Source organism: Acrocarpospora macrocephala (assembly GCF_009687865.1).
Taxonomy (GTDB): Bacteria; Actinomycetota; Actinomycetes; order Streptosporangiales; family Streptosporangiaceae; genus Acrocarpospora; species Acrocarpospora macrocephala.
Genome location: NZ_BLAE01000064.1, coordinates 1 through 57476, shown reverse-complemented (window position 1 = coordinate 57476; position 57476 = coordinate 1). Strand labels below are relative to the sequence as shown.

The window sequence follows — 57476 nt, the reverse complement described above, 5'->3', positions numbered from 1 at the left end:
GGGCGGCGTTCTGGCCATGCACCTCGGGCTCGGCTTCTGGTGGGCGCTGCTGGTCGCCGTCCCCGTGACGGCACTGTTCGGCGGGGCCCTGGGATTCATCGTCGCCCGGTGCACCGGCCACTACCTGCTGCTGACCACCCTCGCGTTCAGCGCGCTCCTCTACCAGGTGGCGTTGACCGCGCAGAGCCTGACGAACGGCGACAACGGCATCATCCTCGCCCAGGAGCTGCCCTCGTTCGGCCCGTTCGGGTTCGAGTCGCTCCGGGAGCAGTTCTACGTCATCGCGGTCGCGGCGGCGCTCGCCGTCGGCGGGCTCGCCATACTGCGCAGGACGCGGTATGGACGCCAGCTCCTGGCCATCCGCGAGAACGAGAGCCTCGCCCGTTCTCTCGGACTCCGGGTGGGCTTCCTGAAGACCACGATCTTCGCCCTCAGCGGCGTGGTGTCCGCGGTCGGCGGGGTGCTCTACCTCTACTCGCAGCGCGTCATCGCGCCCGCGTCCTTCGAGACGGCACTGAGCATCGAGATCGTGATCATGCTCGTGCTGGGCGGCCGGGGACTGCTCGGCCCCGCCATCGGAGCGGTGGTGTTCGTGGTCGTGCCGGAACTGCTCGGCCTGACCCCCATCGACCAGCAGCTGGTGTTCGGCGCCGGGCTCATCGCGGTGATCCTGCTGAGCCCGGACGGGTTCGTCCCCACCTTTCGCGCCGGCTACAACCGGCTGGTCCGGATGATCAGCCGCCGACCGGCGGAAACGTACAACATCGTCGATCCGGCCCCCCAGGTCGCGCCCCAGAAGGAGGTCGTGTGATGAGCGACGGAACACCGCTGCTCGAAGCTACCGGGCTCACCATGCACTACGGTGCCGTCAAGGCGTGCACCGACCTGGACGTCCAGATCAGGGGCGGCGAGATCCTGGGCATCATCGGCCCGAACGGATCGGGCAAGAGCACGCTCCTGAAGATGCTGGCCGGGCACCTGCGGCCCACCGCGGGCTCGATCCGCCTGCGCGGCTCGGACGTCACCCGGTGGAAGACCGACCGGCTGGCCCGCGCGGGACTGGTCATGACCTCGCAGAACCAGATGGTGTTCGGCGGTGTGTCCGTCCGCGAGGCGTTGCAGATCGGCGAAGCCTGCCGCCGCGACACCCGGAACGCCGGCCTCACCACCGCCCAGATCGTCGAGATGCTGCACCTCGGCGAGGTCCTCGACGACACCGTCGAAGAGCTGCCCCTCGGCTACCTGCGGCGGGTGGGCATCGCGCTCGCCATCGGGGTGCAGCCCGACATCCTGCTCCTCGACGAGCCCGCCGCGGGACTCAACGACGAGGAGACCGAGTCGCTGCGGGAGCTGATCCTGCGGCTCAGGGAAGCGGGTCTGACGGTGGGGATCGTCGACCACGACATGACGCTCATGGTGGCGCTGTGCGATCGCGTCATCGTGCTGGACGTCGGCCAGATCCTCGCCCAGGGCGAGCCGCACGACGTCATCAAGGATCCGGCGGTCATCGACGCCTACCTCGGTTCACCGCTCTCCTTCGACGCTGAGGAGGCCTCGTGACGGGCTCTCTCGAAATCGACTCCGTCTGGTCCGGCTACGGGGAGGCCATGGCGCTCAAGGGCGCCAGCCTCTCGGTGGAGCCCGGCTCGGTCGTCGCCCTGCTCGGGGCGAACGGCGCCGGGAAGAGCACGATGCTACGGACGATCACCGGGCAGGTCCGGCCCCGCAAGGGCAAGGTCCGGTTCGACGGGGAGGACCTCGTGGGGCTCCGCCCTGACCAGACCCTGGACCGGGGCATCGCCCACGTTCTGGAGGGCCGGCAGGTCTTCGCCACGATGACCGTACGGCAGAACCTGGAGCTCGGCGCGACCAAACGCGGCAGAGCCGAATGCGCCGAATCCATTGAGATGCTCTTCGAGCGGTTTCCGATCCTCCAGGAGAAGGAAGGCCAGCGCGCGGGACAACTCTCCGGGGGCCAGCAGCAGATGGTCGCCATCTCCCGCGCCTTCATGTCCCGCCCCCGTCTGCTCCTCCTCGACGAGCCATCCCTCGGCCTGGCCCCGGTGATGCTGCCCATCGTGGTGGAACTCGTGAACTGGGCACGTTCGGTGCTCGGCGCGTCGGTACTCATCGTCGAGCAGTACACGTCGCTGGCCCTGCGGGTCGCCTCATACGGCTACCTGCTCAAGAACGGCAGCATCGTGTTCGAGGGGAGGAGTGACGAGCTCAGCGCCGGGGACGCGCTGAAGAACGCCTACCTGAGCCACTGAATTGCGGCCCAGTCAACGGTCTCGGGGGTCTGAACAACCAAGTAAGTGAAAGAAGGAAGAGCAGTGCTGCGATTCGGGAAACTGGCCATTGCGGCCGCGGCGGGGAGCCTGGTGCTCTCTGCTTGTGGGACGAACAGCGACGAAGCCGCCTCCGGTGGCGACGTCATCCGAGTGGGAATTCTTGTGTCCCAGACCGGTCTGCAGGCGGCTGCCGGCAAGACCCACGTCGCGAGCGCCCAGCTCGGCGTCGACAAGGTGAACCAGGCCGGCGGCGTCGACGTCGGCGGCAAGAAGTACAAGCTGGAGCTCGTGGCCGGCGACGCCGCGACCGATCCCGCCAAGGCGAGCGCCGCCGCGCAGACCCTGCTGCGCGATGAGGGCGTGAAGTTCCTGCTGGGCACCGGCGACACCCCGACGCTGCTGGCGATCGAGCCGCTGCTCGTCAAGCAGAACATCCTGTGGATCGGCGGGTCGACCTACCTGGCCGGGCGGCTGGAGGAGACCAAGGCCTCGACCGGCTACGAGAACACGTTCGCGACCAATCCCAGCGCCGCGACGGCCTACTCGGCCGGGGTCAAGGGCGCCCTGCGCTTCATGCCCGAGCTCAAGACCGCCGCGGTCCTGTGGCCGGCCGGGTCCTCGCTCGACCCCTTCGCCAAGATGATCGAGACCTCCTTCGAGGAGCAGGGCATCAAGGTCGTCGACACGGTGCGATTCGACCCCGCCACGCAGGACTTCAGCGCCGTGATCACCCGCCTCAAGTCGAAGTCGCCGGACATCGTCTTCACGGGCACGTCGACGCCGTCGGTCTCCGCCATCGCCTCGCAGGCGGTGGACCTCGGCTCGCCGTTCAAGGCGATCATCGCCCAGGGCGTCACCTCCGGGATCGGCATGACCGGGGACAACGGCAACCCGCTGCCGTTCCCGTTCATGTACCTGGTCAACCGGGGCATCGACCCCAACGTGGGCACGCCGCAGGTCGAACAGTTCTACAAGGACTTCGCGGCGTCGAACGGCGGCCAGGAAGTCGCCAAGGACGCCACCCAGTACGCCTCGGAGTTCACCTCCCCGGTCCAGCTCCTCGCCGCCGCGATCCAGCAGGCCGGTACGGTCGACGACATCCCCGCCATCACGAAGGCGCTCGCCGGCGGCCTCAAGGTGGAGGCCCCGACCGGCGAGGCCGGCTTCAACGCGACGACGCACGTGCTCGAAGCGCCGATCGCGGTCTGCCGGGTCCTGGCGGGCAAGGGCAGCTGCGAAGCCATCGAAACCGCCAAGTAACGAACCCCCGCGGCCGGGTCGCGGACGAGCCTGCCCTCGTCCGCGGCGCGGCGGCCCGAATGGAGGGTCGGACGATGTCCATCGTCATCACCGGCGCCGCGAGCGGCATCGGCCGGGCGGTCGCCGAGCTCGCCGCCCGCCCCGGGGCCGAGCTCGTCCTGGCCGACCGGGACGCGGCCCGGCTCGACGAGACCGCGGAGCTCGTCCGCGCCCGGGGCGCCCGTGCGCTGCCCCTGGTCGTGGATCTGGCGACGCCCGAGGCGGCCGACGAGATCGTCGCCGCGGCGGCCGAAGAGTACGGGGCCATCGCCGCCGTGGTCAGCAACGCCGGCCTGATCGTCGGCGCGCCGCTCGCCGAGATGAGCGCCGATTCGTTCGATCTGTCCTTCGCCGTCAACGCCCGAGCCACCTGGCTGCTCGGCCGGGCGGCGTACCCCCTGCTCAAACGGAGTCGCGGCGCGCTCGTCGCCACCGCCTCGATGGCGGCCACGCATCCTACCCCCGGCACGGGCGCGTATTCGGCGAGCAAGGCGGCCGTGGTCATGCTCGTCAAGCAGATGGCGCTGGAGTGGGGGCCGGACGGGATCCGCTGCAACACGGTCTCGCCGGGGCCCACCCTGAGCGGCATGACCAAGGATGTCTTCGCCGACCTGGAGAGCTTTGAGCAGCGGGCGAACCGCGAGGCCCGCGAGGCCCACATTCCCCTGAGGAGAGTCGGAACCGCCGAGGACGTCGCCCGCGCGGTGCTGTTCCTCGCGGGCGACGACGCACGGCACATCACGGGCGTCGACCTCATGGTCGACGGTGGCCTGTCGACGGCCCTGATGCCGGCGGTCGGCGGTGGCACTGGCCACCCGGCGACGATGCGCGAACAGAGCGCCTGACGTGCCGAGCCGGACCGCTACCAGCTTCCGGTCCAGGACCATCAGGTACCAGTGGAGACGAGGGGAATGAGCACCCGGCCGATCACCACGCGGGAGATCCAGCTGGTCGCGTATCCCGACGGGCTTCCCGCCGAGAGCGACTTCGCTGTCGTCGAACGTGACCTGCCCGCGCTGCGGGACGGACAGCTGCTGGTCGGCAATCGGTGGGTGTCGATCGACCCGGCGCAACGGGTGCGGATGAATCCGGCCGCGGCCGGATATCTGCCGGCGTTCGCGCTCGGTGCCGTACCAGCGAGCTGGGCGGTCGGGATGGTCCTGGAGTCGCGCCTGGCCGGTTTCGAGGTCGGCGATCTCGTGCTCCACAACGCGGGCTGGCAGGAGCACTCGATCGTGAGCCTGGCGGGCGGCCGGAAGCCGCGCGTGGTCGTGCCCTCCGGCCGGATCCGGGAGGTCGACTTCCTCGGGCCCATGGGATGGCCGGGGTTGACCGCGTATGCCGGGCTCTTCGATGTCGGTGAACTCCGTCCGGGTGAGACCGTGTTCGTGTCCGGCGCGGTCGGCGGCGTGGGCAGCCTGGTCGTGCAGCTGGCGCGCCGGGCCGGAGCCCGCGTGATCGCCAGCGTGGGGAGCCGGGAGAAGGCCCGGTTCGCAGTCGAGGACCTGGGGGCTCACGAGGCGATCTGTTACCGCGACGGGGACATCCGGGATCTGCTGCCGGCCGTGGCGACGAAGGGGGTGGACGTGTACTTCGACAATGTCGGCGGTGACCATCTGGAGGCGGCCATCAGCGTGATGCGGCCCGGGGGAAGGGTCGCACTCTGCGGAGCCGTCTCCTCCTACAACTCGGCGGGGACACCGGGGCCGTCCAACCTGTTCCTGGCGACCGCCAAGGGCTTGACCCTGCGCGGCTTCCTGGCCTGGATGTACGAGCACCGGTTCGAACGGTCGAACGCCTACTTCGGTGGGCTCATCGATGAGGGCGGGCTCGTCTCGCCGCACACGATCATCGAGGGCCTGGACGACCTCGCGGGCGGCTTCATCGGCATGCTGAAGGGTTCCAACGTGGGCAAGGCGGTCGTTCGCGTCGGCTGACTCAGCTCGTGAGCACCGTGACGGATTCGGACACCGGGTCCGCCGGAATGAGGATCGCATGCATGCCGATGACGAGCCGTACCCGCTGAGAGAGCGTGTCCGGACTCGCGTACGAGGAACAGGAAGCAGCGCTCGGGGTCGGTTGCATCGCGGCACCGGTGTTCTCCGGCGCCGTGCCTGTCGCGGCGCTGTCGGTGGCGGTCCCGCGCGAACGGTTCCGGCCGACCCACCTGGCCCCGGCGGTGCGAACGGCCGCGCTCGGCCTGTCACGCACGCTGCGTCAGCTCCTGGAATATGATTCCGCGCAATGTCCAAGCGCGGAGGGTCAGAGACCCGGAGCCCGGAAAGCAGCGTCGAAAAGCAGCGCTCCCTGCTCGTACGGCTCTCGCCGGGCCTGCTCGGAGTGCTGCTCGGCGCGCTCGCTCTCGGCCCCGCTCTGGGCCCGGGGTTCGCCCTCCGGTACGACATGGTCTTCGTCCCGGATCCACCCATATTTCGTGATTTAGGGGGATTTCCTAGGGCGGTTCCCAGCGATCTGGTCGTGGCCGTGTTGTCGTACCCGATTCCGGCCATGGTGGTGCAGAAGCTGATCCTGGTCGGGATCTTCCTGCTGGCCGCGACCGGAGCGGCGGCGCTGATGCCCGCCGACCGGACGGCCGCCCGCCTGGTGGCCGCGGCCTTCTACGCCTGGAACCTGTACCTGGCCCAGCGGCTGCTGCTCGGCCAGTGGGCGCTCCTGCTGGGCTACGCCGGACTGCCGTGGGCCGTCCGCGCCGCCGCCCAAGGCGGGGTACGGCGGTTCGCGATCGCCCTGATTCCCGCGGCCGTGGGCGGATTCCAGGCCATGCTGGTCACCCTCCTCGCCGTGCTTCCGGTCACCGCCCGGCGCGCCGAGCGGTGGCGCGCGATCGGCGTCACCGGTACGGTCGCCGCCGTGCTCAGCCTGCCGTGGCTGATCCCGGCCCTGCGCTCGGGCGCGGCCACCGATCCGGCCGGGGTGGACGCCTTCGCCGCCCGCGCGGACGGCCCCTTCGGCGTCGTCGGCAGCCTGCTCTCGCTGGGCGGCATCTGGAACGCCGAGGCGGGCGTGCCGGGCCAGGGCTTCTGGGCGTCGGCGACCATCCGCCTCCTCGTCTCGGCCGTCGCCGTCTGGGGTTTCGTCCGGCTGCTCCGGCACGGCCGGCGCGATCCGGCGCTGTTCGGGCTCGCCGTGGCCGCCCTGCTCGGGCTGGCGATCGCCTGCCTCGGGGCTTTCGTGCCGGCGGTGCCGAAAGGCCTGATCAGCTGGTGGCCGGGCTTCGGGCCGCTCCGGGATGGGCAGGTGTACCTGGCGCCGCTGGCCCTGGTTCTGGCCCTCGGTCTCGCGTCGTTCGCCCGCGGCAGGATCGGCCTGGCGGCGGTCGCGGTGCCCGTGCTGGTGTTGCCGACACTGGCGATCGGGGCGTTCGGGCGGCTGGCGGCGGTCGACTATCCGGCCGAATGGCGGCAGGTGCAGCGGATCGTCAACGCGGATCCAGCGCCGGGCGCGCTGGTGTCGTTGCCGTGGCGGGCGCACCGGGTGTTCCGGTGGACGGGCGGCCGGGTCATCCTCGACCCGGCGACCAAGCTCTTCGCCCGCCGGGTGATCTGGAACGACACGCTGGTGGTCGAATCGCGGGAGCACGGGCCGATCCGGGTCACCGCCGAGGACCCGCTGACGCGCCGGGTGGGCGCGCTGCTCGCCGGGCCGGGACCGGCCGGGGCCCGGCTGGCCGCCGCCGGGATCCGCTACGTCCTCATCAGCGACGGCAACGAGAACGAGTTCCTGTTGAAGCTCCAGGATGCGACCCCGATTTTCCGTGGCGAGGGACTCCTCCTGCTGCGCCTGTGACTAGCAATGACACGAAATTTCGGGACATACCCAGCGGTAACTTTCTTTATCACGGTTTGGGGAAGGTCTCTGGCTATTACCTGGATCACGTTCTACTCTCGGCACACTGCGCGGCAACCCGCAGAAGGGAGAAGCCGGTGTTGAAGGTGCTCGTGGCTGTGGCGATCGGGGCTGTGCTCGCGGGCGTCGCCTCGGTGGCCGTCATCAATGTCGCCTCGCCAAGCTTGCAGCCGCCGGACAGGCCCCTCTACAACTACGGCACCCGCTGACCTTTCCCGTCCGCGCCGGAGATCCCCTTCAGGTCTGACCTTGGCGTGAGCCATGCCCGAAAGCACCGCTCCGGGAGGAGACGTTGTGGTACAAAACATGAGCAAGGCTCATATTAACCCTGGTTTATCGGGCGCTAGGGTGGCCATCCTGAACTTCCGCGAACCGCTGCAGTCCGTCGCGGGCGGCGCCGAGGAGTACGCCTGGCGGGTCGCCAGGCACCTGAGCGCCGCGGGCGCCCAGGTCTGGTTCGTCACCGCCCGCGAACCCGACCAGCCCAGATCCGAGGTACGGCACGGCGTCACGTTGCGCCGGATGGGCAACCGCTACACCCTCTACCCGCTCGCCGCGCTCTGGTTGCTGCTCCGCCGCCGCCGGCTCGACCTGGTCGTCGACTGCATGAACGGCATCCCGTTCTTCGCCCCCGCCGTGCTGCCCCGCCGTACCCCGGTGATCTCGCTCATCCACCACGTGCACGGCCGGCAGTTCTGGTCGTTCTTCCCGCCGTGGCTGGCGCGGATCGGATGTTTCGTCGAAGGGCCGGTGGCGCGGCGGCTCTACCGCCGGTGCCGGACGGTCACCGTGTCCGAATCGTCGATGCGCGACCTGCGCGAGCGGCTCGGCTGGACCGCGCCGATCCAGGTCATCCCGAACGGGGGCGCGACCGTCGGCGAGGGCGTGCGGCCCGATCCGGCGCTCGGCGAACCCGCGCTGGTCTTTCTGGGGCGGCTGGTCGGGCACAAGCGGGTGGCGCGCGTGGTCGAGCTGGCCGACCTGCTCGCCGACCGGTGGCCGGGGCTGCGGGTGCACGTCATCGGCCGGGGGCCGGAGTTCGAACCGCTCGCCCAAATGGTGGAAGCCCGCCGATTATCCGGAAAAGTCGTCTTGCATGGCCATCTGCCGGAAGAGGCGAAGATCCGCCTGCTCGGCGCGGCGACCCTGCACGTCACCGCCTCCGAATTCGAGGGCTGGGGCCTCACCGTGATCGAGGCCGCCGCCCTCGGCGTCCCGACCGTCGCGTACGGCGTGGCGGGCTTACGCGACTCCGTCCGGGACGGCGTGACAGGCTGGCTCGCGGCCGAAGGGGAACACCTGGCCGACGTGGTGGCCCGCGCGCTGAAGGAACTTTCCGAACCGTCGGCCCGGGCCGAGATCGGCGCCGCCTGCCGCGCCTGGGCGGGGGAGTTCACCTGGGAACGTACGGTCACCCTCATGGCGACCCTCGTCGAATCGGAACTGGCCGCGCGTTTCACGCCCGCGATCGTCCCCGAATCCCGGGTATCTCCGGAAATTTCATGATCTATCGGCGGCGCAGCACGAGCACCAGGTTCCAGGTCACGAACTCGCGAACCCCCGGAACTCTGGTCACCCACCACGCCCAGGATGGCAGGTACCGGGGCAGCACCGCGACCACGTCCGCCTGGGTCTGCCGCCGCGTCCAGCGGATCGCGGACGCGATCGACACCCCGAACATGCTCTCGCCGTACACGTTCTTGGGCGGCCGCCCATGACGGCGCTGGTAGCGGCGCGCGGCGCGATGCCCGCCCAGGTAGTGCCACGGCGAGGTCTCGTGCCCGCCCCACGGCGACAGCCAATTGGTGAACGACAGGTACACCAGCCCGCCCGGCCGGGTCACCCGCACCATCTCCCCGGCCATCAGGTACGGATCCGGAACGTGTTCCAGCACGTTGGACGAGAAGCAGACGTCCACCGTCCCGCTCCGCAGCGGCAGCCGCAACGCGCTGCCCAGGACGGATCCCGCCGGCATGACCCCGTTCCGCGCGGTCATCTCCCCGGCGTCCACGTCCACGCAGACGATCCGCGCCCCCGCGCCCCGCAACGCCTCGGCGAAATATCCGGCACCGCCCCCGACGTCCACCACGAGCTGCCCGTCCAGCGGGACGAAGGCACTCAGCTGGGCGACCGTGTCCCGCGCGAGCAGGCCGTAGAAGAACTCCGGATCGCTTTGCTCCTTGCGGAACGCGGCGAACAGCCGTACCGACCGGGCGAGGTCGGCGCGGAAGGGCGGGATGTCCACGGCGGGCAGCTTACTGGTACCTGTTTCAGGCGCCGATGGGCGTTCCGTCACAATTCGGGGAACGACCTGGCTCTTGACTGGAACGAGTTCTAGCCTCGGGGCTACTCGCGCGCGACTCGGAGGAGATTCTTGATCGTTCCGGAGCAGGCCGACTCCCGGTTCCGCCGCCGGTCGCGCCTGCTCGCCTCCTGCCTCGCGCTCTTCGTGATCGCCTTCTCGGTCGCCCCCGAGAGGATCATCTCGGAGACCAAGCTGGACATGCCGATCAATCCATGGGGTTTCCTGACCCGGGCCCTCACCCTCTGGGACAGCACCCATTTCGGATATATCCAGAACCAGGCCTACGGCTACCTCTTCCCGATGGGCCCCTTCTACGTGGCCGGCACCGAGCTCGGCCTGCCGCCATGGGTGCTGCAACGCCTCTGGATGGCCCTGGTCCTCAGTGCCGCCTTTCTCGGCATCGTGCTCCTCGCCGACGCGCTCGGCATCGGCTCCGCCAACACCCGCGTCATCGCCGGGTTCGCCTACGCCCTCGCCCCCCACGCGCAGGCCCTGATCGGCGTCAACTCCTCCGAGTTCCTGCCCAGCGCGCTCGTCCCCTGGATGCTGATCCCGCTGGTCAGGGGAGCCCGGGAGGGGGCGAGCCCGCGCCGGGCCGCCGCGCTCTCCGCGCTCGCGATCGCGAGCTGCGGCGGCGTCAACGCCACCGCCGAGCTGGCCGTCCTGATCATCCCGTTCCTCTACCTGCTCACCCGCGGCCGGGGCCCGCGCCGCACTCGCCTGCTGCTGTGGTGGCTCGGCTGCACCGCCGCCGCCTCCTTCTGGTGGCTGGTGCCGCTGGCCATCCTGGGGCGCCACGCCTTCTCGTTCATGCCGTACACCGAGAACGCCGCCGCCACCACCGGCGTGACCTCGCTCGGCAACACCCTGCGCGGCGCCAACAACTGGATCGGCTACCTGCCCATCGACGGCCTGCCCTGGTGGCCGGCCGCCTACGAGCACTCGGTCCGCCCGTGGCTGGTGGTGCTCACCGCGCTGGTGGCCGGTCTCGGCCTGGTCGGCCTGGTACGGCGCGGCCTCCCGGAACGCGCCTTCCTGATCCTGCTCGTGCTGGCCGGGACGGCGATCATGGTCACCGGCCACCTCAGCGTGATCGCCAACCCGCTGGCCGGGAACCTGCGCGACCTCTTCGACGGCACCCTGGCGGTGTTCCGGAACGTCCACAAGTTCGACGCCCTGGTCCGGCTGCCGGTGGCGCTGGGTCTTGCGTACCTGCCGGTCTCCGCCGTGCCCCGGTTCAGGGCGCCGATCGCGGCGACCTCGTCCGTGCTGCTCGGCGTCACGTTCCTGCCGATCGCGACGGTGGGGCTGGCCGCCCGCGGGTCGTACCAGGAAATTCCCGGATACTGGCGGGAGGCGGCGACCTGGCTGAACCAGAACGCGGGCGACTCGATGGTGCTGGCGCAGCCGGGCGCGCGGTGGGGGGAGTACCTGTGGGGCCGCCCGATGGACGAGCCCCTGCAACCCCTGCTGAAAGCGCGCTGGGCCAGCCGGATGATCGTGCCGTGGGGGTCGGCGGGCCTGACCCGGCTGCTGGACGCGATCGACCAGCGTTTCGCCACCGGGCAGGGGTCGGCGGGCCTGGCCGAGGTCCTGCGCCGGATGGGGGTCGGCTATGTCCTGGTCCGCAATGATCTGGATAAGTTCTCCATCCGGGGGGCCTGGCCGCCACGCGTGCACGAGGCGGTCGCCGAGTCCGGGCTCACCCTGGTCAAGAGCTTCGGCCCGGTGGTCGGCGACCCGAAGACCGCGAACGCGACCACCTGGTTCAACCAGCCGTCCCAGGCGCTGGAGGTCTACCGGGTCGACCGCCCGGCACCGCTCGCCGCGACCCTCAACGGTGACCCGCTCCGGGTCACCGGCGGGCCCGAGGCCCTGCTCACCCTGGCCGACCTGGGGTTGCTCGCGGACGGGCGGCCGGTGCTGCTCGGTGACGACCCCGGTGCCGCGGCGGTGCCCGGAAGCCGGACGATCGTCACCGACACGCTGCGCCGCCGCGAGGTGGCCTTCAGCGAGCTGCGCTTCGCGAACTCCCCGACGCTCACCGCCGGCGAGGAGTTCCGGCGCCCGGCCGCCGAGCACGACCTGCTCGATCCCGGCTGGGACTCCTACACCTCCCCGGCCCGCCTGGCCGGGATCAAGGCGATCACCGCGTCCTCGTCGGCCTCCGACGTGACCGCGCTGCCGGACACCCGGGACACCGGCAACCTGCCGTTCGCGGCCGTGGACGGTGACGCCCGTACGTCGTGGCGGTCCGGCGGGTGGGACGGCGCGGTCGGCGAGTGGCTTCAGGTGGACCTGGTCAGGAAGTTGTCGATCCCGCAGCTGGCGGTGGCCTTCACCCAGTTCGTCGGGCCCGCCGTGACCGAGATCGAGGTGGAGACCTCGGCCGGGAAGGTCCGGCAGACGCTGAAGAACACCGGCGCCGCCCAGCTCGTGCACGTTCCGCCGGGAGCGACCGATCGGGTGCGGATCACCGTGACCCGGGTCGCCTGGCGGCCGAAGTCGAACCTCGGCAGCCGGGTGGGCATCACCGAGCTGGCCATTCCCGGTGTGGTCGCCGGGCGGACCGTGCTGGTGCCGGGGGTGGCCGCCAACCGGGTGATTCCGACGTACGTGCTGGGGGGCAGCACCGGGGCGGCGCCCGGGTGCATGCAGGGGTCGTTCATCTGGACCTGTTCCGGTCAGTTGCAGATGCGCGGCGAGGACGGGTTCGGCTTCGACCGTACGATCACCTCGCCCGCCTCCGCGCTCAGGGAGGCGGTCGGGCAGACCGTGCTCACAGAGCCGCACGCGATCGAGACCGCGACCACGTTCCCGAACATCTACCCGCACGTCTCGGCCTCCTCGACGCTCGTCGACCACCCGGCCGCGGTCGGCCTGTCCGCCTTCGACGGCGACCCCAAGACCATCTGGTACGCGGGAGCCTTCGACGCCAAGCCCACCCTGACCATCGATTTCGGCAAGCGACGCAAGATCGACCAGATCGAGATCACGTATCCGGAGACGATCACCGGGGCCGCGCCCATGCAGCTGCTGGTCTGGGCGGACAAGGCGCTGCGCGGCGGGTACGTGCCGGCGGACGGCGTCTTCCGGTTCAAGCCGGTCACCACCAGGAAGGTGGTGCTCCAGTTCCTGCCGCGGCGCAGCCAGGCCGTGCACATCGCCGACATCCGCATCCCGGGGGTGAGCCCGGCGGGCGTGCTGGGGTCGTTCCCGGTCCGGACGATCTGCGGGGTGGGGCCGGCGTTGTCGGTCAACGGGTATCCCGTAGCGACCCGGATCGTCGGCGGCACGGTGGCCGACCTGATCAGCGGGCGGCCGCTGACCTTCGCCAGCTGCCAGAAGTGGACGCTGGCGGCGGGGGAGAACCGTATCAGGGTGGCCGCGCGGGACCCTTATCGCATTCTGTCGATGGCCATTAAGGATCCGCTGGACCGCCCTCTGCCTCCCGTCATGCCCACCTCCGTCGTCACCGAGAAGTGGACGGGCGGTGAGCGGGCGTTCTGGCCGCGGACCGACGAACCCGGCTACCTGGTGGTCAACGAGAACTTCAATGGCGCGTGGCGGGCCAGGCTGGGTGACACCGAGCTGACCTCCGTCCGCCTCGATGGTTGGCGGCAGGCGTGGATCCTGCCACCGGGAGCGTCCGCCCATCGGGTCACGCTCGAGTACCCGCCGGATACGAGCTACCGCGCCGCGCTGGTGGTCGGGTTCCTGCTGGTGATGGTGCTGGTGGCGCTGGCCAGGTGGCGGCGGCCGGTGGTGGCGATCCCGGCGGCTGTCCCCGCCGGGGTGACCGCCCGCGCGGCAGCCGGGCTGGCCGTCGTGGTCGGGGTTTGGACGGGCGGGCTGTTCGGGTTGCTGCTGGTGCTAGGCACGCACGCCCTGGTCGTGGGCCTGCGGCGGGCACCAGCGCTCCGCGCGTCCAGGGTCGTCGATTCGCCCCTCCTGGTGGCGGTCTTCCTCGGGCTGGCCGGTCTGTCGGCCGGGCTCGGCCACTACCTCGCCTCGCTCGGCCAGGAGGCACCGGCCGAGGTGCTCCGGGATGTCGTGGCCCAGTTGCTCTGCCTGCCGGTGCTGGGGCGGCTGGTGGCCGGGCTGCTGGAGCCGGAGGAACTCCCTGTGCCGGAACCCGAAGAGGTTCCTGCCCTGGCGGGAGTGCGCACATGACCCAGACCGAGATCCGGCCCGCCGTCCTCACAGGTTCCCGGCTGCCCGTCCTGGTGGGCGTCGTGCTGGTGGCCGTGCAGCTTGGGTGGCGGGCGCCCGGAGTGCTGCGGTCGTTCTTCCGCGAGGACGACTTCGTCCTGATCGTCAGGGCGCATGAGCAGGATCTCGGATGGAGCTATCTGTTCACGCCGCTGGGCGGGCGGCTGACGCCAGGCGGGCTGCTGCTGGGATGGTTCCCGGCCCGCGCGGACGCCTACGACTGGACAGTCGTCGCGGTCATCATGCTGGTGGTGCAGGCGCTGGTGTCGCTGGCGGTCTTGCGCATGCTGGTCGTCATCTTCGGACGGCGTCCGGCGATTCTGGGACCCTTTGTGATCTTCCTGGTGACGCCGCTCACGTTGCCAGTCCTGACCTGGTGGTCGGCGTCGTTGTCCGCGCTGGTCCCGCAGCTGGCGGTGGCCATGGCCGTCGCCTCGCACGTGCTGTGGGAGAGGACAGGACGACGGGTGCACGCGATAGCCGCCGTGTCCTGGGTGGTCGCGGGCGCGCTGTTCTCCCTGTCCGTCGCGATGGTGCCCGTCCTGCTGTTCGTGCTATCCCGCGTCTACCTGCGACTACGGCGTGCGCCTGTCCTGTGGACCCTGTACGGATTCGTGGTGACCGTCAGCGTCGTCGCACGCCTGGCGACATCGGGGTGGCACGCGCCGGACCCGGCCACCGGCGTCAGGTTCCTCTGGCGGCTGATCGGCCAGACCTTCGCGACCGGCCTGATCGGCGGGCCGGGCCGGTGGTACTTCGGGCGGCCGGACCACGGGATCGCGTTACCCGCCCCCGCGCTCGTAGTGGCCGCATGGATCGTCATCCTGATCGTCGTCGCGGTCACCGTGCGGGCGCGCGCGAACGCGGCCGCCGCATGGCTGATGCTGCTCGGATACGTCCTGGCCGCCGGAGCCCTCCCCGCGCTGCTCGGTTCGGTGGCCTCGGTGGGGGAGATCCTCGGCGCGCAGACCGAACTGCTGGCGGGAACCGCTCCCGTCGTCGCGCTCTGCCTCGGCCTGGCGACGCTGGGACCGGACCCCTGGCCGCGCCTGCCCAGGCTGGGCGCCGTGGTCGCGATCGCCGGAGTGGTGGCGCTGGCCGTGTGGTCGTCGTCGGCGTACACGGGAAACATCCGGACCCAACCGGCCCGCGACTACCTGGCCACGGCCGCCGCCGAGCTGGCGCGAACGCCGTCAAGCGTGCAGATCTACGACACGCCGGTGCCCCGGCAGCTGATGTCGAGCTGGTTCGGGGACTACCGGATGACCTCCCGGGTGCTCGGGCCGCTGGCCGGTCCGGACCTGCGGGACGCGATGCGCCGCCCGGCCCCCGCCGCCGACCCGATGGTCTTCGACCGGACCGGACGGCTCCGCCCGATGACGCTCACCACCGTGGTCGCCGCCGCGCCGACCTCGACGCCCGCCTGCTACCGGCTGGTCGCCGGCCGGATCGACATCCCGCTCGCCCACGACCTGCCGCCCAGGAAGTACACGGTGGCCTTCTCCTACACCGCGACCCGCGCCGCCCTCGCCACCTTCTCCCTCGGCGGCGCCCGCGTGCCGATCAGCCTGGACCGGGGCAGCGGCGTGCGTTACCTCCAGGCGGTCGGCGGCGGCCCGGCGGTCCGGATCTCCGGGATCACCGCCGGCGCCGGGGTGTGCGTCAGCGGGATACGGATCGGGTCACCGGCGCCGCGTCCGCAGTGATCGCCCGGCCGAGCTGGTGGAAGGGCTGCTCGATCAGGTGGTGGGTGAGGGCCGCCAGGGCCAGCGTGCCCGCCGCGGCGACGACCAGGACCGTCGCGAAGCCGCCGCCCAAGGACGCCTCGTTGCCGGTCAGCTCGTAGTAGCCGTAGATGACGACGAACTGCCACAGGAAGATCCCGTACGAGATGCGTCCCAGGTAGCGGACGACCGGGTTGCCGAAGACGAGGTGGGTCAGCCCCCGGCGGCCGGTGCTGAACGCCGAGGGCGCCACCAGGAAGAGGCCGACCACCGCCCACAGGACGGCTTTCGTGGTGCCTTCGGTGGCGGGGAGCGCGCCCAGGTGCATGGGCCCGGTCAGCGGAGTGCTGCCGACGGCGAAGGCGATCGCCGCGAGCGCCCAGGACAGGGCGGGTCGCCCGGCCACAGCCGCGCAGAACGACCGCGCCCGCTCGTCCGTCGCGGCCCAGGCCGACCCGATGGCCAGCGCCATGCCGGCCCCGAACCACAGGAAATACCGGGGGAGCAGCATGTTGAACTCGGGCGGCATGCCGGGCTGGTGCGCGACCACCGTCCAGATGACCGAAATCACGCCGAGCGCGCCGACTCCGGCCAGGAGCGCCAGCGCGCGCGTCCCGGTCGCCGCCCCTCTCCTGGCGACACTGCTCCTGGCGAACCCGGCCAGCGCGGCGGCGATGAGCGGCAGGGCCAGATAGAAGGCCACTTCGACGGAGAGCGACCACATCTGCTCCAGGCCGCGGCCTTCGGTGCCGCCCCACCACGAGCCGACGTCATAGATCTGGAGCAACAACAGCCATTTCGCCCAGACCCACTGGGAGGCGTTGTAGCCGGAGTTGAAGAAGATCATCGCGATGACGGCCACCAGCCAGTAGGCGGGCAGGATGCGGAACGCCCGCCGCCACAGGTAGGCGGTGGTCTCCGGGCTGTTTCCGGCGTCCAGGGCGGCGCGGGCCCAGGGCCGGTACAACAACAACCCGGACAGGGTGAAGAAGATCGCCACACCGACGTCCCCGCGCGACACCGCCCACGCGCCCCAGCCTTCGGTCAGCCCGGTCTTGCCGCCGACGTGGTAGACGAGCACTGCCAGAGCGGCGAGGGCCCGGATTCCGTCCAGCGCGTCCTGATGGGCATCCTGACGAGCGACGTCCCGCTGCCGCGGCCGCCTAGGTGGCTTAACCGATATTTCCCGTTTTTTCGTGACTGGTTCTGGCGGTGCGGCCGCCCGAGGTTCGGCCGGGCGTCCAAGGAGGGGCCGCTCCACCAGGTAGTAGGTGGCCGCCGCCAGCGCCACCGTGCCCAGCAGCGACAATCCCAGCACCGTCAGAAAATTTCCTCCGAAGTACGGCAGTCCGGTGACCCGGAAGACCGCCTCCATCACCACGAACTGCCACAGGAAGATGCCGAAGGACACCTGCCCGAGAAAGCGCATCGGCCCGCTGCCGAGCACCCGGTTGACCCCGGTCCGCCCGGCCGGCTGGCAGGCCACCGGCAGCACCACCAGCAGCGTGATCAGCGTGTGCAGCAGCAGCCGGAGCTCCTCGTCCCGCAACCCCGTGAACGGATCCCCAAACCGCCCGGCCACCGGCGTCATCAGCAGCCAGTACGCCGCAGCAGCCGTGACCAGCAGCGTCCCGGCCGCCGAAGCCGCCGTGTCCCGCGCCGCGCGCGCCCGGAGCCCGCCGGGCGAGTCGGCCTCCGCCCAGGTCAGCAGGGTGGCGATCGCCATGCCCAGGGCGAAGAAGACCAGGTAGTGCGGTAACAGGAACTGGATCCAGAACACCCGTTCCGGCACGTGCATGAAGATCGCATAAACGAACGAGGTGGCGCCGAGACCGCCCAGCGCGGCGAGCAGCCGTACCGCGCGGGAATCGGTGGTGCCCGACCGGATGAAGCGGCGGGCCGCCCACGCGAGCAGCGGAAGCACCAGGTAGAAGGCGGCCTCGACGGCCAGGCTCCACATCTGGCCGAGCGCGGTCGGGCCGAGCCCGCCGTTCGGCCAGCCGGGGTCGGGGTCGTAGACCTGGACCAGCAGCAGCATCTGGATCCACTGGCGGGCCGTGTACCCGGTCGATTCGGCGAGCATCGTCATCGCCACCACGACGGTGATCCAGTACGCGGGCAGGATGCGCAACGCCCGCCGCCACAGATATTTCCGCACGGCGGGCCGGGGCTCCGCCAGCAGGATCTCCCGCGCCCACGGCCGGAAAAGCAGCAGCCCGGACAGCGCGAAGAAGATCGACACAGCCACGTCCAGCCGCGCGACGACCGCGCCCGGCACCCCGCCGGTCATCGTGAAGTTGGTCATCGCCGCCACGTGGAACACCAGGATGCCGAGCGCGGCGAGCGCCCGGAGCCCGCTGATCGCGTCGATCCGCCGCGTCACGCGCGCTTCCCGAACCCGCGCGCGGGCTTCTCCACCAGCTGGTACGTCACCCACGCGAGCACCACACTCACCGCCAGCACAACGAAGAACACCGGAAAGAACTGCTGATCGAGGTACGCCCGCCCGCTGATGTCGTAGTACGCCCAGACCACGATGATCTGCCACGCGAACACCCCGTACGACAGGTTGGCCAGCCACCGCATCGCCCGGTTGCCGAGCAGCACGGTCACCCAGGTCCGCCCGGGCGGTTGCAGGGCCACCGGCGCGACGATCAGGAACGCCATCACCGCGTACGCGACCAGCCGGAACATGTCGGGGAGCAGGTCGGGGGCGAGTGACTGCGGGGTCTTCGGCCCGCCGAGCGGGGTCGCGGCCAGGCCGAACACCATCGCGGCGAGCACGAAGCAGGTGCCCGCGTTGGCGGCGATCTCGGCGCCCCAGCGGCGGACCCGTTCGGCGCCGGGGGAGTCGGCCCTGGCCCAGACGGCGAGCACGCAGGTCGCCATGCCCACGGCGAACCACGGGAAGAAGCGCGGGAGCCACCATTCCATGCGCATGGTGTAGACGGGGTGGTGCACGGCGTACATGTAGGCGAAGGACGTCAGGGACAGCGCGGCGAGCAGGATGAGCAGGCGTTTCGCCCGGGTGTCGACGGACGCGCCGCCCGCGCGCGCGGCCCGGCCGAGGGCGGCGGCCAGCAGGGGGAGGAGCAGGTAGAAGCTGACGTCGATGGAGAGCGTCCACATCTGCTGGAGGCCGATGGGGGCCAGCTGGACCACCGGCCACCACGGGGTGGGGTCGAAGACGTACACCAGGAGGAGCACTTCGGCCCAGTCCCAGACGGTCTTCGCGGCGTCGAGGTTGAAGGCGACCAGCGCGGTGATCGCGACCACCCAGTAGAGCGGGAAGATGCGCAGGACCCGGCGGGTCAGGTAGACCCGGGTGCCGGGGGGTTCCGCGGCGGTCAGGAGGTGTTTGACCCAGGGGCGGTAGAGGAGCAGGCCGGAGATGGCGAAGAAGACCGCCACGCGGGCCTCGCCCCGGGAGAGCAGCCAGGCCAGCGGGCCGTCGCCGTACTGCAGGCCGGTGATGCCGGCGATGTGGAAGACCAGGACCGCCAGGGCGGCGAGCACGCGAAGGCCGTCGACCGCGTTCAGCCGGGTGTCCGGGGTGGTCGCGGTGGGCTGGTCGACGTGCATCAGGCGCCTGGCCAGGGGTGCGGCGGAAGGTGACAAGTCGCATTACCCTACCTCCTAACTAGAATCTGTTCTACTGCGGATGGGGAGTCGGATGCGGCGGTCGGCGGGTCTCCTCCTGCTCGCGGTGGCGGGGTTTCTCGGGGTGCTCGCGGTGGTCGTGCCCACCTACCTGCTGGGGGCGCTGGCGGTGGCGCCGGAGGACTATTACGGGGTTTTCCGGCTGCGCGCCGTTGGGGCGGAAGGTCTCGATCAGGCGAGCGGGAAGGTGCTGACCGGGCTCGACGTGGAGGCCGTTTCGACCGTTCGCGGTGATCCGAACGCGGCCACCGCCGATCTTGTCGTCTGGGACGGGACGACGACCGTGCAGACGTCGACCGGGATCGTGCTCGCCTACAGCGATCGCCGGGTCGCGTTCGACAAGACGTCGGGACTGGTCGTGACGTGCTGCGGGGCGTACGTCGGGGAGACCGACGTCGAGCAGTCGGGCTTGGCCTACAAGTGGCCATATTTCGCCGGGCGCCGGGATTATCCGTTCTTCGATCCGGTCACGCTGCAGACCCAGCCCATGCGCTACGAGGGCGAGGAGCGTATTTCGGGGCTGACCGTATACCGCTACCACCAGACGATCCCCGACCGCCGCGTCGGCCCGGTCCCCGGCGGCAGACTGCCCGCCTACAAGGACGTCCCCGCCTACCTGTACGCCTCCGTCGACCGCACCTACTGGGTGGAACCGGTTACCGGAACCCCGCTCCGCGTCCGCGAAACCCAGAACCAGACCATCAGAACCGCCGACGGGGTCCCCCGCCTGACCGCCCTCGCCGCCGACTTCCACACCCCACCCGAGGAAACGACCACCCACGCGAACGACCTCCGCCCCACGATCATCGTGCTCGGCTTCGCCCGAGGTCCCGCGCCCTGGGTGTGCGGGGGATCGGCGGCGATCGCCTTGGTGGTGGGCCTCGTGCTGTACCGGCCGGAAGGCCTGCGCGAACCAGAAACATCGATACCGAATGAGGCAGATGGCCGAGCTGCGTGACTTTTACGAGAATCCGGAGACGCCGGTGTCGGCGGCCGAGGATCGGACCGCGCGGATCGTCGGGTTTCTCCGGCAGATCGCAGGGGCGGCGAGTGAGCCGCTGACGATTCTCGACGTGGGCTGCGGGGACGGCGGGATCACCCGGATGGCGGTCGAGGCCGCGCCCGGACATCGGGTGGTCGGCATGGACTGGGCGGCGGCGCCGTTGCGGACGGCCAGTCGCAAGGGGTTGACGGTGGTGCGCGGGGGCGCCGCCCATCCCGGGCTGCCGGTGGCCTCCGGCCGGGTGGATGTGGTGATCTTCTCGGAGGTGATCGAGCACCTGGTCGATCCGGACGCGGCGATCGTGGAGCTGCGGCGGGTGCTCCGGCCCGGCGGGCATCTGCTGCTGTCGACGCCCAACCTGGCAGCTTGGTTCAACCGAGGCATGCTGCTACTCGGCATGCAGCCGGTGTTCTCCGAGGTCAGCATGGTGCACGTGTTCGGCCGCCCGGGCAGTTCGGTGGCCGGGCACCTGCGGCTGTTCACGCTCCCCGCGCTCCGCGAGTTCCTCCTCGCGTACGGCTTCGCGGAGTTGATCGTGCGAGGGGCGGGTTACCACGACGTCCCCAAACCCCTGAAACCGGTCGACCGCCTGCTTCGCCACTGGCCGCCGGCGGCCGCGATCCTGACCGTGCACGCCCGCAAAGCGCCCTAGAACATGTTTCGGTTACTTTTCAGTATCCCCAGTGACGCAAGTCACAACAAGCTCTACCATGACGCGAAATAGAACCATGTTTCAGGTCATGGAGGAGCGATGCGCCGCGGGCTCGGAATCACCCTCATCGCACTCGGGGCTTTTCTCGTCGTCCTCGCGCCGCTGCTCAGGTATCCCGTGGCCGACCGCCTGGTCCAGGCCCCCGGCGACCAGTACGGCATCACCAAGCTGGCCGCCCAGAACGCCACCTACTTCAGCATCGGCGACCTGAAGGTCCTCACCGGAAACCTGGACATCACCGTCACCACCCGCGGCGACGTGGCCCAGGCCACCGGCGACCACGTCGTCTGGGACCAGTTCACCGCCGTCAACGACATCACCAACAACAAGGAGGGCATCTCGCTCTCCGAGTTCCGCAGCGCCTTCAACAAGTACAACGGCGTCGGCGTGAACTGCTGCAACGCCAACATCGACAAGGTGCCGGTGAAGCTGGAAGGCCAGATCTACCTGTTCCCGTTCGGGGTGGAGAAGAAGACGTACAAGGTCTTCAACCCGACCACCAAGAAGGCGTACGACGCGGTGTTCGTCGGCGAGGAGACGGTCGGCGGGCTCCAGGTCTACAAGTTCGAGCAGAAGGTCCCCCCGACCGTCATCGACACGCTGGACGCGCCCGCCTCCCTGTTCGACCTGCCGGAGACCGGCAACGTCAAGGTCGACCGGGTGTACGACGGCGTGGTGACGTACTGGGTGGAGCCCACCACCGGCGCCCCCGTCGACCAGCAGCAGCAGCGCCACGAGGTGCTGAAGACGGCGGACGGCGTGGAGCGCATGCCCGCCTTCATCGCCACCGCGAAGTTCACCCCGGCCACCGTGGACGCGCAGGTCGCCACCGTCCGGGCGAGCGCCGACCAGGTCCGGCTGATCAGGTCCACCCTCCCGCTGGCGGCGCTCATCTTCGGCGCGCTCGCGCTGGCCTTCGGCGTGATCTTGACCCGCTCGCGCCGCCAGGTGGAACACGTTCAGGCCGGAGACCCGGCAGAGGCTTCAGAGTAGAACGCGTTGCAGCCACCCTCCGGTTGAGGCATGCCATGCCCGGCCCGGCGAGGGTGGCAACGTTGTCATATTTCATGTACTACTGGTAGAGATTTAGGCCATTGACAACCCTCAATCCCTACCTAAATAGTGTGAATATGGATGACCCCGGTAACGCCGTACTCACCCGCCTTCCCGGCCTGTCCCGACGCGTGTTCATCGGCGGGGCGGCACTGACCGCCCTCCTCGCCGCCTGCGGTACCGGGACGACCGCCCAGACCACTCCGACCACCGAGCCCGCGAAGACGCCCAAGCGCGGCGGCGTGCTCAAGGCCGGGTCACCCCCGCCGCCGACCAAGGTCGACCCGGTCACCATGTACGACGGCACCGCCATCGCGATCGTGCAGCTCGTGGCCGACTACCTGATCTGGCTCGACAAGGACTTCACCCTCGAGCCGCGCCTGGCGGAGAAGTGGGAGACCACCGACGGCGGCACGACGTGGACGTTCACGATCCGCCAGGGCGTCACCTTCTCCGACGGCACCCCGCTGGACGCCGAGACCGTCAAGGCGTCCTTCGACCGCCTGCTCGACCCGGATTCCAAGTCCGCCGCCCTGTCGGCGTTCGACGGCGTGCTCAAGGCGGGCGGCGTCGCCGCGCCGGACACGCACACCGTGACGTTCACGCTGGAGCGGGCCTTCTCCGACTTCCCGTACCTGGTCTCGGCCGGCAACTACAACGCGCTGATCCTCAAGAAGGACTACACCGGCGGCGGCGACATCATCGGCACCGGGCCCTTCACGCTCACGACGTACGACGTGTCGACGGGCGCCGTGTTCACCCGCAACCCGACGTACTGGCAGGAGGGCAAGCCGTACCTGGACGGCGTGGAGATCAAGTTCTACGCCGACGACCAGGCCGACCTGCTGGCGTTGCAGAGCGGTGAGATCGACGCGCAGATCCTCAGCCGGCCGCAGCTCGTCGGGCCGCTCAAGGGCGCCGGCGACATCGTGGTGGACCAGGTGCCGGGCACCGGCCTGACCGCGTTCACGCTGCGCACCGACCAGCCGCCGTTCGACCGCAAGGAGAACCGGCAGGCCGTGGCGTACGCGCTGGACCGGCCGGGCGTGAACACCACGATCTACGACGGCGTCGGCGCGCTCGGCAACGACCACCTGTTCGCCGCCCTCTTCCCGGCCGCGCCGACCGACATCCCGCAGCGGGCCAAGGACCCGGCCAAGGTCGCCGAGCTGCTCGGCGGGCAGAAGCTCAGCTTCGACCTGACCTTCGACCCGCCCAGCAAGGACCTCGCGCTCACCCTGCAGAATCAGCTCAAGCAGGCGGGCATCGAGGTGCAGCTGGACCAGCGCACGTCGGCCGACTTCTACGGCGGCGACCAGGAGAAGGACACGCCGTGGCTGTTCACCGCCGCCAACCTGGTCGGCTGGGCGGGCCGCGCGGTGCCCAGCCAGTTCATCATCCCGATGGTCAGGAGCGACGGCGTCTGGAACGGCTCCAAGTACGCCAACCCGGCCCTCGACGAGGCCGCCCAGGCGTATGACGCGGCCACCACGGAGGAGGATCGGCGCGCGCAGGCGGCGATCATCGCCACCGCGTTACACGAGGACGTGCCGGTGATCATCTCGGTGTGGGCGGGCACCGTGCGCGCCTACAACGGGACGAAGTTCGCGGGCGTCCAGGCCCACCCGGCCAGCTACGTCGACTTCAGCGAGGTAACGGCCTTGTGAAGGGCTTCCTGCTGCGCCGCGCCGCCACCGTGCCGCTCACGCTGCTCGGCGTGTCGCTGCTGGTGTTCGCCGCCACCGAGCTGGTGCCCGGCGACGTGGCGCGCACCATCCTGGGCCGCGAGGCGAGCCAGGCGTCGGTGACGGCGTTGCGGGAGCAGCTCGGCCTGGACCGGCCGTGGATCCAGCGCTACGCCGACTGGCTGGGCGGCTTCCTCACTGGCGACTGGGGCGAGTCGTACACGCTCGGCGTGCCGGTCCACGACCTGGTGCTGGACCGCCTCGGGCACTCGCTGCTCCTGGCCGGCGTCGCGTTCGCGCTGCTCGCCCCGGTCGCGGTGGGCCTGGGGCTGTGGGCAGGGGTACGGCACGACCGGGCCGCCGACCGGGTGATCAGCGTCGGCGGGCTGGCCTTCGGCGCGGTGCCCGAGTTCGTCACCGGGGTGATCCTGCTGGTGGTGTTCGCGGTGAAGCTGCGCTGGTTCCCCTCGGGCGCGCAGGCTCCCGAGGGGTCGGGGCCGCTGATCGTGCTGTGGCACCTGGCGTTGCCGGCGCTGTCACTGGTGCTGCTGTGCACCGGCTACGTGGCCAGGCACGTCCGCGCCGGCACGGTCGCCTCGGTGGAGAGCCCGTACGCGCGCGCGGCCGAGCTGCGGGGACTGACGCGGGGACAGGTGGTGCGGCGGCACGTGCTGCGCAACTCCACGGTGCCGGCGGCGAGCGCGCTGGGCGTGCAGTTGCAGTTTCTGCTCGGCGGGCTGGTGTCGGTGGAGCTGCTGTTCACCTACCCGGGCATCGGGGCGCTGCTGCTGCAGGCCGCCGTGGACAAGGACCTGCCGGTGCTGCAGGCGGCGGCGCTGGTGCTCGGCCTGCTGTACATGGTGATCGTGCTGGGCGCCGACGTGGCGTACCGGCTGCTAGACCCGCGGGTCCGGCTTGGGGCGGTGACGTCGTGAGCGCGGCGGATGCGACTGCCGTCCGAGCAGTCACCCGGACCCGTGGGCGGTTCCGGGTCGCGCTGAGCGTCGGCGTGGCGCTCATCGCGGCCTGGACCGTCGTCGCCGCGCTGTGGCCGGCGCTCGCGCCGTACGACCCGGAGGCGCAGGATCCGCTGGCCCGGTTCCTCGCGCCCGGCGGCGCGCATCTGCTGGGCACCGACCAGTTCGGGCGCGACACGTTCTCCCGGATGCTCGCGGGCGCGCGGCCGGTCCTGCAGGTCGCACCGCCCGCGACGGTGCTGGGCGTGCTGCTCGGCACGGCGATCGGGCTGGCCGCGGGGACGCTGGGCGGGCTCGTCGACGAGATCATCATGCGCGTCCTGGACGCGGTCGCGATCTTCCCCGCGGTCATCGCGACCGTGCTGTTCGTGGCGCTGGCCGGCCGGTCGGTGACGGTCATGGTGCTGGTCATCGCAGGCGCGTTCACGCCGATCGTGGCGCGCAGCGTGCGGGCGGCGACCCTGGTGGAACGCGAGAAGGCCTACGTCGAGGCGGTCCGGCTCAGAGGCGGCTCGACCGTGCGGGAGATCCTGCCCAACATCGGCCCGACCGTGCTGGTGGAGGCCACCTCCCGGTTCGGCGACGCGATCTTCGCGGCGGCCACCCTGTCGTTCCTCGGCCTCGGCCAGCCGCCCGGCTCGCCCGACTGGGGCGCGTCGGTGTCGGACAACCGGCTCTGGCTGACCGTCGCCCCGTGGACGGTGCTCGCGCCCGCCCTGGCCATCGCCTCGCTCGTGGTCGGCATCGCGCTGACCGCCGACGCGCTGCGCGGACGCCGGGAGCACGCGTGATCACCGTCGACGGCCTGTCGGTCGCCTACCAGGGCGTGGCGGTCGTTCACGACGTGTCGTTCTCGATCGCGCCGGGCCGGACGTACGGGCTGGTGGGGGAGTCGGGCAGCGGCAAGACGACGCTGGGCCGGGCGCTGGGCCGGCACCTGCCGTCCGGCGGCGCGGTCACGGCGGGCCGGATCGAGGTGGACGGCGCCGACGTGCTCGCGCTGCCGCCCCGGGAGCTGCGCGCCTGGCGGGCGTCCGCGCTGGCGGTCGTGCACCAGGAGGCGGGCAGCGCGCTCGACCCGACGATGCGCGTCGGCGCCCAGCTCGCCGAGGCGCTGCGGATCCAGGGCCGCCCGCGCGGCGACGTGACCGGGCTGCTGGCCAAGGTCAGGCTGCCGGGCGAGGTGGCCCGCCGCTACCCGCACCAGCTGTCGGGCGGCCAGCAGCAGCGCGTCGTCATCGCCGCCGCGCTGGCCGGCCGTCCCCGGCTGCTGGTCCTGGACGAGCCGACGAGCGGCCTGGACGCGACCGTCGAACGCGAGATCCTCAATCTCATCTGGGCGCTGCGCGCCGAGATCGGCGCGGCCATCGTGCTGATCAGTCACGATCTGGCCCTGGTCGGCCGCCTCTGCGACGACGTCGGCGTGCTGTACGCGGGCCGCCTCGTGGAGGAGGGCCCGGCTGCCCGGGTGCTGTCGGAGCCCCGGCACCCGTACACGCGGGCCCTGCTCGACAGCGCGCCGCGGATCGGAGCCGAGCGCGCGCACCGCGGGCACGACGTCACGCCGCTGCTGGAGGTCCGGGGGCTGACCCGGGCCTACGGGAAGACCAAGGTGCTCGACGACGTGTCGCTGGCGATCGGGCGGGGCGAGATCGTCGGGCTGGTCGGCGAGTCGGGCAGCGGCAAGACCACGCTCGCCCGCGCCGTCGCCGGCCTGGGACGCCGCGGCGGCGGCGCCATCACCCTGGACGGCGCCGAGCTGCCCACCGAGGTCGGACGGCGCGACCCGGCCACCCGGCGGCGCATCTCCATGGTGTTCCAGGACCCCGACGCCTCGCTCAACCCGTCGCACACGGTCCGCACGATCCTCACGCGAGCCCTCGGCGACGGCGGCGGTGTCGCGGAGCTGGCCGCGCTCGCCGCGCTGGAGCCGCACCTGCTCGACGTGCGCCCGAGCCGGCTGTCGGGCGGGCAGAAGCAGCGCGTGGCCATCGCCCGCGCGTTCGCCGGGCGGCCCGACCTGATCGTCTGCGACGAGCCGGTGTCGGCGCTGGACGTCAGCGTGCAGGCCGGGGTGCTGCGCACGCTGGCCGACCAGCAGGCGCGCACCGGCGTCTCCTACCTGTTCATCTCCCACGACCTGGCCGTCGTCTACCAGCTGGCCGACCGCGTGGTGGTCATGAGCGGCGGCCGGATCGTCGAAGAAGGGCCCGCGGAGCGGATCCTGCGCGAGCCCCGTCACCCGTACACGATCGGCCTGCTGCGGGCGGCCGGTCACGAGCCCTCTCAACGGAGGCGTCATGTCCACTGAAGTAGCCGAGCGGGAGTTCGCCTCGCTCGCCGAGGTCGCGGCGGAAATCGGCGTCCAGGCCCCCGGGCCGCGCCACGTCAAGCGCCGCTGGGTGAGCACCGTCGCGGGCGGTCACGTGAGCGGCCTGACCTGGGGAGCGCCGCCGTCCGGCCTGGTGCTGCTGCACGAGGCCGGGCGCAGCGCGCGGCAGTGGGACCGGCTGCTGCTGGCCCTGGACCGGCCCGCGCTGGCCATCGACCTGCCGGGCCACGGCCGGTCCGACCGGCGCGAGAACGGCGTGTACGCGCCGCGCCGGCTGGCCGGTCCGGTCGCCGAGGCGATCCGCTCGTTCGCGCCCGGCCGGAAGGTCGTCGCCGGTGCCGGGCTCGGCGCGTTGACCGCGATCGCCCTGTCCATCCGCCACCCCGAGCTGATCGAGCGGCTGGTCCTCGTCGACACGCTGCCAGGGACGCTCGGCCCGTTCCCCGCCTACCAGGCGCACTCCTCGCCGGAGGAGGTGCGCGCGTGGCTCGCGGAGCACCGTCCAGGCGCGGCCGACGACGCGCGCACCGAACTGATCCAGGAGGCCGACGGCCGGTGGGCGTGGCGGCACCAGCTGCCGGCCGCGCCCGTCCTCGACGACGAGACCCTGTGGTCCCCGCTGACCGCCGTGCAAGCGCCCGTCGTCCTGGTGCGCGGGCCTCTTATCGACGCCGCCGCCGTCGAGGAGTTCGAATCCCGCGTGCCCGATGCCCACGTGACCACCGATCTGCACACGACCCTCGGAGGAACCCCGTGACCGTCCAGATTCCCGTCGTCGACCTCCAGCTCGCCCTCAGCGACGACGCCCCGCCGGCCCTGCTCGACTCCGTGCTCCAGACCGCCGAGCGGGTCGGCATCATCCAGGTGGTGAACCACGGCGTCGCGCCGGAGCTGATCGACGACTTCCACGACCGGATCGGCGCCGTGCTCGACCTGCCGCGCGCGGAGAAGGCCAAGCTGGCCAGCCCCACCGGGCACCCGTTCCGCGGCTGGCGGCAGTGGCCCGACGACTTCGGCCGCCTCGAGCTGGAGCGCTTCAACATCGGCCAGTTCGATTCCCCGGAGGAGGCACGCGCGGCCGGCCTCGCCGAGGAGCACGCCACGCTGTACAAGCACCCGAACGTGTGGCCCGAGGGCCTGCGCGCGGTGGCCCGCGCCTACCACGACGCCTCGGTCGGCGTCGCCGAGCAGGTCCTCGCCCTGTACGCCAAGGTCCTCGGCGTCTCCGTGGACACGTTCCCGGTCGGCGGCCGCCCCTACTACACGAGCTTCGTCGTCAACGACTACCCGACCTGGCCGGTCGACCAGGAGGACGACGACAAGCTGCTGCTCCTGGAGCACGCCGACGGCTCGGCCCTGACGGTGCTGCACCAGCGCGGCGACTATGCCGGCCTGCAGGGGCAGGCGCCCGACGGCAGCTGGATCCCGGTGCCGATCGTGCCCGGCGCGCTCCAGGTGTTCTCCGGCCACATCCTGGCCAAGTGGACCAACGACCGGCTCACCGCCGGCCGCCACCGCGTCGTCGCCGGGGGTACGGTGACGCGGCGCTCGACCGGCGTGTTCTGGCACCCGTCGCTGGACACGGTCATCGAGCCGCTGGCGCCGTTCGTCGGCGACGACGGCACCGATTACGAACTGGCGCTACTGTGGGACAAGGCGAAGAACCAGGTGGAGGACTACCTCCAGGTCTTCGGCCGCCCCGACCAGGTGGCGGCGTGGCGCGAAGGCCGGCCGTACGTGGCGGAACTCGCGGAGGTCTGAGATGCCTTACGACGGGACGTTCAACTGGGAGCCGAGCCGCCGCTGGGTGCGCGGCGTCAAGGGCGGCACCACGGTCGTCGACAGCAAGGCGCCGCTGCTGGTGTGGGAGCCCGATTACCCGGTCCCTCGCTACGCCTTCCCGATCGAGGACGTGCGCACCGACCTGCTCACGCCCGCCAAGGACCGGCCCGATCACTTCGACCTGACCGTCGACGGGCAGACGCTGCCGGACGCGGCGTTCGTCCACCCGCGGTTGCCCGGCCACCTGTCGATCGCCTGGTTCCGGCACGCGGTGCCGGTCCTGGACCACTGGTACGAGGAAGAGGAGGAGATTTTCGTGCACCCACGCGATCCGTACAAGCGGGTGGACCCGATTCCCAGTTCCCGGCACGTACGGGTCGAGATCGGCGGCCGGGTGGTCGCCGACACGCGCGCCCCGGTGCTGCTGTACGAGACCGGGCTGCCGACGCGCTACTACGTGCCGCCCGGCGACGTGGACTTCTCGCTGCTGGAGCCGACCGACAGCAGCACGCGTTGCCCGTACAAGGGCGAGGCGTCCTACTGGTCCCTGCGCGAACCCGTCGAGGGCGTGCCCGCCGACGTGGCATGGGCATACCACGACCCGATCCCGGCCGCGGCGCCGATCAAGGACCACGTCGCGTTCTACAACGAGTTCGTCGACATCATCGTGGACGGAGTGAAGGAGGAGCGCCCCGAGACGGTGTTCAGCAAGCGCTAGTAGTACTTAACCCGCCAGGAGGCCGAGGTCGCGCAGGCTCTCGGCTGACTCCACGATCGTCGTCTCGGCGGCGCGCGGACGCCAGCCGAGCTCCTCGCGGGCCCGTTGTGGATGATCGGCCGCGGCGGATCGTCCCCCGGCGCCTCCGGCGTAGGCACGCGCGCGGCCAGCGGGCCGAGCCGCCGGCGCAGGATGTCGGCCACCTCGACGAAGCTCATCGCGGGGTCGTCGGCGAGGGCCAGGAAGCGCTTGCCCGCGGCCTCCGGCGCGGCCATCGCGCGGATGTGCAGGTCAGCCACGTCGCGTACGTCGGCGACACCGAAACGGGCCCGGGGAGCGACGCTCATCGTCCCGTCGAGCATCGCCTTGACCAGCAGCATCGTGGAGCGGACCTGGGTCGTCAGGGTCGGCCCGAAGATCGCCGTCGGGTTGACCACGACCAGTTCGGTGTCACCGCCGTCGCGCTCCATCAGGTCCCACGCGGCACGCTCGGCGATCGTCTTGGAGCGCGGGTAGGGCGCCAAGCCCGGCGTGTCGGGATCGGTCCAGTCGTCTTCGGTGAACTCCGCGCCCGGCTTGGGCGTGTAGCCGATCGCCGCGAACGACGAGGTCAGCACGACACGCCGGGCACCCGCGTCGCGCGCGGCACGCAGGACCCGCAGCGCGCCCTCGCGGGCGGGGACGATCAATTCGTCGGGGTCCTCGGGCTGGACGGACGGGATGGGTGAGGCGACGTGATGGACCTCCTCGCAGCCGGCCACGGCGGCGGGCCAACCGTCGTCGGCCGTCAGGTCCGCGGCGACGATCTGCAAGCCGGCGTCGTCGGCGCCGCCGCGGCGCACCGCCGCGCGCAGTTCGGCCTCCTGGGCCGTCGAGCGCACCGTGGCGCGCACCGGGTTCCCGGCCCGCAGCAGCGCGGCGATCAGCTGCGTGCCCACGTAACCGGACCCGCCGGTGACCAGGACCGGGCTCATCGCAGCACCCTCAAGCGAACGGCCGCGTCCATGGAACGCCGCATCGCCTCGGCCTCCGCGGCGGTGTCGCCGCGGTCGCGGGCCTCCCACAGGGCCGCCTTCTCGCGCAGGTAGCCCAGTCGCGCCTGCTGGGCGACGATCTCGGCCTCGATGCGCTCCGCATGGCGCAGCAGCAGATCGCGCTGCTCGGCCGCCGCCTGCCCGCGGGTGCGGTTGGCCTGGTAGGTGCGCATGTCCTCGATGCCCACGCCGGTCGCGCGAAGACAGGCCAGCGACTCGAGCGTGTGGAGGTCCTCGGCACGGTAACGGCGATGCCCGCTGTTCTCGTCGCGGTCGATCGGGCCGACCAGCCCGACCTGCTCGTAATAGCGCAGCGTCGGTTCGCTCAGCCCGCTGCGCCGTGCCACCTCTTGGATGGTGAAGGCTGTCACGCGGGCAGCCTGGCACACCTCAAGCGCTTGAACGCAAGGACCAGTTTCCGGCACAAGTCAACGCGCGATCGTAAGAGTTGACGAGTCCACCCGGCTGTGGGAAGCTGAAGGCGGCACCGAGGTTGACGCTTATAGTATGTGTGGACATACGTTTCAGTTTGCGTTATGCTGCTCCTTCGCGCTGCCTTTCGACGCCCCGAATTCTGTCGGGGCGTTTTGGCGTGCGCGCAGCTCGATTCCATCCGTGCCCTCCGGAAGGACATCTATTGGCAGCCTCGCGCAACGCTTCCGCCGTACCCGCTGGTCCCCGTCGCGTCTCTTTCGCGCGCATCCAGGAGGCTCTTGAGGTTCCTGACCTCCTTGCCCTGCAGACCGAGTCTTTCGATTGGCTGCTCGGAAACGAGAAGTGGCAGGCCCGGGTAGAGGCGGCTCGTCAGGCCGGGCGCAAGGACGTCCCGACCCAGTCGGGCCTCGAAGAGATCTTCGAGGAGATCAGTCCTATCGAGGACTTCTCGGGGACCATGTCCCTGTCGTTCCACGACCACCGGTTCGAGCCGTCGAAGTACTCAGTCGATGAGTGCAAGGACAAGGACATGACCTTCTCCGCCCCGATGTTCGTGACGGCGGAGTTCATCAACAACACCACCGGTGAGATCAAGAGCCAGACGGTGTTCATGGGCGATTTCCCGCTCATGACGCCGAAGGGCACGTTCGTCATCAACGGCACCGAGCGTGTCGTGGTCTCGCAGCTGGTCCGTTCGCCCGGTGTCTACTTCGACCGCAGTGCCGACAAGACCTCCGACAAGGACCTGTACGGCTGCCGGGTGATCCCCTCCAGGGGTGCCTGGCTCGAGTTCGAGATCGACAAGCGCGACAGCGTCGGCGTCCGCATCGACCGCAAGCGCAAGCAGGCCGTCACCGTGCTTCTCAAGGCACTGGGATGGACCAACGAGAAGATCCTCGAGCGTTTCGGTCAGTACGAGTCGATGCGCGCCACCCTGGAGAAGGATCACACCTCCGGCCAGGATGACGCCCTGCTCGACATCTACCGCAAGCTGCGCCCGGGTGAGCCTCCCACCAAGGAGTCCGCGCAGACCCTGCTGGAGAACCTCTACTTCAACCCCAAGCGGTACGACCTGGCCAAGGTCGGCCGATACAAGATCAACAAGAAGCTCGGGGTCGATTCTGAGATCACTCAGGGCACTCTGACCGACGAGGACATCGTCGCCACGATCGAGTACATCGTCCGCCTTCACGCGGGCGAGGAGTCGATGCCGGGCGCCAACGGCGAGGTGATCGTCGAGGTCGACGACATCGACCACTTCGGCAACCGCCGCCTGCGCAGCGTCGGCGAGCTCATCCAGAACCAGGTCCGGCTGGGCCTGGCCCGGATGGAGCGCGTCGTCCGGGAGCGCATGACCACCCAGGACGTCGAGGCGATCACGCCGCAGACCCTGATCAACATCCGCCCGGTGGTGGCGTCGATCAAGGAGTTCTTCGGCACCTCGCAGCTGTCGCAGTTCATGGACCAGACCAACCCGCTGGCCGGCCTGACGCACAAGCGGCGTCTGAACGCGCTGGGTCCCGGCGGTCTGTCCCGGGAACGGGCGGGCTTCGAGGTCCGAGATGTGCACCCGTCCCACTACGGCCGGATGTGCCCGATCGAGACGCCGGAAGGCCCCAACATCGGCCTGATCGGCTCGCTGGCCTCCTACGGCCGGATCAACGCCTTCGGCTTCGTCGAGACGCCGTACCGCAAGGTCGTCGACGGCAAGGTGACCGAACAGGTCGACTACCTCACCGCCGACGAGGAAGACCGCTACGTCAAGGCGCAGGCCAACACCGTGCTCAACGCCGACGGCTCGTTCTCCGACGCCCGCGTCCTGGTCCGCACCAAGGGCGGTGAGACCGAGCTCGCCCGGGCCGAGGAGGTCGACTACATCGACGTGTCGCCGCGCCAGATGGTGTCGGTGGCCACCGCCATGATCCCGTTCCTGGAGCACGACGACGCCAACCGCGCGCTCATGGGCTCCAACATGCAGCGTCAGTCGGTGCCCCTGCTCAGGAGCGAGGCCCCGCTGGTCGGCACCGGCATGGAATACCGTGCCGCCACCGACGCGGGCGACGTCGTCAGCGCGGAGAAGGCCGGTGTGGTCGAGGAGGTCTCCGCCGACTACATCACCGTCATGAACGACGACGGCACGCGTACGACGTACCGGATCGCCAAGTTCAAGCGCTCCAACCAGGGCACCTCCTTCAACCAGAAGCCGATCGTGGCCGAGGGCGACCGGGTCGAGGTCAACCAGGTCATCGCCGACGGCCCCTGCACCGACACCGGTGAGATGGCGCTCGGCAAGAACCTGCTCGTGGCGTTCATGCCATGGGAGGGCCACAACTACGAGGACGCGATCATCCTCTCCCAGCGCCTGGTGCAGGACGACGTCCTGTCCTCGATCCACATCGAGGAGCACGAGGTCGACGCCCGTGACACCAAGCTGGGTCCCGAGGAGATCACCCGGGATATCCCGAACGTCTCCGAGGAGGTCCTGGCCGACCTGGACGAGCGCGGCATCATCCGGATCGGGGCCGATGTCGTCAACGGTGACATCCTGGTCGGCAAGGTGACCCCGAAGGGCGAGACCGAGCTGACCCCGGAGGAGCGGCTGCTGCGCGCGATCTTCGGGGAGAAGGCGCGTGAGGTCCGCGACACCTCGCTGAAGGTGCCGCACGGTAACCAGGGCAAGGTCATCGGCGTTCGCGTCTTCTCCCGCGAGGAGGGCGACGAGCTGCCTCCGGGCGTCAACGAACTGGTCCGCGTCTACGTGGCCCAGAAGCGTAAGATCACCGACGGCGACAAGCTGGCCGGCCGGCACGGCAACAAGGGCGTCATCTCCAAGATCCTGCCCGTCGAGGACATGCCGTTCCTGGAGGACGGCACCCCGGTCGACATCATCCTCAACCCACTGGGCGTGCCCGGCCGGATGAATGTCGGCCAGGTCCTGGAAACCCACCTCGGGTGGATCGCCGCGCGCGGCTGGGACATCTCCGGCATCCAGGAGGCCTGGGCCGAGCGGCTGCGTGACAAGGGCTTCGAGAAGGTCGCCCCGCGCACCAACATGGCCACGCCGGTCTTCGACGGCGCCCACGAGGAGGAGATCGTCGGCCTGCTCGGCAACACCATCCCCAACCGCGACGGTGACCGGATGGTGGAGCAGAGCGGCAAGGCCCGGCTGTTCGACGGCCGCTCCGGCGAGCCGTTCCCCTATCCGGTCTCGGTCGGTTACATCTACATCCTCAAGCTGCTCCACCTGGTCGACGACAAGATCCACGCCCGGTCGACCGGGCCGTACTCGATGATCACCCAGCAGCCGCTGGGTGGTAAGGCGCAGTTCGGCGGGCAGCGATTCGGCGAGATGGAGGTGTGGGCGCTGGAGGCCTACGGCGCCGCCTACGCGCTGCAGGAACTGCTCACCATCAAGTCCGACGACGTGCTGGGCCGCGTGAAGGTCTACGAGGCCATCGTCAAGGGCGAGAACATCCCCGAGCCGGGCATCCCGGAGTCCTTCAAGGTCCTCATCAAGGAAATGCAGTCGCTGTGCCTGAACGTCGAGGTGCTCTCCAGCGACGGCATGTCCATCGAGATGCGCGACACCGACGAGGACGTCTTCCGCGCCGCGGAGGAGCTCGGTATCGACCTGACCCGACGGGAGCCGAGCAGCGTCGAAGAAGTCTGACGACATCCCAAGGAAGAACAATGATGCGGATGGCTTCCTCGACCGATGGCACTGCGGTGGGCGCTGGACCTTAGCATGTCGCAGGTGACCGCCTACGACGATGCTGACATGTTCGAATACCTGGATTCCTCGGTCCTGCCGCAGCGCCAGCAGCGGATCCTGGCCACGATCCGGGACTGGGTGGTCAGGTACGGATACCCGCCGAGCACCCGTGAGATCGGCCACGCGGTCGGGCTGCGCTCACCCTCGTCGGTGTCGAAACACCTCAAGAGCCTGGAAGAGCAGGGCTTCCTCCGCCGGGGCACGGCCATGACCAGGCCGATCGACGTGCGGCTGTTCCTGCGCTCCTCGGCGCCGCACCCTGCCGCCGACCTGGTGAGCGTGCCCGTGGTCGGCGACATCGCCGCGGGCACTCCCATCCCGGCCGAGCAGTACGTGGACGACACGCTGACCCTGCCCCGCGACCTCACCGGCCGGGGCACCGTCTTCGGGCTGCGGGTGCGGGGCGATTCGATGATCGACGCGGCGATCTGCGACGGCGACATCGTCGTGGTCCGGCAGCAGCCCGAGGCGCACTCGGGTCAGATCGTCGCCGCGATGATCGACGGGGAGGCGACCGTCAAGGTGTACCGCCGACGCGGCGAGCATGTCGTTCTCGAACCGCGCAACCCCGCCTACGACGTCATCGACGGTGCCGGCGCCGTGGTGCTGGGCATCGTGGTGTCGGTCCTGCGCAACGTTTGAGGACCACCTCGCGTCGGCGCTCAACTGCGCAGCTGCGCGTTGAGCCGTGCGGCCTGTCGCGTGAGGTGGTCGCGTTCGGGGAGGCTGGGCGCCTGCCGGGCGGCTTCGGCGTAGCGGCGGGCCGCGGTCACCGGGTCGCCGTCACGCTCGTGCAAGTACGCCGCGACGGCGGTATAGCGGGGCAGGGCGGGGTCGAGCTCAGCCAGCGCGGCCAGACCGGCCCGCGCGCCGTCGGCTGCACCGACCGCGACGGCCCGGTTGAGGCGGGCCACCGGGTTGCCGGTGAGGCGCACCAGCTCGTCGTACCACTCGACGATCTGCACCCAGTCGGTCTCCTCGGCCGTCCTGGCGTCGGCGTGGAGCGCGGCGATGGCGGCCTGGGCCTGGAACTCGCCCAGCCGGTCGCGGGCCAGGGCCGCCTGGAGCACGTCGACCCCCTCGGCGATCAGGCGGGTGTTCCACAGGCCGCGGTCCTGCTCGGCCAGCGGCACGAGCCTGCCGTCGGGAGCGGTCCGGGCCGGACGCCGGGCGTGGTGCAGCAGCATGAGCGCGAGCAGGCCCGCGACCTCCTCATGCTTGGTCATGACGGCCAGCTGGCGAGTGAGCCGGATCGCCTCGGCGGCGAGGTCGACGTCGCCGGAGTAGCCCTCGTTGAAGACCAGATAGAGCACGCGCAGCACCGTGGCGACGTCGCCTGGCTGGTCGAACCGTACGCCCGAGACGGTGCGCTTGGCCCTGCTGATCCGCTGGGCCATGGTCGCCTCCGGCACCAGGTAGGCCTGCGCGATCTGACGCGAGGTCAGACCGCCGACCGCCCGCAGCGTGAGCGCGACGGCCGAAGCCGGCGTCAGGGACGGGTGCGCGCACAGGAAGTACAGCCGGAGCGTGTCGTCGGCCGATTCGCCCGGACCCGGCGCGGGCTCGCTCTCGACGCGTAGCTCGCGGTGCCGTCGCGAGGTTTCCGCGCGGGCGGCGTCGAGGAACTTCCGCCAAGCCACGGTGATCAGCCAGCCCTTGGGATCCCGCAGCGGGTCGTCCGGCCACACACGTACGGCCTCGACCAGGGCGTCCTGCACGGCATCCTCGGCCGCCGCGAAGTCGGCTCCGCGACGGACGAGAACACCGATCACCACGGGCACCAGCTCCCGCAGCAGCGACTCGTTCACTCGATCACCGGGGGGTGCTCGGCCATGAACGGGCGCACCTCGAGCCACTCGTGGATCGGCTTGCCACCCGCACCCGGAGCCGCGGACAACTCGCCTGCCAGCTCGAGCGCCCGCTCGTAGGTCTCGGTGTCGATCACCATCCAGCCGGCGATCAGGTCCTTGGTCTCCGCGAACGGGCCGTCGGTGACCGGCGGCCGCCCTTCGCCGTCGTAGCGGACGAACGTCCCCTCCGGGGAGAGCGCCTGACCGTCGACGAACTCGCCCGTACCCTCCAGCCGAGCGGCGAAGTCCCGCATGTACTGCACGTGGGCCGAAAGCTCCTCCGGCGTCCACTGGTCCATCGGTACGTCGTTGACCGCCGCCGGCGCGCCCCGGTAGTGCTTGAGCAGCAGGTACTTGGCCATCATGTTCTCCTCCGTACGGCACGCCCATTGTGGCCGTGTTCACCGCGGGGACGAAACCACACGCGAGTTCTCGACATTTCCTGGCGGACGGCCTAGGCGATTTTGCGGCGGTAGGTGTTCATGGCGAAGACGTACGCGACGATGAGGATGCCGACACACCAGGCCAGGGCGATCCAGATGTCGGTGCTGACCGGCTGCTGGGTGAACAGGTCGCGGATCGTGTTGACGATGGAGGTCACCGGCTGGTGGTCGGCGAAGGCGCGCACGGGGCCGGGCATGGTGTCGGTGGGCACGAAGGCCGAGCTGAGGAACGGCAGGAAGATGAGCGGGTAGGAGAACGCGCTCGCGCCGTCCACGCTCTTCGCGGTGAGACCGGGGATGACGGCGATCCACGTCAACGCCAGGGTGAACAGGATCAGGATGCCGGCGACCCCGAGCCAGGCGAGCACTCCCGCCGCCGAGCGGAAGCCCATGAGCAGGGCGACGAGCACGACCACCACGAGCGAGAGCAGATTGGCGATCAGCGAGGTCAGCACGTGCGCCCACAGCACGGACGAGCGGGCGATCGGCATGGACTGGAATCGCTCGAAGATGCCGCTCTTCATGTCCGTGAAGAGCCGGAATGCGGTGTAGGCGATGCCCGAGGCGATCGTGATGAGCAGGATGCCGGGCAGCATGTAATTCACATACGAATCCGACCCTGTTTCGATCGCGCCGCCGAAGACGTAGACGAACATCAGCATCATGGCGATCGGCGTGATCGCGGTCGTGACGATGGTGTCCACGCTGCGGGTGACGTGGCGCAGGGATCGTCCTAACAGGGCGGCGGTGTCGCCGAAGAAATGCTTGGTCATCGTTGTTCCTTACGCGTCTGTGCCGGCGTTGCGGTCATGGCTGTTCTTGCCGTTGGCGCCGACGAGTGTGAGGAAGACGTCCTCGAGGGTCGGCTGCTTTTCGACGTATTCGACCTTGGCGGGCGGGAGCAGCTGCTTGAGCTCGGTGAGGGTGCCGTTCACGATGATCCGGCCCTCGTGGAGGATCGCGATCCGGTCGGCGAGTTGTTCGGCCTCGTCCAGATACTGCGTCGTGAGCAGCACCGTCGTACCCCGGCCGGCGAGTTCCTTGACTGCCTGCCACACCTCGATGCGCGCCTGGGGGTCGAGCCCGGTCGTCGGCTCGTCGAGGAAGATGACCGGCGGATTCCCGATGAGGCTCATCGCGATGTCGAGGCGGCGGCGCATGCCACCGGAATACGTCGACACCTTCCGCGCGCCCGCGTCGGTCAGCGAGAAACGCTCGAGCAGGTCATCGGCGATCTTGCCCGGGTCCTTGAGGTGCCGTAACCGGGCGACCAGCACGAGGTTTTCCCGCCCGCTGAGGATCTCGTCGACGGCGGCGAACTGCCCGGTGAGGCTGATGGACTCCCGCACATTCGCTGGGTGCGTGGCGACGTCCAAGCCGTTGACGCTGGCGGTCCCCGCGTCGGCCTTGAGCAGCGTGGACAGGATTTTCACGACCGTGGTCTTGCCCGCCCCGTTCGAGCCGAGCAGGGCGAAAATGCTGCCCCGCGCCACGTCGAAGTCCACGCCGCGCAGCACCTGCAGTTGCTTGTACGACTTCTCCAGGCCCTGCACATGGATTACGTTCTGTGCCGTCATCAGACTGTCCCGTCTTCTTTCTCACCGGCTGCGCGCTCGATGGCGCTGGTGAACCGCTCCCGCTCCCGCCTGATGTACCGTCCCACCGAGTAGTTCTGAACGAACGCCTCGACGAACTCCACGGGGTCCGCCCCGAAGATGTCGCGGATCGGGGTTCCGTCGGCCGCGCTCCGCTCGAACAGATCGGCGAGGTCCTCGAACATCGAGGCCGCGTCGGCGCCGTCCCCCGGCCCGAAGTGCATCAGGTACCGCTCCAGCGCTTCGACCGCGGTGCGATAGTTCTCGGGAAGCTGTCTGATGCGCGCCTTGTATTGCCGCCAGCGCCTCTTGTCCTCGATCGGCCCGGTGACCAGCTCCAGGTACTTCAGGTAGCGGCTCTTCGACTCGTTCGACTCTGTGTCCATGGCTACTTACCTCCTTCGCGGAGCTGTTCGAGCCGTTCGGTGAGGAAGCTCCAGGTCCTCCAGAACTCTTCGAGATATTCGCGTCCCTGAGCGTTCAGGGAATACACCTTGCGCGGCGGCCCCTTCTCGGATGGGACCTTCTCCACGTCGACGAGGCCGCGCTGCTCGATCCTGATGAGCAGCGCGTAGATGGTGCCTTCGGCGATGTCGGAGAAGCCCTGATCCCGCAGCCACGCCGTGATCTCGTAGCCGTACGCGGACCGGCCGGACAGGATCGCCAGGACGATGCCCTCCAGCGTTCCTTTGAGCATCTCCGTCACCTGCTTGCCCACGGATCACCCCCTTCAGCTACTTGGTGTTGCTGACTACTGGTACAAAGTAACACTGACTACCGGTATCTAGCAACACTGAATAGCTGAGGGCGCAAGCAAGTGATTCGACCTGCGGCACGCGGGGCTGGCCGTCCAGCTGTGCACGCTGCCGTCGGCGTCAGGAGCTCGTGAGGATGACGAGTTGCTGGGTCGCTCGGGTCATCGCGACATAGCGGTCGACCGCCCCTTCGATGCCCTCGCCGAACGCCTCCGGGTCGATGAGGACGACCAGGTCGAACTCGAGCCCTTTCGACAGCTCCGGGGTCAGGGACCGGACGCGGGACGTCGCCCGGAATGTGGGATCGCCGATGACGCAGGCGATCCCGTCGGCGTGCGTGGCGAGCCAGGTGTCGAGGATCGAGTCCAGATCCGAAGCGGATCCGTGTACGACGGGGACGTCGCCGCTGCGGATGGAGGTCGGCACGTTGGCGTCCGGGAGCACGGCCCGGATGACCGGCTCGGCTTCCGCCATGATCTGTTCCGGCGTCCGGTAGTTGATGCTCAGGGAGGCCAGGTTGATCCGGTCGAGCCCGATCCGCTCGAGCCGTTCCTGCCACGACTCCGTGAACCCGTGCCTGGCCTGGGCGCGGTCCCCGACGATGGTGAAGCTCCGGGACGGGCAGCGGACCAGTAACATCTGCCACTCCGCGTCGGTCAGTTCCTGAGCCTCGTCCACGACGATGTGCGCGAACGGGCCGGCGAGCAGGTCCGGGTCGGTGCCAGGCGGCGGAGTCCCGTCGATCAGGGTGTCCTGCAGGTCCTGTCCGCGCAGCATCGTCACCAGACCTTCACCGTCGTCATCCGCCTCGATCAGGATCTCGGTCACCCTGGCCCGGTGCTCGCGTTCGGCGGCGACTGCGGCGTCGTGCCAGCGCTTACGTCGCGACGCCTCGGGGTCGCCGAGCCGCTGCCGTGCCACGTCCAGAAGCGGCAGGTCGGACACCGTCCAGGCCTGAGCGTCCTCGCGTTGCAGCGCCCGAACGTCGTCCGGGCTGAGCCAGGGAGCGCACATCCGCAGGTAGGCGGGCACCGACCACAGATCTCCGACGAGGTCGGCCGCCTCGATCAGCGGCCACGCCCGGTTGAAAGTCGTGAGCAACTCCCTGTCCCGCAGCAGCGATTTGCGGAGCAGGTCAGCCGACGCCTCGCCGTCGTGCTTGTCCATCAGGATCGTGAGCAGCTCCTCCCAGATCTGGTCGCGCGCCTCGTTGTGCGGCGTACCGGGTTCTGGTGCGTCAAAGGCCTCGGCCCAATCGTCGGCGCTCAGCCAGATGTCGGACCAGGGGGTCGTGACCGTCATCCCCTTGGCAGGCGGGTTCTCGTAGAACCTGACGGCCGGCTCGATCGCCTTCACCAGGCTCGCCGACGACTTCAGGAGGGCCACGTCCGGGTCGGTCTCGATCGCCGCCGCGGCTCCCTCGGCGACGAGGTCCCGCAGGGTGCAGGTCTGCACGCCTTCCTCTCCCAGGCTGGGGAGTACGTCGGCGACGTAGGCCAGGTACGGCTGGTGCGGACCGACGAACAGCACGCCGCCCCGGCGGTGACCGAGGCGAGGGTCGGAGTAGAGCAGGTAGGCGGAGCGGTGCAGCGCGACGACGGTCTTCCCCGTGCCCGGACCGCCGTCGACGACGAGAGCGCCGCGGGATCCCGCGCGGATGATGGCGTCCTGGTCGGCCTGGATGGTGCCGAGCACGTCGCGCATCCGTGCCGACCGGTTGCCGCCCAGGCTGGCGATGAAGGCGGACTGGTCATCGAGCGCGGCGTGCCCGACCAGCCCCTCCGGGGTGAACACCTCGTCCCAGTAGTCGCTGATCCGGCCGCGGGTCCAGCGATATCTGCGGCGGCTTGCCAGGCCCATCGGGTTGGCGTGGGTGGCTCCGAAGAACGGCTCGGCCGCGGGGGAGCGCCAGTCGAGCAGCAGCCGGCGGCCCGCGCTGTCGGTGAGGCCAAGCCGTCCGACGTACACGGGTTCGGGGTCGTCCGCGTTGACCATGTGTCCGAGGCACAGGTCCAGGCCGAAGCGACGCAGGGCGCGCAGGCGAGCGGTCAGCCGGTGGACCTCCAGGTCACGGTCCAGCGCCTGCCGGCCTTTGCCGCCGGGCGCCTTGCGCTCGGCATCGAGGCGGCCGGACAGGTCGGTGATCGACTGCTCGAGGCTCTCCGCGATGGCCGCGAAGTGCTGCTCGTCGCCGGCGATCAGCGCCGGGTCGGCCTTGGGGGAGAGGTGGTCGGGTAGGTCGAACGCGCTGGTAGTCAAGGGTTCCACGACATCAGCTCCGATCCGGCTCGACGATCTCGCGTGGTTCACGCGGACATTGACCGCGTCGAGCAGCAGCTTCGCGGCCACCGTCGCCCCGTCGGTGCGGATCGCGGCGGCCACCGCGGTCGCTCGCGCGCGGGTCTCGGGGGTCAGCGCCGTCGTGAGCGCGGCTGACAGGGATTCGGTGGTCGGAGTCGGGCCGTCGTGTGCCGTGCCGATGCCCAGCTTGGCCACCCGGCCGGCCCAATAAGGCTGGTCCGCCAGCTGGGGTACCACCACCTGAGGCGCGCCGGCCCGGGCGGCGGTCGTCGTCGTGCCCGCGCCGCCGTGGTGCACGACGGCGGCCACCCGGCCGAACAGCGCCTGCTGGTTGACCTCGCCGACGGCGAAGCAGTCGTCCCGGTCGTCGATCAGGGCCAGGTCGGCCCAGCCGCGGGCCACCACCGCGCGGCGGCCCTGCGCTCGGATCGCCTCGATGGCCACCTGGGCGACGTCCGTCGATGTCCGTACGGGCATGCTGCCGAAGCCCACGTACACCGGTGGCGTGCCGGCGTCCAGGAATGCCACCAGCTCGGCCGGGAGCGGGCGAACGTCGGGCAGGATCCACGCGCCGGTCTGGACGACGTCGAGGTCCGGAGTCTTCTGCCACGGATCCAGGATCGGGTCCGTCGCCAGCCACGGCCGGTCGCCGATGACGTAGTCGCGGACGTTGCCCACCGGTGGCAGGCCGATCGATGCCCGGTTCGTGTTGAGCGCCGCACCGAACAGCGTGTTGATGCTGTGGGCGTCCAGGTCCCACAGCACCCGGTTGTCGGTCACCTCCGGCGGGAACGGCCGGCCCGGATACGCCAGCGGCGGGCGGTACGGCGACGGCAGGGTGAGCTGCTGGAAGGTCACGGACACGGAGCGGATGCCCAGTTTCTCGGCCACCGACCGCGCGCCGGCCGCGGCCGGCATCATGCCGGTCGCCACCAGCACATCGCATCCCTCGGCCGCCGCGGTGACCGCGTCGAACTGGCTGGCGATCAACTCGGCCGCGCGCCGGGGCATGGATGACGGCGGCGGCGCCGCGTTCGTCAGCGCGCGCGCCGACTGGCCGACCGGCACCAGCGGCACGCCGGCACCGGCCAGCCGCTGCGCGAACTCCTCGTCCGGCGGCGCGCACACCCGCACCTCCGCGCCGAGTTCCCGCAACCGCACCGCGAGTCCCACCATCGGTTCGACGTCCCCGCGCGACCCGTACGTCGACAACAACACCCGCACGTCGCATCCCCATTTCCGCAGGTTCTGGCCTCGGCCAGCGATTCTGCGGCATGACCCGGGCCTTGCCGCAAGCCCCCCGGTGCGCTATACGTTGAGAGTGGAAAGGAGCGGGTCCTCCCCTTTCCACTTGCTGGCAGAGCCTCGGGCTCAGCGGCTCACGGTCGTCTCCCGCTCCATATGTGACAGCTTCTCGGGATTGCGTACGGCGTAGAGCCCGGTGATGAGGCCGTCGTCGATGCGCACCGTCACGACGGTTTCGATGTCGCCGTCGAGCCGGACGATCAGCGCCGGCTGGCCGTTGACCTGGGCCGGCTGCAGCGACGCCGCGGGGGAGATCCAGCGCAGCACGCGAGCCACCTGGTCGGCCCCCACGACGGGCGCCAGCGCGGCCGGCTTGAGTCCGCCGCCGTCCGCCAGGAGGACGACGTCCGGCGCGAGGATGTCGAGCAGGCGTTGCAGATCACCCGTTTCGACCGCCCACTGGAACGCCTTGAGCGCGCCGCGGGCCTCGACCGGAGAAACGACCCCGCGGGGTCGGCGCGCGGCGACGTGGGCCCGTGCCCGGTGGGCGATCTGGCGGACCGCGGCCGGGCTCTTGTCGACGGCTTCGGCGATCTCGTCGTAGGCCAGCTCGAATACCTCGCGCAGCACGAACACCGCCCGCTCGGTCGGGGTGAGCGTCTCCAGCACCAGCAGCATCGCCATCGATACGCTGTCGGCCAGCTCGACGTCCTCGGCCACGTCGGGCGCGGTCAGCAGCGGCTCGGGCAACCAGGGGCCGACGTAGGATTCCTTGCGCCGGCCGAGCGTACGCAGCCGTTTCAGCGCCTGGCGGGTGGTGATCCGGACCAGGTAGGCACGCTGATCCCGTACCGTGTCGAGGTCGACGCCCGCCCACAGCAACCATGCTTCCTGCAGGACGTCCTCGGCGTCGGCGGCCGAGCCAAGCATCTCGTACGCGACCGTGAACAGCAGGTTGCGGTGAGCGACGAACGCCTCGGTAGCCGAGTCAATGCGGCTGCCACGAGCTGTGTCCGTCGGTTGCTCGCCGCGTTCGCTCATCGCTGGTTCCTGCCTGTTCGTTCTCGACCGTGCCATGCATATGACGCCGGTCCTCACCGCTTTGTGACGTGATGCACGTCACACACCCGCGCTGTCACAAGGATCGGGTCGCCGGGATCTCTTGCTCGTCAGGACACCACGAGTGAGGAACGTCATGAGCTCAGCGCTTGAAACCCTTCGCCGCGACTTCGCCGGCGACATCATCGAACCGGGAGCGGCGGAGTACGCATCGGCCAGCCGCTCGGTATTGGCTTCGGGTAGTCCGGCCTATGTGCTGCGGCCCAAGAGCGTCGGGGACGTGCAAGCAGGTATCAGATTCGCTGCCGGCGCAGGGCTTGTGCTGTCCGTGCGAGGCGGCGGCCACGGTTTTTCGGGCTTCGGCACCAACGACGACGGCGTCGTGATCGACCTCAGCGAGCTCGCGAACGTCGAGATCATCGACAAGGAACGTCACCACGTACGGATCGGCGGCGGCGCCACCTGGGGTCAGGTCGCGGCCGTCCTGGCCCCGAATGGACTCGCGATCTCCTCAGGTGACACCAAGGGCGTCGGTGTCGGTGGGCTGACGTTGACCGGTGGCATCGGCTGGAAAGTCAGGAAGTACGGCCTCGCGTTGGACAACGTGGTCGCCGCCGAGGTGGTCACCGCCAGCGGAGAGGTCGTGCATGCGAGCGCGGGGGAGAACCCGGAGCTGTTCTGGGCGATTCGCGGTGGCGGCGGCAATTTCGGGATCGTGACCGCCTTCGAGTTCGCGGCACACCCGACGACAGACGTCTTCTACGGCAAGATCGCCTTCCCGGCGTCGGCGGCGGCCGAGGTGCTCCAGGGCTGGGCGGACTACCTCCGCACCGCCCCCGAGGAGCTCACCTCCGTCGCGAACTTCGCCAATCCCTTCGCCGGCGGGCCCGAAGCGCCGGTCGAGATCCACGTCGCCTTCGACGGCGATGACCCGGAACTCGCGGCCCAGGCCATCGACCCGATCCGCCGGCTCGGCACAGTGATCGGCGACGATATCGCGCTGAAACCCTATGCCGACACGCTCGTGGACGGCGCCACCCCGCCGCCGGGCATCCACCTGGTCACCCGAAGCGCATTCGCCGACAAGGAATCCGTGCCCGAGGTCCTTCAGATCCTCGCTGAGGTCGGGGCATCGGAGGGGTCACCGTTCATCGCCGTTCGCAGCGTCGGCGGTGCGGTTTCCCGAGTCCCGCACGATGCCACCGCCTACGCGCATCGCCAGGCGGAGTTGATGTTCGTGACCACCATCGCGGGTCCGCAGCCGGTCGTCGAGGCCGCTCGGCCCGCGCTGGAAACGATCTGGGCGAGACTCGCACCTCACGTCAACGGCGTCTACGCCAACTTCCTCACTTCTGCCACCGAGGAGGACATTGCCGCGATCTATCCAACGCAGACCTACAAGCGGCTCGCGGCGGTCAAGCGTCAGTACGACCCTGACAATCTGTTCGCCCGCAACCACAACATCCGGCCTCAGTAAGCCTTGCGGAAAAGCGACGCCGTACCAGGTGGTCAGCTGTACGAGACCGACTGCAGGGAGCAGTTGGTGACATACGGCCCGGGGTAGACCTGCCAGGCGGCGCAGGCCCAGCTGGCGGTGACGGTCGTGTACCCGGCCGGGATGCTGGCGCTGCCGTTCGACACGCCGTAGAGGTCGTACTGGTGCCCGCTGCTGCACTTGGCGTTGATCGTCACCGACGTGGCTCCGCTCGGCAACGCCTGAGAGAACTGGTAGGAGTGGTTGGCCGGATTCGCGACCAGGCTGCCGTTGGGCACCGGCGTCGACGTGGACGGCGGTGAGGTGACGACCGCCAGGGTGTTGGGGTACCAGTCGCTGGTGTTCCCCGAATAGTTGGATGAGGTGCAGTCAACCGTGGCCTGCAGCGTGACGTTGACGGCGGCGGCCGGCTGTTGGAAGGCGACGATCGCCGCGCCGGTCGTGACCAGCGCCGAACCGAGCGCCAGCGCCCGTCGCGCCAATTTCCCAGCGAACATCGAGGTCCCTTTCTACGCGTCCGACATTCATCCACCGCGAATCCAGCCACCTTCCTGGACGACGGTCAATATCAGGACATTTCAGTCAGTCCGAAACCGTCACCGAGGACTTTCGCCTAAAATGACGATTGCGCACGTCCGGAGTCCGGCATGCCGGAAATCAAGCCGAAATGCCCGTCAGGCGCGTAGTTCGCTGACAATTTCAGGTCGCGTTCCCTCCTGCAACATTCAGAAAGGATTTACCGACCTGATCACACGGCGCATCGAGCGCGCGATGGCGGGGATCCTGACGTGTGTCACGAAACAGGTGGCCAGACCGGTCAGGAATCGAGAAGCGCCGCTTACCGAGCCGCACCTAGCGTGACCGCCATGGACATCACCATTCACGCGAGCTTCCTCCCGCACGACGATCCGGACGCATCCCTGGCCTTCTACCGCGACACCCTCGGCTTCGAGGTCCGCAGCGATGTCGGATACGACGGGATGCGCTGGATCACGGTCGGTCCCGCCGACCAGACCAGCACGTCCATCGTCCTGGAGCCGCCGGTCATCGACCCCGGTGTCACCGACGACGAACGCCGCACCATCATCGAGATGATGGCCAAGGGCACCTACGCCGGCATCGTCCTGGCCACCACCGACCTCGACGCCGCCTTCGCGCGGCTTCAGGCCGGCGACGCCGAGGTCGTCCAGGAGCCGACCGAGCAGCCGTGGGGGATTCGCGACTGCGCCGTCCGCGATCCCGCGGGCAACCTGATCCGCATCCAGGAACTGCGCTGAGCCGTCCGGCGATCGCAACCCTGACCTGCACAGGGGCGCTGAGGTGACGTCGTGCCTTGCTGTCCGGCCGGTCAGTGCGCCAGCAGGTCGTCCAATTCGGCGGTGAAGAGCAGCGCGGGGTCGAATCTCATTCCGGTGAAGTGGCCGGCGAGCTCCAGGGACAGGACGCCATGCAGCCGGGTCCAGAAGGCCAGGGCCCGGCGAAGGGCCTCAGGCGGGGCGGGGTGGTCGCCCGCCCACTGCCGGTGGCCTTCGAGGTGCGCGTCGAACGGCGTCGCGGGGCCGTCGGCGGGCAGCGCGGCGCAGGCGTCGAGCAAGATCGTCATGATCTCGGCCGCGATCGCGGTGACGTCGTCGGGCGCGTGGTAGCCGGGAACGGGTGTGCCGTAGATGAGGAAGTATCGCTGGGGGTCGTCAAGCGCCCACTCGCGCAGTGCGTGCGCCAGCGCGGCGTGGTCCGAGCCGGACCCCCAGGCTGCGCGGAAGGTGTCGGCCAGACTTCGGTACGCGTCCCTGATGAGCTCGGTGATCAGCTCGTCACGGCTGGCGAAGTACCGGTAGAGCGCGGGTCCGCTCATGCCCATCTGCTTGGCGATCGCGTTGAGGGAGAGCGCGGACGCCCCCGCCGTGGCGATCTGCTCCCATGCGCGGTCCTTGATCTCCGTACGCACCTGAGCGCGGTAGCGCTCGCGCGGGGACGTGGTGTCTGTTTCCGCCATGACCTGCCACCTTCCCGCACCTGGGCGGCTACATCTTCAAGATTTAGTTAGAGGCTATCACGAAACTTATTGACACTCTCCACCTCCGTGCGTTACAACTTCTAACGAACGTGAAAGCTCATAACTCAACGCGCAGCGCAGTGGAGGTCGTCATGAACACCGAGGGACTCGTCGAGGTCGTCCTGCCGGGCAAGGTGGAGCCGGAAGGCCTGGAGATCCGGCACGGAGCCGTCCCCAACCCCGGCCCTGGCCAGGTCCTGATCCGGATGGAGGCGACCGGGGTCTCCTTCGCCGAACAGCAGATGCGCCGCGGCCGTTACTACGACCAGCCGCCGTTCCCGTTCGTGCCCGGCTACGACCTGGTCGGCACGGTGCTGGCGACCGGTGCGGGTGTCGAACCCAGCCTGGCCGGCACGCGGGTGGCCGCGCTGGTCAAGGTCGGCGGCTGGGCCAGCCACGTACTCGTCGACGCGGCCGACGTGGTGGAGGTTCCCCACGGGATCGGCCCGGCGGAGGCGGAGACCATGGTGGTCAACGGCATCACCGCCTGGCAGATGCTGCACCGCAAGGCACGGATCCGCGCCGGGCAGACCATCCTGGTGCACGGCGCCAACGGCGGCGTGGGCTCGGTCCTGGTCCAGCTGGCGCAGGCCGCGGGCGTGCAGGTGATCGGCACAGCGTCCGCGCGCCACCACGACGCCTTGCGCGAGCGCGGCGTCATCCCGGTCGACTACCGCACCGAGAACGTCCCCGCACGCGTCCGCGAACTCGCCCCCGGCGGGGTGGACGCCGTCTTCGATCACGTCGGCGGCCGCGGCGTCGTCGACTCCTGGCGCCTGCTCGCGCCCGGCGGCACGCTCGTCTCCTACGGCAGCGCCTCCACCCGGGATGACGAGGGGTCCAAGCAGTGGCCCGTACTCAAGCTGCTCGGCCGGGTATGGCTGTGGAACGCGCTGCCCAACCGCCGCCGCGCCTACTTCTTCAACATCTGGGCCGGGCGCTCTCTGGCCAAGAACCGGTTCCGGGCCCGCCTACGCGCCGACCTCACCCAGGTCTTCACCGCCCTCCAGCACGGAGACGTCACCGCCCAGATCGCCGCCCAACTGCCGCTCACCCGCGTCGCCGACGCCATGCGACTGGCCGAATCCGGCACTATCGCCGGAAAGATCGTTCTCACCCCGTAGCGCATTCCGCCCCACCTGAAAGGCCACACGCGCAACACCCTCGTCGCGAGTGGGCCTTCGTGCTCGCCGCGACGGCGCGCGTCGCCGGCGATCTCGACCTGGCCGAGGAATGCGTCCAGGACGCCTATCTCGCCGCGCTGGAGGCGTGGGCGCGCGACGGCGTGCCCCGCAAGCCCGGTGCCTGGCTCACCACCACCGCCGACTACGCCGCGACCGACTGGCGCCAGATCCTGTGGCTCTACGACGAACTGCTGAAGGTGTGGCCTTCTCCGGTCGTCGCGCTCAACCGGGCCGTGGCCATCTCGATGGTGCACGGTCTCCAGGCCGCCCTCGAGGAGGTCGACGCCCTGGCCCGCGATGACCGGCTCGCCGCCTACCACTACCTTCCGGCCATCCGGGCCGACCTCCCGCGCCGGCTCGGCCGCCCCCGCGAGGCCGCCGTCGCCTACCGCGCGGCGTTGGACCTCGCCGACAACCAGGCCGAACGCGAGTTCCTCGCCGCCCGCCTCGCCGAGGCTGTCGATTCCGGATCCGGTCGCTCGTCGGAACGGTAGACGACCGACCGGCTGGGCTGGCACTACCGCGAGCTAGCCGGGCGTCCCGTCGCGCTCGCTTCGTTGGGCGAGGCGCTGGGCTTGCCCGTTGTGCACATCGCTTACCCACTCCCAGCCGGGCTTAGCCGATGGGCCGACCCGCGGGTCACTGGGAACATGGCCCTCACGCAGGGCGAGCACGTACGCGCGATCCTGGTCGATCCGTGCGTGTACCTGATCAGCTCTGCCGATGGACCCGTGGCCGGGGACGAGGACATCGACGTCGTCCGCCGCGCCCTCGAGCAGCCGCAGCGCGGCGAGGTAGTCCTCGACCGGGTCCGCGGTGCCGTTCAAGTCGAGCATCGGAATCAGGACATCAGACAGCATGTCGCCGGCGACGAGAACGCCGCGCTCCTCGATCAACAGCGCCGCATGGCCCGAGGCATGCGCCTGATGCTCGATGATCCGGACTTGGGGGCCATCCCAAGGAATCCGCGCGGTACCGGCGGGCAAGCCGGCAATGAGGCCGAGCAGGTCCAGCGGTACCTGCTCGACGATGTCCGGCGGTATCAGGTGGGCGGCGATGCGGGCCTTCGCACCCGCGTCCGACAACCGATCTCGGACAGTGGCCGCGCAGCGGGCCGTGCCGTAGCGAGGCGCCGAGCCGAGCCCGGCGTGCCAGAGCAGGTGATCCCAATGCGGATGCGTCGAGAAACCCGCCACAACGGGCTGGCTCAATTCGCGAAGGTCGTTGGCGAGGCAGGCCATTTCGTGGCCCTGCACCCCGGGGTCGATGAGCAGCACGCCAGCGCGGCCTTGCACGACAACGGCGTTGCTCTGGCAGAACTCGCTCTCGTGGATCAGCACGCCCTCCGCGACCTGCCTCAGCACGGTGGCCCCTTCCGCTTGTGATTTGCAACCACTCGTCGAGACGGTAGTACCGGGCGGTGGTAGATTGCAAGCAGTATGGGCGAAGTGAACGAGCCGCGGTCGGAGTGCCCGATCAACGCCGCCATCGAGGCGTTCGGCGATCGCTGGAGCCTGATCGTCCTCCGCGACATCGTCTTCGGAGACCGCCGCTATTTCCGAGAGCTGCAGGCCAACTCAATCGAGGGGATCGCCTCAAATATTCTCGCCGACCGACTCAAGCGACTCGTCAAGTCGGGACTGCTCACCCGCGAGGACACGCGACCCGGCCAGCGGGCACGCTACAGCCTGACCGAACCCGCGATCCAACTCGTCCCCGTGTTCGCGCAGCTGGGCAGCTGGGGACTTCGCCACCGGCCCACGAGCAGCGCACTGCGCGTTCGCGCCGTGCTGCTTGAACAAGGCGGCCCCGCGCTCTGGCAAGAGTTCATGGACGAACTTCGCCGCGAGCACCTTGGCTCCAAACTCCCAGCGCGATCACCGAGTGTTCGCGAGCGCCTGAACGCGGCCTACCTCGCTGCCACCAACTCCTCGTAGCCGCCAGGCCGTCTGTCCCAAGGCGCCAACGGACGTTGCCCGAGATGTCGTTGCTGAGCGGGCTGCATAGGATCGCCGGCATGGCGCTGCGACCTGTTCAGGTGAACATAAAGGCTCTTGATGCCTCGGCGGTCGGCCGGTTCTGGGCGGAGGCGCTCGGCTGGAGTGCTTACCGACCCGGCGTGACCACCTACGTCGGACCCGCCGGCGGCCTCGTTTGGCCGGACCCGGTCGCCGTCGGCGTCGACGTTGTTCCCGTCCCTGAGCCCAAGACAACGACGAAGAACCGTGTGCACCTCGATCTCGCCACCACCTCCGCGGCCCACCAGGCGGAGTTGGTCGCGTGCCTGAAGGCTCTCGGTGCGACGCCCGCCCACGTGGGCCAGGGCGAAGTGCCGTGGACGGTCCTCGCCGACCCCGAGGGCAACGAGTTCTGCGTGCTGGAGCCCCGGGAGATCTACCGGGACACCGGGCCGATCGCCGCGGTGGTGGTCGACTGCGCGGATCCGCGGGCCATGGCCCGGTTCTGGGGTGAGGCGATGGACTGGACCCTGCACGAGGTGACTGACGATCAGGCGGCGTTGCGCTCCGCCAAGGGTGTCGGCCCGTATCTCGAGTTCCTCCGTACGCCCGGCGTGAAGACCGTGCCAGACCGCGTCCATCTTGACCTGCTGCCGTACCCCGGTGACGACAAGGCGGCGGAGGTGGCCCGGCTGCGGGCCCTCGGCGCCACCGACCTCGACCTCGGCCAGGGCGACGTCCCGTGGACGTGCCTGGCCGACCCGGAGGGCCACGAGTTCTGCGTCCTCGCCCCGTCCTGACGCGGAGCCCTGTGTGCTCATGCGTGGCCGCCTCGGTGGGATCGCGCGCCGCGGCTACATCCCCGCTAGTCCCCGGCCATCACGGTGAAGGTGAATCTGGCGCTCGTCGGACGGCGCAGCGGAATGTCGCATTTGATCCGGCGCAGCACCTCGTTCCTGCTGAAGCCGAGCCCCTGGGCGATGAGCCGCTCCGGGCGCACCGGCACCGGGTCCTCGAAGGCGACCTCCACCTGGACCGGCCACGCCTCGTCGAGCCATGCCGACGGGGTGTCCAGCCGCCAGGCCCCCTCCCAGTCCAGGGTGAAGCGGTTGCGCCGGGCGAGTAGCGGATCCAGCAGCGTGGACGCCACCAGTTCCGGATCGCTGGTGTGGTAGCCGTCGAGCTCGGCCGGATCGAAGGATCTGACGGGTGCTCGCTCGTGCACGGTGAGCTTGCTCGTCCGATCGCAGGACACGCAGCGGACCAGCAGCCACACGTCCAGCAGCTTGCCGTTGGCGTTGACGCGGAACCTGCCCTCGCCGGTGGTGGCCGACTCCGACCGGCAGTCCACGCACCGCAACGACAGCAGCGGCAGCCTGGTCCGGCGAACGACCCAGGGCAGCACAGTATGAGGTTGTGAAGACATGATCTCTCTAGACCTGACACGAGGCCGATTGCGCGCGGCCTCAAACGCTGCATGACCGGGCGCACACGGGCAGCCCGGCAGAGCCGACCTGAGGGTCGGCTTGAAGGTGAGCGGAAGAAGGTGTCAGGTCTAAAGAGCAGGCGGGGTCACGCGGTTTGTCCTCTGTCCTCACAGCGACGGGCCGCAGGCAACCTACGGGAACGAGGAAGGAAGCTCAAACGGTTTTCCGGCGGCGGTGGTCCCTGTCGCCAACTCAGGTGTTGTCATGGGGTACCTCCTCGGGAACGGCTGCAGACAGCAAGGTTAGGCTTACCTTATATTTGCCTGATGGATCCCTCTGAGATTCGTACGGTGGCCAGCGAGGCCGAGCTCCGGGAGATCGTGAAGGAGCCACCGCAGGCCATCTGGGACAAGGACATCGCCCGGATCGACGAACACGCGCGCACGATCATCGCGCACTCGCCGTTCGTGCTGCTGGCGACCTCGAACACGGACGGAACCTGCGACGTCTCGCCCCGGGGGGATCCCGCCGGATCGGTGCTGGTCCTCGACGACCACCGGCTGGTGCTCGCCGACCGGCCCGGCAACCAGCGGCTCGACAGCCTCCGCAACATCCTGCGCAACCCCCACGCCGGGCTGCTGTTCATCGTGCCGGGGATGAACGAGACCCTGCGCGTGAACGGGCGCGCGACGCTCGTGTCGGACGCGCCGTTCTTCGACGACCTGGCGGTCCGCGGCAAACGGCCGCGGCTGGCGATCCTCATCGAGGTCGGGGAACTGTACATGCACTGCGCGAAGGCGTTCCTCCGCTCATCGCTGTGGAAGCCCGAGACCTGGCCGGACCGCAAGAGCCTGCCCACGCTCGGGCGCATCGCCAAGGACCAGATGGGCATCAAGGGCGTCCCCGCGAGAATGATCGACGCGGGTCTCGCCCTGGACGCCAAGATGAATCAGTACTGACAAGAGGCCGCAGGCTGGGCTTTGCGTTTGATCGGGTGCCGAGCATGTCCTGGATGCTCCGCAAACTGAGCGCGTGCTTGGGCTTCACCGCGATCCAGGCCTTGGGGTCGATGATCCAGAAGCCGCCGTTATAGGGGCTGCTGTCGTCGACCCCCGACGCAGGCCGATCACCCTTTCGTGAAGTGATTTCGTGGCGCCCGCCGGGCGTTTTCTAACCGTCTCCTTACATGCGATGATCTAAAGTACTAGGACGCTAGATAAATGGAGAAACGGTGATCGAGTTCTACCTGGATGCCAAGTCCGGCCTGTCGCCGTACCAGCAGCTGGTCCAGCAAGTACGGCACGCGCTCCGGCTCGGCCTGCTGCGCGAGGGCGACCAGCTGCCGACCGTCAAGGAGGCCGTGGCGCAATTGGCGATCAACGCCAACACCGTCCTGAGGGCCTACCGGGAACTCGAGCACGAGGGCCTGGTCGCCGCCCGGCCAGGGGTGGGGACGTTCGTGACGGCGACGCTCACCAACACCTCGCTGGCCGCGCACGGCCCGCTGCGGCTGGAACTGGAGCGCTGGCTGGCCAAGGCCCGCCGGGCCGGCCTCGACGACGAAAGCATCGAGGCCCTCTTCAAGACCACCTTTCGGACCATCGCTCAGGAGGACATAGCGTGACTTCTGTCCTGCAGGCCCAGGCACTGGGCAAGAAGTACGGCAAGCGCTGGGCGCTGCGCGACTGCACCGTCGACATCCCGGCAGGCCACGTCGTGGGGTTAGTGGGACCCAACGGAGCCGGCAAGACCACGCTGCTGAAGCTGGCGAGCGGTCAGCTCGAACCGACGGCGGGGGACATCTCGGTGCTCGGCGGTCGGCCCGGGGGCACGCCCGCGCAACTGGCCAGGGTCGGGTTCGTTGCCCAGGACACCCCCGTCTACGCGGGGCTGACCGTCGCCGATCACCTCCGGTTGGGCGCGCGCCTCAACCCCCGCTGGGACGACGGCATGGCGCGGGAGCGCATCGCCCAGCTCGATCTCGTCCCCACGCATCGGGCGGGCAAGCTGTCGGGCGGCGAGCGCGCCCAGCTCGCTCTCACCCTGGGCCTGGCCAAGCGTCCCGAGCTGCTGATCCTGGACGAGCCCGTGGCCTCGCTCGACCCGCTGGCCCGCCGCGACTTCCTGCGGGGGCTGATGGAGGCCACCGTCGAGCACGAGTTCAGCGTCGTGCTCTCCTCCCACCTGGTCTCGGACCTGGAACGGGTCTGCGACTTCCTGATCGTGCTCGTCGACTCCCGCGTGCAGGTCGCCGGGGAGACCGACAAGCTGCTGGCCACCCATCACCGGCTCACCGGCCCACGCCGCGATCCCGACCGGCTCCCCGCCGACCAGCACGTGGTCTTCCAGCGTCACACCGACCGGCAGAGCACGTTCGTGGTACGCACCGACGCCCCCATTCACGACCCCGCCTGGACGGTCACCCAGCTCAGCCTGGAAGACCTCGTCCTGGCCTACATGGACAAGCACGCCGCCGAGAACCGGCGGGTCGCCCTGGAGGTGCAGCGATGATCTGGCTGACCTGGCGCCAGTTCCGCGCCGCCGCCGCGCTGATGGCCGCCGTGCTCGCCGTCCTCACCGCCGCCCTGGCCCTGACCGGCCCGGACCTGGCCTCCCGCTACGCCGCCGGGATCGCCGACTGCACCCCGGACAACACCTGCGACCGGTTCTTCGACCGCTTCTTCGGTGAGTACCAGCTCCCCTTCATCGCCGTCAGCTTCGTCGTGCTGGCCCTGCCCGCTCTCGTCGGGCTTTTCTGGGGAGCCCCGTTGATCACCCGCGAACTGGAGGCGGGCACGCACCTGCTGGTGTGGAACCAGAGCGTCGCCCGCGGCCGCTGGCTGGCGGTCAAGCTCGGGCTCACCGGCCTGGTCGCCATGGCCGCCGCCACCGTGAGCGGCCTCGCGGTGACCTGGTGGTCCGACCCCCTGGACAAGTCGGCCGTTCCGGAGCTGGCTCTGATGGCTCCGCTGGTGTTCGGCGCGCGTGGCATCGTCCCGATGGGGTATGCGGCCTTCGCCTTCGTCCTCGGCGTGACCGTGGGCATGCTGGTGCGCCGCACGCTGCCCGCCATGGCCCTCACTTTGACCGTTTTCGTCGCGATCCAGCTCGCCATGCCGCTGCTGGTCCGGCCCCACCTGATACCCCCGGTCACCGCGACCTTCGAGCTCGGCCGGGTGAATGTGGGCGGCATCTCCATACGAGAGCAGGGAGGCGGGCCTGTGCATATTTCCCTGGAGCCGGCCGTTCCCGGCCACGCGGGCGCCTGGGTCCTGGCCAGCGACCTCCTCGATCCGTCCGGACGTACGATCGCCGGCAGCGGCGAAGAAGCGCCCGTCCCCGTCTCCACGACGTCGGGACCCTGCGGACGGCAGGGGGGACCACCGAACTTGGACGCGTGCTGGGTCGAGATCAACCGGCTCGGCTACCGGCAGCAGGCGACCTACCAGCCCCTGGAGCGCTTCTGGCCCCTCCAGTGGATCGAGACCGGGATCTACGCCCTGCTCACCCTCGGCCTCACCTGGTTCTCCTTCTGGTGGATCCGGAGACGCCTGTCATGACCATCCTCAGGACCGCGGCCTCCGGGCTCGCCCTCCTCCTGGCGGCCGCCTGCACGGCACCCACGCCGCCGCGCAGCCAGGCGAGCACGGCAGCCGGTACGGTCTGCGCGCCACCCCAGGCGCCCCCCGAAGCGGAGACGGCCACCACGATCGACGTCATCGAGCAGGCGTACTTCTGCATTCTCGGCAACTACTACAGCGGCGCCACGCTGGATGCCCGATCGCTGCTGACCGCCGGATTCGTCGCCCTGACGCAGGAGCTCAACCGCGGCGGACGCGACGTGCCCGACGCGATCATGCCGGCGCTGACCGGTGACCGGAAAGCCGACTGGGCCACCTTCGAGACCGCCTACCGGAAGATCACCGATCAGGTCCCCGACCTGCGCGACAAGCTGGCCGTCGTCACCCTTGAGGGCATCGTGGCCGCCCTCGGCGACAACCACGCCCGGTGGACGCATGATGTGAAGCGTCCGCCCGACTACTACGACGGCGACGGCTACGGCCTGGGGTTCCAGGCGAACGTCAACGGCCCTCAGGTGGACGGCAACCCGGGCGTCGCGCTCGCCCCGCTGTTCGTCACCACCGTGCAGGGCGGCGCGGCGAATGCGGCGGGGCTGCGCCCCGGCGACGTCATCGAGTCGATCAACGGATCCGCGCCCTTCATCGATGGGACGCCCACTCCCGCGATCGCCGCCCTCTACCCGCGATACCCGGAAGCGCGCCCGGTCGAGCTGCGGCTCCTGCGGCAGGCCACCGGCCGCCGCTGGACGGTCACGATCAAGCCCGGCCTCTACCAGCGGGATCTGGCGGCACTGCAGGTGGTGCGGTCGAAGCTGCTGGACGACGACGTCGCCTATGTACGGCTGACCGGATTCGCTCCCGACTCCGCGAACAGGGTGCTCAAGGCGATCTCCCGGCTGCGTATCGGCCGGACCCTGGCCGGTGTCGTGCTGGACCTGCGCGGCAACGGCGGCGGCAGCCCCGTGGAGGCCACCCGGCTGCTGAGCGCGTTCGTCCACGGCAAGATCACCGCCTACCAATGCGCCGCGGGCGGAAGATGCTCGACCGCCCGGACCGACGACACGGTCGAACTGCTCGAGCTGCCGCTGGTGGTGCTCACCGACCGGAGCTGCGCCTCGGCGTGCGAACACGTCAGCGCGGCCGTCAAGGACCTGCGCATCGGCCGGCTGGTCGGCACCAGGACCGCCGGGGTCATCTCCGGCCCGGCGCAGTCGTACCTGCTCGGCAACAACACCCTCCTGGGCTTCCCCGCCAGGCACCACCTGGGGCCCAACCGTGAGGTGATCGACCAGGTCGGCGTGCCGCCCGACCACTACGTGCCCCTGACCCCGCAAGACGCGGCCACCGGACGCGACCCCGCGCTGGCCAAGGCCCTGACCTTGCTGCACAAGTGAACGGACCTCTCCATGAGACAGCTCCTGGCCCTCGCCGCGGGACTGGCCGTCCTGGCCGCGTCCGCCTGCTCCGCCCCCGCACCACCCCGGTCCGACGCCCCACCGGCCACGCCGGCCGGACCCGCCATCCTGCCCGCCCCCACCGGCGCCCATCCGGTCGGCACCACCGCCCTGTACCTGAAGGACACCTCCCGCCCCGATCCCTGGAACCTCGACGCCGACACCAGGGAGCTCAAAGTCACCCTGTGGTACCCGACCAAGCAGCGCGAAGG

52 protein-coding genes and 2 pseudogenes (1 of these 54 running past the window's edge) are annotated in these 57476 nt (G+C 69.8%); 35 read left to right on the top strand and 19 right to left on the bottom strand.

The features are described 5' to 3' along the window. The 6 genes from Amac_RS41470 to Amac_RS41445 all read left to right on the top strand — a co-directional run. Positions 1–811 carry the end of an ABC transporter permease gene (locus tag Amac_RS41470; RefSeq protein ID WP_155359914.1) on the top strand. 1118 nt of this gene lie to the left of the window's left edge, so 811 of the gene's 1929 nt are visible here — the last part of the coding sequence; its start codon lies off the left edge, out of view; it ends in the stop codon at positions 809–811. Continuing rightward, complete coding sequence (locus tag Amac_RS41465; RefSeq protein WP_155359978.1) at positions 811–1560, top strand: ABC transporter ATP-binding protein; 750 nt, start codon at positions 811–813, stop codon at positions 1558–1560. The genes Amac_RS41470 and Amac_RS41465 overlap by 1 nt, the downstream gene beginning before the upstream one ends. After that, positions 1557–2270, top strand: a complete 714-nt coding sequence (locus Amac_RS41460; protein WP_218041600.1) for an ABC transporter ATP-binding protein — start codon at positions 1557–1559, stop codon at positions 2268–2270. The genes Amac_RS41465 and Amac_RS41460 overlap by 4 nt, the downstream gene beginning before the upstream one ends. 63 nt (positions 2271–2333) lie before the next feature. Further along, complete coding sequence (locus Amac_RS41455; RefSeq protein ID WP_170322926.1) at positions 2334–3551, top strand: ABC transporter substrate-binding protein; 1218 nt, start codon at positions 2334–2336, stop codon at positions 3549–3551. Positions 3552–3625: 74 nt separating this feature from the next. Further along, positions 3626–4435 carry an SDR family NAD(P)-dependent oxidoreductase gene (locus tag Amac_RS41450; protein WP_155359912.1) on the top strand — a complete coding sequence of 270 codons (810 nt, stop codon included), beginning with the start codon at positions 3626–3628 and terminating at the stop codon, positions 4433–4435. Between the two features lie 66 nt (positions 4436–4501). Next, the gene (locus Amac_RS41445; RefSeq protein WP_155359911.1) at positions 4502–5527 is read left to right on the top strand and encodes an NADP-dependent oxidoreductase; all 1026 of its coding nucleotides are present in this window, start codon (positions 4502–4504) and stop codon (positions 5525–5527) included. A gap of 1 nt (position 5528) precedes the next feature. Here Amac_RS41445 and Amac_RS56780 read toward each other — a convergent pair whose 3' ends face one another. Further along, on the bottom strand, positions 5529–5801 hold the full coding sequence (locus Amac_RS56780; RefSeq protein WP_246269051.1) for a hypothetical protein: 273 nt from the start codon (positions 5799–5801) through the stop codon (positions 5529–5531). 33 nt (positions 5802–5834) lie between these two features. Between Amac_RS56780 and Amac_RS41435 the strand changes: the two genes are divergently transcribed. The 3 genes from Amac_RS41435 (at position 5835) to Amac_RS41430 (ending at position 8963) form a co-directional block, all read left to right on the top strand. Further along, positions 5835–7397: an MmpA family trehalose lipid delivery protein gene (locus Amac_RS41435; RefSeq protein WP_507762649.1), complete on the top strand. Its 1563-nt coding sequence runs from the start codon at positions 5835–5837 to the stop codon at positions 7395–7397. Between the two features lie 137 nt (positions 7398–7534). Next, complete coding sequence (locus Amac_RS57550; RefSeq protein WP_281356400.1) at positions 7535–7666, top strand: hypothetical protein; 132 nt, start codon at positions 7535–7537, stop codon at positions 7664–7666. Positions 7667–7805: 139 nt separating this feature from the next. Next, positions 7806–8963 carry a glycosyltransferase family 4 protein gene (locus tag Amac_RS41430; RefSeq protein ID WP_246269044.1) on the top strand — a complete coding sequence of 386 codons (1158 nt, stop codon included), beginning with the start codon at positions 7806–7808 and terminating at the stop codon, positions 8961–8963. A gap of 1 nt (position 8964) precedes the next feature. Here the strand turns inward: Amac_RS41430 and Amac_RS41425 are convergent, their stop codons facing one another. Continuing rightward, entirely contained in the window at positions 8965–9702 is a 738-nt protein-coding gene (locus Amac_RS41425) for a class I SAM-dependent methyltransferase (protein WP_246269043.1), read from the bottom strand. Between the two features lie 129 nt (positions 9703–9831). On the opposite strand from Amac_RS41425, the gene Amac_RS41420 reads away from it, so the two are divergent. Then, entirely contained in the window at positions 9832–13935 is a 4104-nt protein-coding gene (locus tag Amac_RS41420) for an alpha-(1->3)-arabinofuranosyltransferase domain-containing protein (protein WP_155359908.1), read from the top strand. Then, positions 13932–15680: a hypothetical protein gene (locus tag Amac_RS41415; RefSeq protein ID WP_155359907.1), complete on the top strand. Its 1749-nt coding sequence runs from the start codon at positions 13932–13934 to the stop codon at positions 15678–15680. Before Amac_RS41420 ends, Amac_RS41415 begins: the two co-directional genes overlap by 4 nt. Here Amac_RS41415 and Amac_RS41410 read toward each other — a convergent pair. Both Amac_RS41410 and Amac_RS41405 read right to left on the bottom strand, forming a co-directional pair. Next, positions 15637–18081 carry an acyltransferase family protein gene (locus Amac_RS41410; protein ID WP_170322924.1) on the bottom strand — a complete coding sequence of 815 codons (2445 nt, stop codon included), beginning with the start codon at positions 18079–18081 and terminating at the stop codon, positions 15637–15639. The genes Amac_RS41415 and Amac_RS41410 overlap by 44 nt on opposite strands. Next, positions 18078–19280: an acyltransferase family protein gene (locus Amac_RS41405; RefSeq protein ID WP_155359905.1), complete on the bottom strand. Its 1203-nt coding sequence runs from the start codon at positions 19278–19280 to the stop codon at positions 18078–18080. Before Amac_RS41405 ends, Amac_RS41410 begins: the two co-directional genes overlap by 4 nt. Positions 19281–19371: 91 nt before the next feature. On the opposite strand from Amac_RS41405, the gene pgfA (Amac_RS41400) reads away from it, so the two are divergent. The 10 genes from pgfA (Amac_RS41400) (at position 19372) to Amac_RS41360 (ending at position 29620) form a co-directional block, all read left to right on the top strand. Then, positions 19372–20316 (top strand): cell envelope lipid trafficking protein PgfA, encoded by a 945-nt coding sequence (gene pgfA / locus Amac_RS41400; RefSeq protein WP_170322923.1) that lies wholly within the window; start codon positions 19372–19374, stop codon positions 20314–20316. Further along, positions 20300–21013 (top strand): class I SAM-dependent methyltransferase, encoded by a 714-nt coding sequence (locus Amac_RS41395; protein WP_218041599.1) that lies wholly within the window; start codon positions 20300–20302, stop codon positions 21011–21013. Before pgfA (Amac_RS41400) ends, Amac_RS41395 begins: the two co-directional genes overlap by 17 nt. Before the next feature lie 99 nt (positions 21014–21112). After that, the gene (gene pgfA / locus Amac_RS41390; RefSeq protein WP_155359902.1) at positions 21113–22066 is read left to right on the top strand and encodes a cell envelope lipid trafficking protein PgfA; all 954 of its coding nucleotides are present in this window, start codon (positions 21113–21115) and stop codon (positions 22064–22066) included. Between the two features lie 137 nt (positions 22067–22203). Continuing rightward, positions 22204–23793 carry an ABC transporter substrate-binding protein gene (locus tag Amac_RS41385; RefSeq protein ID WP_155359901.1) on the top strand — a complete coding sequence of 530 codons (1590 nt, stop codon included), beginning with the start codon at positions 22204–22206 and terminating at the stop codon, positions 23791–23793. Beyond that, positions 23790–24746: an ABC transporter permease gene (locus Amac_RS41380; protein WP_155359900.1), complete on the top strand. Its 957-nt coding sequence runs from the start codon at positions 23790–23792 to the stop codon at positions 24744–24746. Before Amac_RS41385 ends, Amac_RS41380 begins: the two co-directional genes overlap by 4 nt. Then, positions 24743–25579, top strand: a complete 837-nt coding sequence (locus tag Amac_RS54085) for an ABC transporter permease (RefSeq protein WP_170322922.1) — start codon at positions 24743–24745, stop codon at positions 25577–25579. Before Amac_RS41380 ends, Amac_RS54085 begins: the two co-directional genes overlap by 4 nt. Then, entirely contained in the window at positions 25576–27099 is a 1524-nt protein-coding gene (locus Amac_RS41375) for a dipeptide ABC transporter ATP-binding protein (protein ID WP_170322921.1), read from the top strand. Before Amac_RS54085 ends, Amac_RS41375 begins: the two co-directional genes overlap by 4 nt. After that, positions 27089–27877, top strand: coding sequence for an alpha/beta fold hydrolase (locus Amac_RS41370; RefSeq protein WP_155359898.1), 789 nt, complete (start codon positions 27089–27091; stop codon positions 27875–27877). The genes Amac_RS41375 and Amac_RS41370 overlap by 11 nt, the downstream gene beginning before the upstream one ends. Continuing rightward, on the top strand, positions 27874–28881 hold the full coding sequence (locus tag Amac_RS41365) for a 2-oxoglutarate and iron-dependent oxygenase domain-containing protein (protein ID WP_155359897.1): 1008 nt from the start codon (positions 27874–27876) through the stop codon (positions 28879–28881). The genes Amac_RS41370 and Amac_RS41365 overlap by 4 nt, the downstream gene beginning before the upstream one ends. A 1-nt stretch (position 28882) precedes the next feature. Continuing rightward, a complete protein-coding gene (locus tag Amac_RS41360) occupies positions 28883–29620 on the top strand; it encodes a DUF427 domain-containing protein (protein WP_155359896.1) in 738 nt (245 codons plus the stop codon). Here Amac_RS41360 and Amac_RS41355 read toward each other — a convergent pair. Then, positions 29617–30594 (bottom strand): NAD-dependent epimerase/dehydratase family protein, encoded by a 978-nt coding sequence (locus Amac_RS41355; RefSeq protein WP_218041598.1) that lies wholly within the window; start codon positions 30592–30594, stop codon positions 29617–29619. The genes Amac_RS41360 and Amac_RS41355 overlap by 4 nt on opposite strands. Continuing rightward, entirely contained in the window at positions 30591–31025 is a 435-nt protein-coding gene (locus Amac_RS41350) for a MerR family transcriptional regulator (protein ID WP_155359895.1), read from the bottom strand. Before Amac_RS41350 ends, Amac_RS41355 begins: the two co-directional genes overlap by 4 nt. Before the next feature lie 266 nt (positions 31026–31291). Here Amac_RS41350 and rpoB point away from each other — a divergent pair, with 266 nt between their 5' ends. Further along, the gene (rpoB, locus tag Amac_RS41345) at positions 31292–34759 is read left to right on the top strand and encodes a DNA-directed RNA polymerase subunit beta (RefSeq protein WP_155359894.1); all 3468 of its coding nucleotides are present in this window, start codon (positions 31292–31294) and stop codon (positions 34757–34759) included. 75 nt (positions 34760–34834) lie between these two features. After that, positions 34835–35503, top strand: coding sequence for a transcriptional repressor LexA (lexA, locus tag Amac_RS41340; RefSeq protein ID WP_218041608.1), 669 nt, complete (start codon positions 34835–34837; stop codon positions 35501–35503). A gap of 20 nt (positions 35504–35523) precedes the next feature. Here lexA and Amac_RS41335 read toward each other — a convergent pair whose 3' ends face one another. From Amac_RS41335 to Amac_RS41300, 9 genes and pseudogenes are all read right to left on the bottom strand, one after another. Then, positions 35524–36669 (bottom strand): RNA polymerase sigma factor, encoded by a 1146-nt coding sequence (locus Amac_RS41335; protein ID WP_155359892.1) that lies wholly within the window; start codon positions 36667–36669, stop codon positions 35524–35526. Then, complete coding sequence (locus Amac_RS41330; RefSeq protein ID WP_155359975.1) at positions 36666–37073, bottom strand: YciI family protein; 408 nt, start codon at positions 37071–37073, stop codon at positions 36666–36668. The genes Amac_RS41335 and Amac_RS41330 overlap by 4 nt, the downstream gene beginning before the upstream one ends. A gap of 92 nt (positions 37074–37165) precedes the next feature. After that, a complete protein-coding gene (locus Amac_RS41325) occupies positions 37166–37927 on the bottom strand; it encodes an ABC transporter permease (RefSeq protein ID WP_155359891.1) in 762 nt (253 codons plus the stop codon). Positions 37928–37936: 9 nt separating this feature from the next. Beyond that, entirely contained in the window at positions 37937–38731 is a 795-nt protein-coding gene (locus tag Amac_RS41320) for an ABC transporter ATP-binding protein (RefSeq protein ID WP_155359890.1), read from the bottom strand. Continuing rightward, positions 38731–39135: a DUF1048 domain-containing protein gene (locus Amac_RS41315; RefSeq protein ID WP_155359889.1), complete on the bottom strand. Its 405-nt coding sequence runs from the start codon at positions 39133–39135 to the stop codon at positions 38731–38733. Before Amac_RS41315 ends, Amac_RS41320 begins: the two co-directional genes overlap by 1 nt. A gap of 2 nt (positions 39136–39137) precedes the next feature. Next, positions 39138–39467 carry a PadR family transcriptional regulator gene (locus Amac_RS41310; RefSeq protein WP_155359888.1) on the bottom strand — a complete coding sequence of 110 codons (330 nt, stop codon included), beginning with the start codon at positions 39465–39467 and terminating at the stop codon, positions 39138–39140. A gap of 157 nt (positions 39468–39624) precedes the next feature. Next, complete coding sequence (gene helR, locus Amac_RS54080) at positions 39625–41772, bottom strand: RNA polymerase recycling motor ATPase HelR (protein WP_170322933.1); 2148 nt, start codon at positions 41770–41772, stop codon at positions 39625–39627. Positions 41773–41895: 123 nt separating this feature from the next. Further along, positions 41896–43023 (bottom strand): annotated as a pseudogene (locus Amac_RS54075) (glycosyltransferase); the annotation flags it as partial. A gap of 153 nt (positions 43024–43176) precedes the next feature. Beyond that, on the bottom strand, positions 43177–44091 hold the full coding sequence (locus Amac_RS41300) for an RNA polymerase sigma-70 factor (protein ID WP_155359886.1): 915 nt from the start codon (positions 44089–44091) through the stop codon (positions 43177–43179). 154 nt (positions 44092–44245) lie between these two features. Here Amac_RS41300 and Amac_RS41295 point away from each other — a divergent pair, with 154 nt between their 5' ends. Continuing rightward, positions 44246–45586 carry an FAD-binding oxidoreductase gene (locus tag Amac_RS41295; protein ID WP_155359885.1) on the top strand — a complete coding sequence of 447 codons (1341 nt, stop codon included), beginning with the start codon at positions 44246–44248 and terminating at the stop codon, positions 45584–45586. Between the two features lie 32 nt (positions 45587–45618). On the opposite strand, the gene Amac_RS41290 is transcribed toward Amac_RS41295, so the two are convergent. Beyond that, the gene (locus Amac_RS41290; protein WP_155359884.1) at positions 45619–46101 is read right to left on the bottom strand and encodes a hypothetical protein; all 483 of its coding nucleotides are present in this window, start codon (positions 46099–46101) and stop codon (positions 45619–45621) included. 369 nt (positions 46102–46470) lie between these two features. Here Amac_RS41290 and Amac_RS41285 point away from each other — a divergent pair, with 369 nt between their 5' ends. Further along, positions 46471–46881: a VOC family protein gene (locus tag Amac_RS41285; RefSeq protein WP_155359883.1), complete on the top strand. Its 411-nt coding sequence runs from the start codon at positions 46471–46473 to the stop codon at positions 46879–46881. 71 nt (positions 46882–46952) lie between these two features. Here the strand turns inward: Amac_RS41285 and Amac_RS41280 are convergent, their stop codons facing one another. Beyond that, positions 46953–47600: a TetR/AcrR family transcriptional regulator gene (locus Amac_RS41280; RefSeq protein ID WP_155359882.1), complete on the bottom strand. Its 648-nt coding sequence runs from the start codon at positions 47598–47600 to the stop codon at positions 46953–46955. Between the two features lie 152 nt (positions 47601–47752). Between Amac_RS41280 and Amac_RS41275 the strand changes: the two genes are divergently transcribed. After that, entirely contained in the window at positions 47753–48784 is a 1032-nt protein-coding gene (locus Amac_RS41275; protein ID WP_155359881.1) for a medium chain dehydrogenase/reductase family protein, read from the top strand. A gap of 59 nt (positions 48785–48843) precedes the next feature. Then, entirely contained in the window at positions 48844–49338 is a 495-nt protein-coding gene (locus tag Amac_RS41270) for a sigma factor (protein WP_218041597.1), read from the top strand. A gap of 33 nt (positions 49339–49371) precedes the next feature. Here the strand turns inward: Amac_RS41270 and Amac_RS41265 are convergent, their stop codons facing one another. Further along, on the bottom strand, positions 49372–50208 hold the full coding sequence (locus tag Amac_RS41265; protein ID WP_155359880.1) for an MBL fold metallo-hydrolase: 837 nt from the start codon (positions 50206–50208) through the stop codon (positions 49372–49374). 84 nt (positions 50209–50292) lie between these two features. Here Amac_RS41265 and Amac_RS41260 point away from each other — a divergent pair, with 84 nt between their 5' ends. Together Amac_RS41260 and Amac_RS41255 are read left to right on the top strand one after the other, a co-directional pair. Further along, positions 50293–50781 carry a winged helix-turn-helix transcriptional regulator gene (locus tag Amac_RS41260; protein WP_246269042.1) on the top strand — a complete coding sequence of 163 codons (489 nt, stop codon included), beginning with the start codon at positions 50293–50295 and terminating at the stop codon, positions 50779–50781. Positions 50782–50861: 80 nt separating this feature from the next. Further along, positions 50862–51602 (top strand): VOC family protein, encoded by a 741-nt coding sequence (locus tag Amac_RS41255; RefSeq protein WP_155359878.1) that lies wholly within the window; start codon positions 50862–50864, stop codon positions 51600–51602. A gap of 65 nt (positions 51603–51667) precedes the next feature. Here Amac_RS41255 and Amac_RS41250 read toward each other — a convergent pair whose 3' ends face one another. Then, on the bottom strand, positions 51668–52207 hold the full coding sequence (locus Amac_RS41250; protein WP_218041596.1) for a DUF1062 domain-containing protein: 540 nt from the start codon (positions 52205–52207) through the stop codon (positions 51668–51670). Positions 52208–52555: 348 nt separating this feature from the next. Here Amac_RS41250 and Amac_RS41245 point away from each other — a divergent pair, with 348 nt between their 5' ends. From Amac_RS41245 to Amac_RS41220, 6 genes and pseudogenes are all read left to right on the top strand, one after another. Continuing rightward, complete coding sequence (locus tag Amac_RS41245) at positions 52556–53188, top strand: pyridoxamine 5'-phosphate oxidase family protein (RefSeq protein WP_155359876.1); 633 nt, start codon at positions 52556–52558, stop codon at positions 53186–53188. Positions 53189–53460: 272 nt separating this feature from the next. Beyond that, entirely contained in the window at positions 53461–53853 is a 393-nt protein-coding gene (locus tag Amac_RS41240) for a GntR family transcriptional regulator (protein ID WP_155359875.1), read from the top strand. Further along, entirely contained in the window at positions 53850–54740 is an 891-nt protein-coding gene (locus tag Amac_RS41235; protein ID WP_155359874.1) for an ABC transporter ATP-binding protein, read from the top strand. The genes Amac_RS41240 and Amac_RS41235 overlap by 4 nt, the downstream gene beginning before the upstream one ends. Further along, positions 54737–55789 carry an ABC-2 membrane transporter-related protein gene (locus tag Amac_RS41230; protein WP_155359873.1) on the top strand — a complete coding sequence of 351 codons (1053 nt, stop codon included), beginning with the start codon at positions 54737–54739 and terminating at the stop codon, positions 55787–55789. The genes Amac_RS41235 and Amac_RS41230 overlap by 4 nt, the downstream gene beginning before the upstream one ends. After that, positions 55786–57204 (top strand): S41 family peptidase, encoded by a 1419-nt coding sequence (locus Amac_RS41225; protein WP_155359872.1) that lies wholly within the window; start codon positions 55786–55788, stop codon positions 57202–57204. The genes Amac_RS41230 and Amac_RS41225 overlap by 4 nt, the downstream gene beginning before the upstream one ends. A gap of 12 nt (positions 57205–57216) precedes the next feature. Further along, positions 57217–57476, top strand: a pseudogene (locus tag Amac_RS41220) (alpha/beta hydrolase); the annotation flags it as partial.

Coding starts and splice junctions, on each gene's coding strand:
- pgfA (WP_155359902.1), top strand. CDS start 21,113: ATGCGCCGCGGGCTCGGAATCACCCTCATCGCACTCGGGGCTTTTCTC.
- Amac_RS41355 (WP_218041598.1), bottom strand. CDS start 30,594: ATGAGCCCGGTCCTGGTCACCGGCGGGTCCGGTTACGTGGGCACGCAG.
- Amac_RS41280 (WP_155359882.1), bottom strand. CDS start 47,600: ATGGCGGAAACAGACACCACGTCCCCGCGCGAGCGCTACCGCGCTCAG.
- Amac_RS41435 (WP_507762649.1), top strand. CDS start 5,835: ATGTCCAAGCGCGGAGGGTCAGAGACCCGGAGCCCGGAAAGCAGCGTC.
- Amac_RS41295 (WP_155359885.1), top strand. CDS start 44,246: ATGAGCTCAGCGCTTGAAACCCTTCGCCGCGACTTCGCCGGCGACATC.
- Amac_RS41330 (WP_155359975.1), bottom strand. CDS start 37,073: ATGGCCAAGTACCTGCTGCTCAAGCACTACCGGGGCGCGCCGGCGGCG.
- Amac_RS41225 (WP_155359872.1), top strand. CDS start 55,786: ATGACCATCCTCAGGACCGCGGCCTCCGGGCTCGCCCTCCTCCTGGCG.
- Amac_RS41360 (WP_155359896.1), top strand. CDS start 28,883: ATGCCTTACGACGGGACGTTCAACTGGGAGCCGAGCCGCCGCTGGGTG.
- Amac_RS41285 (WP_155359883.1), top strand. CDS start 46,471: ATGGACATCACCATTCACGCGAGCTTCCTCCCGCACGACGATCCGGAC.
- Amac_RS41245 (WP_155359876.1), top strand. CDS start 52,556: ATGGATCCCTCTGAGATTCGTACGGTGGCCAGCGAGGCCGAGCTCCGG.
- Amac_RS41315 (WP_155359889.1), bottom strand. CDS start 39,135: ATGGACACAGAGTCGAACGAGTCGAAGAGCCGCTACCTGAAGTACCTG.
- Amac_RS41370 (WP_155359898.1), top strand. CDS start 27,089: ATGTCCACTGAAGTAGCCGAGCGGGAGTTCGCCTCGCTCGCCGAGGTC.
- Amac_RS41405 (WP_155359905.1), bottom strand. CDS start 19,280: ATGCACGTCGACCAGCCCACCGCGACCACCCCGGACACCCGGCTGAAC.
- Amac_RS41230 (WP_155359873.1), top strand. CDS start 54,737: ATGATCTGGCTGACCTGGCGCCAGTTCCGCGCCGCCGCCGCGCTGATG.
- Amac_RS41415 (WP_155359907.1), top strand. CDS start 13,932: ATGACCCAGACCGAGATCCGGCCCGCCGTCCTCACAGGTTCCCGGCTG.
- Amac_RS41445 (WP_155359911.1), top strand. CDS start 4,502: ATGAGCACCCGGCCGATCACCACGCGGGAGATCCAGCTGGTCGCGTAT.
- Amac_RS41320 (WP_155359890.1), bottom strand. CDS start 38,731: ATGACGGCACAGAACGTAATCCATGTGCAGGGCCTGGAGAAGTCGTAC.
- Amac_RS41290 (WP_155359884.1), bottom strand. CDS start 46,101: ATGTTCGCTGGGAAATTGGCGCGACGGGCGCTGGCGCTCGGTTCGGCG.
- Amac_RS41450 (WP_155359912.1), top strand. CDS start 3,626: ATGTCCATCGTCATCACCGGCGCCGCGAGCGGCATCGGCCGGGCGGTC.
- lexA (WP_218041608.1), top strand. CDS start 34,835: ATGTCGCAGGTGACCGCCTACGACGATGCTGACATGTTCGAATACCTG.
- Amac_RS41275 (WP_155359881.1), top strand. CDS start 47,753: ATGAACACCGAGGGACTCGTCGAGGTCGTCCTGCCGGGCAAGGTGGAG.
- Amac_RS41255 (WP_155359878.1), top strand. CDS start 50,862: ATGGCGCTGCGACCTGTTCAGGTGAACATAAAGGCTCTTGATGCCTCG.
- Amac_RS41300 (WP_155359886.1), bottom strand. CDS start 44,091: ATGAGCGAACGCGGCGAGCAACCGACGGACACAGCTCGTGGCAGCCGC.
- pgfA (WP_170322923.1), top strand. CDS start 19,372: ATGCGGCGGTCGGCGGGTCTCCTCCTGCTCGCGGTGGCGGGGTTTCTC.
- Amac_RS41395 (WP_218041599.1), top strand. CDS start 20,300: ATGGCCGAGCTGCGTGACTTTTACGAGAATCCGGAGACGCCGGTGTCG.
- Amac_RS41325 (WP_155359891.1), bottom strand. CDS start 37,927: ATGACCAAGCATTTCTTCGGCGACACCGCCGCCCTGTTAGGACGATCC.
- Amac_RS41465 (WP_155359978.1), top strand. CDS start 811: ATGAGCGACGGAACACCGCTGCTCGAAGCTACCGGGCTCACCATGCAC.
- Amac_RS41385 (WP_155359901.1), top strand. CDS start 22,204: ATGGATGACCCCGGTAACGCCGTACTCACCCGCCTTCCCGGCCTGTCC.